Here is a 54,666-nt window from a genome sequence, read left to right as displayed (position 1 = left end):
CGGCGGTGGCCGAACCCGGTCTGGCCATGGGCTATGCCCGCATGGCGCGGTCGCGGACCACGCTGGTCATCGACGCCGCCGCGCCGCCCTCGGGCGATGGGGCGCGCACGGCCCATGCCTCGACGCTGGGGTTTGAACTGACGGTGGCGCGGCATCCGCTGGTGGTGTCCTGCGGCTCGGGGCGGCTGTTCGGGCCGGGTTGGGCGCGGGCCAGCCGTGCCACGCCCTGCCATTCGACGCTGTGTGTGACCGGCCTGTCATCGTCACGGCTGGAACGCGGCGCCAAAGGCGCGGGCGGCGACCGGCTGACCGACCTGCCGACCCATGTCTGGGCTGGCGAGGCCGATGCCGATGGCAACCTGTTCGCCCCCGATACCGGCCCCGCCCATGCCGGGTCACCCGCGCATCTGCTGGCCGGGCATAATGGCTGGCAAAGCAGCCACGGCCTGACCCATCTGCGCGAATTGTGGCTGGACCCCGACGGCGCATCGCTGCGCGGCGAGGATTCGCTGGCCGCCCTGTCCGACCCCGATCAGGCCCGGCTGGCCGAGGCTACCGGCGCCAGCGCCCTGCCCTTTACCATCCGCTTTCACCTGCATCCCGATATCCAGCCCGAGATCGTCGACGACTGGGTCGCGCTGGACCTGCCCGGTGGCGAGCTGTGGCAATTCGCCCATGACGGGCTGGCCGATCTGTCGCTGGAACCATCGGCCTGGCTGGACAGCGCCGACATCCAGCCGGTCGCCACCCATCAGATCGTGCTTTCCGCCGCGCTGTCCGGCCCCGCCATGCAGATTGGCTGGACCTTCGGGCGGGCAAGGTTTAGCTGACACCCATCCGAACAAACCGCAAAGGCCACTGCCATGACCGACCGCATCCCCCTGAACCGCGCCCTGATTTCGGTTTCCGACAAGACCGGGCTGATCGACTTTGCCCGCAAACTGTCGGCGCGCGGGGTCCAGTTGCTGTCGACCGGCGGCACCGCCAAAGCCCTGCGCGAGGCCGGGATGTCGGTGCGCGATGTGGCCGATGTGACCGGCTTTCCCGAAATGATGGACGGGCGCGTCAAGACCCTGCACCCCAAGGTGCATGGCGGCCTGCTGGCGCTGCGCGACAATGACGAACATCTGGCCGCGATGGAAAGCCACGGGATCGAGGGGATCGACCTGCTGGTGGTGAACCTTTACCCGTTCGAGGATACGGTCGCCAAAGGCGCCGGCTATGCCGATTGCATTGAAAATATCGACATTGGCGGCCCGGCAATGATCCGCGCGGCGGCCAAGAACCATGCCTTTGTGACCACCATCGTCGACGTTCAGGATTACGACGCCCTGCTGGCCGAACTGGACGCCAATGACGACGCCACCACGCTGGCCTTCCGTCAGCGTCAGGCCCAGATCGCCTATGCCCGCACGGCGGCTTATGACGCGGCGGTCAGTGGCTGGATGGCCGGCGCCATCGGGCAGGACACGCCGCGCCGCCGCGCCTTTGCCGGGGTGCTGGCGCAACCGCTGCGCTATGGCGAGAACCCGCATCAGGCGGCGGCCTTCTATACCGATGGCTCGGGCCGTCCGGGCGTGGCCACCGCGCGTCAGTGGCAGGGCAAGGAACTGTCCTATAACAATATCAACGACACTGATGCCGCGTTTGAACTGGTGGCCGAATTCGACCCCGCCCAAGGCCCCGCCTGCGCGATCATCAAACACGCCAACCCCTGCGGCGTGGCGCGCGGCGACAGCGCCGCCGAGGCCTACGCCCGGGCCTTCGACTGTGACCGCACCAGCGCGTTTGGCGGCATTATCGCCCTGAACCAGCCGCTGGACGCCGAGACCGCCCGCGCCATCACCCAGATCTTTACCGAGGTCGTCATCGCCCCCGATGCCTCGCCCGAGGCGCGCGAGGTCTTTGCCGCGAAAAAGAACCTGCGCCTGCTGACCACCGGCGGGTTGCCCGATGCGCGGGCCGGGGGGCTGACCTTCCGTCAGGTGTCGGGCGGGTTTCTGGTGCAGGGCCGCGACAATGGCCATGTCACCGCCGCCGATCTGAAGGTCGTGACCGAACGCCAGCCGACCGATGCCGAACTGGCCGATCTGCTGTTTGCCTGGACGGTCGCCAAGCATGTGAAATCGAACGCCATCGTTTACGCCCGCGATCTGGCCACGGTCGGCATCGGCGCCGGCCAGATGAGCCGCGTCGACAGCACCCGCATCGGCCGCACCAAGTCGCTGGACGCGGCGCAGGTGCTGAGTCTGGACGCGCCGCTGACCGATGGCGCGGCGGTGGCCTCCGACGCGTTCTTCCCCTTTGCCGACGGGATCGAGGCGCTGGCCCAGGCCGGTGCCAAAGCCGTGATCCAGCCCGGCGGGTCGATGCGTGACGCCGAGGTGATCGAGGCCGCCAACCGCCTTGGGCTGGCCATGGTCTTTACCGGCCAGCGGCATTTCCGTCACTGATGTCCGGTCAGCAGCCCCAGTTCGACTTTGGCGCGGGCGACAAGCCCGCCCCGCCAAAGCCCGCCAAACCCGCGACCCCGCGCAAGCCGCGCACGCGCAAGGCGCCCCCGCCGCCGCCCGGCCTTGGGCTGGCGGCGCTGGTGACGATGCTGGTCGTGGCGCTGGACCAGCTGTCGAAATATATCGTCGTGCAGGTGCTTGAACTGGACCGCATTCAGCAGCTTGAGGTTCTGGACCCGTGGCTGAACCTGCGCATGGCGTGGAATCAGGGGGTGAATTTCGGGCTGTTCGCGTCAGACCAGAATACCGCGCGCTGGCTGCTGATCGCGGTGGCGCTGGCGGTTTGCGCATGGGTGGCGCTGTGGCTGTGGCGCACCCGTCCGGGCCGCTTTGCGCAGGTCGCGGCGGGGCTGCTGATCGGTGGCGCGCTGGGGAATGTGATCGACCGCGCGACCTATGGCGCGGTGGCCGATTTCCTGAATATGTCGCTGCCGAACTGGCGCAATCCCTACAGCTTTAACATCGCTGATATCGCCATTTTCGCCGGGGCCTTCGGGCTGGTGCTGCAACCGGGCGGGACAAAACCCGCCGCGGCGCGGAACAAGCCCCGTGACGCGGGCCGAAAAGGACGCTAGAACAAGGCGGATCATCGCAAAAGAGGGCGGTCATGCGGGCATTGGCAGCGACACTGACGATCACGGCATTCACGGCTTTGGCCGCGTGCAGCAGCGATCCGCAGCTTATGAACCTTGGCAGCGGCGACGGCCCGGACGAATTTTCCGTCCTGCCGACCAAACCGCTGCAAATGCCGCCCGACCTGAACACCCTGCCTGCGCCGACGCCGGGCGGGTCCAACATCACCGACCCGACGCCCAAGGCCGATGCCGTTGCTGCACTTGGCGGCAGCCCCGCCGCATTGCAGGATCGCGGCGTTGCGGCCAATGATGCCGCGCTTGTTGCCCATGCCAGCCGTCGCGGCGCACAGCCCGACATCCGCGCGCAACTGGCCGCCGAGGATCAGGACTGGCGCAGCCGCCATTCCCGCCGCCTGCTTGAGGTTCTGGCCCGCACCAATGTCTATTACCGCGCGTATGAGCCATTCACGCTGGACAGTTGGGCAGAGATGGAACGCTGGCGCCGCGCCGGTGCGCGCACGCCCTCGGCCCCGCCCAAATAAGCCGGTCAAACAAACCAGCCCCGGTCAGCAGGCCGGCGCCCCCGCTGGCACCCCGCCGCTGACGACCCGGCCCCCGGCGCCGCCCGCACCCCCGGCGCCGCCAGCCTGCGCCTGCCGCCCCATCCCCGAACCTGACCTTCACCTTCACCTTCGCGCGAGGCCGCTGGACCCGGCCCGCCCCCCGGTGCAGTCTTGGCCGCGCAACCAGACGGAAGACGCCATGCGCCGCACCAGCCTGCCCCCTGTTCCCGCCCTTGCCGCGCTTGCGCTGACGGCGGCCTTGTCCCTTCCCGCGCCGCTGTGGGCACAGCCAGCCGACGCACCGGCACCGGCCCCCAAGCCGGACACGGCCCCGCAGGCCGGGCCGATGCCGCAGGGCATCAGCCATTTCACCCTGCCCAACGGGCTGGAAGCCGTGGTGATCGAGGATCACCGCGCCCCGGTCGTGGTCCAGATGGTGTGGTACAAGATCGGGTCCGCCGATGAACGGCCCGGCAAATCGGGGATCGCGCATTATCTGGAACATCTGATGTTCAAAGGCACCGAAACCATGGCACCGGGCGAACTGTCCAGAACCGTGACCGCCAATGGCGGCATGGACAACGCCTTTACCAGCTATGATTTCACCGCCTATTTCCAGCGTATCGCCGCCGACCGCCTTCCGCTGGTCATGCAGATGGAGGCCGACCGCATGGCCAATCTGCGCATCAGCCCCGATGACTGGAAAACCGAACGTCAGGTGATTTTGGAAGAACGCGCGCAACGGGTCGATTCCAACCCCGCCGCCCTGTTCGCCGAGGAACGCGACGCGGTCCAGTTTTACAACCACCCCTATCGCCACCCCATTATCGGCTGGCGCGCCGAGATGGAGGGCCTGACCCGCGATGATGCGCTGGAATGGTATGACCGCCATTATGCCCCCAATAACGCGGTGCTGATCGTGGCTGGCGACGTGACCCCGGATCAGGTCAGGGCACTGGCACAGCAATATTACGGTCCCATCCCCGCCAAACCCGGTGCCACCCGCGCGGCCCGCCCGCAGGAACCCGCACAACACAGCCCGCGCCGGATGCAGATGCGCGATGCCCGCGTCGCACAGCCGGTGATGATCCGCAGTATTCTGGCCCCGGAACGCAATGCGGGCGACCAGAAACACGCCGCGGCGCTGACCATTCTGGCCGAATTGCTGGGTGGCTCGGCGCAGACCTCGGTTCTGGGGCAAAAGCTGATGCTGACCGGCAAGGCGGTTTCGGTCGGGGCGGGCTATGACGGGCTGTCGGTGGACCCGACGACCTTCAGCCTGTCGCTGGTGCCGACCCCGCAAACCACCCCCGAACAGGCCGAGGCCGCGCTGGACACAGCCCTGCGCGATTTTCTGAAGGACGGCCCCGACCCGGAACAGCTGGACCGGGTGAAAACCCAGATCCGCGCGGCACAGGTCTATGCCCGCGATTCGGCGCATGGCCGGGCCTATGATTACGGTCAGGGGCTGGCGATCGGGCTGACGGTGCAGGACGTCAATGACTGGCCCGAGCTGCTGGCGGCGGTGACACCCGATGACATCCGCGCTGCCGCGCGCGACCTGCTGACCAGCAAGGCCAGCGTGACCGGATGGCTGTATCCCGAAGGGGATGGCGCCCCGCACGGCCCCGCCCCCGATGCAAATGCGATGCTGCAACCCAAGGTGACCCAATGAAACGCCTGCTGACCGTTCTGTTGCTGTTGCTGGCCCTGCCCGCCCACGCGGTCGAGGTTCAGCAGGTCACCTCGCCCAAGGGGGTCAGGGCGTGGCTGTCACAGGATCATTCGATCCCCTTTACCGCGCTGACGATCATGTTCAGGGGCGGTGCCTCGCTGGACCAGCCGGGGCAACGCGGGGCGGTGAACCTGATGACCGCGCTGCTTGAGGAAGGCGCCGGTGACATGGACGCCACCGCCTTTGCGCAGGCGGCGGAACGGCTGGGGGCATCGGCGGGGTTTGACGCCGGGGATGACGCGGTGGTGATCACCGCGCAGGCACTGACTGAAAACCGCGACGCCGCCGCCGACCTGTTGCGCGCGGCGCTGACCGAACCGCGCTTTGACGCCGATGCCATCGACCGCGTGCGCGCGCAGGTTCAGGCCGTCATCCGCGCCGAGGCCACCGACCCCGAGGCCATCGCCGCCAAGGAAATGGCGCGTCAGGTCTGGGGCGACACCCCCTATGGCACCAGCCTGAACGGCACCGCCGAATCGGTGGCCGCGCTGACCCGCGACGACCTGATCGCGGCCAAGAACCGGGTGCTGGCGCGTGACCGGGTGGTGGTTGGGGCCTCGGGCGATATTACCCCCGATCAGCTTGGGGCGTTGCTGGACCGCATTCTGGGCGATCTGCCCGAAACCGGCACCGCGCCGCTGCCCGACCGCCCGGAATACCGGGCCACTGGCGGGGTGACGGTGATCGACTGGGACAGCCCGCAAACCGTGGTCGGCTTTGCCCAACCCGGCCTGCCGATGGACGACCCCGATTTCTTTGCCGCCTATGTCGCCAACCACATTCTTGGCGGCGGCGGGTTTTCCAGCCGCCTGATGGACGAGATCCGCGAAAAGCGCGGGCTGACCTATGGCGTCTATACCGGCCTGTCGACCATGGTGCTTGGCGATCTGTGGCAGGGCGGCATGGCCAGCGCCAATGACAAGGTGGCGCAGGCGGTCGATCTGGTGCGCCAGAACTGGGGCCGCATGGCCGATGGCGTGTCCGACACCGAACTGACCGAGGCCAAGACCTATCTGACCGGCGAATATGCGCTGCGTTTCGATGGCAACCGCAAGATCGCGGGCATTCTGGCGGGGATGCAGCTGATGGGCCAGCCTGCTGATTACATCAACACCCGCAATTCCCGCATCGAAGCCGTCACCTCACAGGATGTCGCCCGCGTCGCCAGGCGGATGCTGCATCCCGACCAGTTGCGTTTCGTGCTGGTGGGCCGACCCGAAGGCGTGACGCCGGCCGATCCGTCAAAACCGGACAGCGACAGCAAGGCGCCATGAAAAAAGGGCGCGCGGCCCCAAAGGCTGCGCGCCGTCCTGACCGCCACGCGCGCATATGCGTCGGCTGTCAGGTGGTGCAGGGCCCCGCGGGGGGCGCTGGTGGCGGTTACCGGACCTGAACCGCGCCAGTGGCCCCCAGCGTGCCGCCAACCACCGCGCCCACCGGACCCGCCGCCACCGCGCCGGCGGTGCCGCCGGTCAGGGCGCGTTCGCCCGCATTGTCACCACAGGCCGCCAGCGCCAGAACCGCAGCGGAAATCGTCGCAATCGTTACCATTTTCATTGTAAACCTCCTTGGGCGAACACCGCCCCTGTGCCAACACAGCGCCGGGCGCGCGGAAAAGTTCCGACACAGCACACCCCCCGGCACACAGGCGATTGGCGGGGGGCGTGGAATTTGCTAAATCTTGTAAGATGAACCAACATACCCCCAATATGCGCCCCGTTATCCGCCAGCTTGACGACACCGCAGCCAACCGCATCGCGGCGGGCGAGGTCGTCGAACGCCCCGCATCGGCGGTCAAGGAGCTGGTCGAAAACGCGCTGGACGCGGGGGCATCGCGGATTTCGGTCGACATTGCGCAGGGCGGCAAAAAGCTGATCCGCGTCACCGATGATGGCTGCGGCATGACCGCCGCCGACCTGCCGCTGGCGCTGGCGCGGCACGCGACGTCCAAGATCGACGGCTCGGACCTGCTGAATATCCGCAGCTTCGGCTTTCGCGGCGAGGCCCTGCCCAGCCTTGGCGCGGTGGGGCGGCTGACCATCACCAGCCGCGCGCCGGGCCATGACGGCGCGCGCATCGCGGTCGAGGGCGGCCGCATCGCCCCCGTCACCCCGGCAGGCGGCAATACCGGCACCGTGGTCGATCTGCGCGATCTGTTCTTTGCCACCCCCGCGCGGCTGAAATTCATGCGCACCGACCGCGCCGAAACCCAGGCGATTGCCGATGTCATCCGCCGCCTGGCGATGGCCGAACCGGGGGTCGGCTTTACCCTGACCGACACCGAATCGGGGCGGGTGCTGTTTCGCGCCGACCCCGAACAGGGCGATCTGTTCGATGCGCTGCACGCCCGGCTGGCGCGGGTGATGGGGCGCGATTTCATCGACAACGCGCTGCGCATCGACGCCGAACGCGACGGGCTGCGGCTGACCGGGTTTGCCGCGCTGCCGACCTATTCGCGCGGAGCGGCGGTGGCACAGCACCTGTTCGTCAATGACCGCCCGGTGCGCGACAAGACGCTGATCGGCGCGCTGCGGGCGGGTTACATGGATGTGCTGGCCAGTGGCCGCCACCCGGCGGCGGTGCTGTTTGTCAGCTGCGACCCGCATCTGGTCGATGTCAATGTCCACCCCGCCAAGGCCGAGGTCCGCTTTCGCGACCCCACCGCCGCGCGCGGGCTGATGGTCAGCGCGCTGCGCCATGCGCTGGCGGGGGCGGGGCACCGGGCCTCGACCACGGTGGGTCAGGCGACGCTGGCGGCCTTTCGCCCCGAACCCGCCACCCCCCAGCCGCACCAGCCCGCGCCGCACCCGGCCTATCGGGCGTATCAGGCCGATTACGCGCCGCGCCCGTCCTTTTCTGCACTTCAGGCCAGCCTTGCCGCGCAGGCCCCGCAGGTCGCGCCCCAGATGGCCGGCTTTGCCGAGGCCCCTTCGGCGCGGTCGGAAATGCCCGCCGACACCGCCACCGACCCGGATGCCCCGCTGGGGGCGGCGCGCGCGCAGATCCACGAAAACTATATCATCGCGCAAACCCGCGACGGCATGGTCATTGTCGATCAGCACGCCGCGCATGAACGGCTGGTTTACGAACGGCTCAAGGCGCTGGCGGCGGAACATGGCATCACCTCGCAGGCGCTGCTGATCCCCGAGATCGTCGATCTGTCCGAGGCCGAGGCCGCGCAGATCATGGAAATCGCCCCCGAGCTGGCCGAGCTGGGGCTGGTGGTCGAGGCCTTTGGCGGCGGCGCCGTGGCCGTGCGCGAAACCCCGGCGCTGTTAACCAAACTGGATGCCGGGGCGCTGATCCGCGATATTCTGGACGATCTGGCCGATCAGGGCCGGTCCGACCGCCTGCGGGCGCGGGTGGATGCGGTGCTGTCATCCATGGCCTGTCACGGCTCGGTCCGGTCGGGGCGGCGCATGACCGCCGAGGAAATGAACGCCCTGCTGCGCGAGATGGAGCGCACGCCGAAATCCGGCCAGTGCAACCACGGGCGCCCGACATGGGTCAAGCTGAACCTGTCAGATATTGAGCGCCTGTTCGGCCGCAAGGATTGACCTTGGCCGCGCAAACCGCATGATGCGGTGAAACGATAAGGTGCAGGCCAATGCTGGAAATCAGTCCCGACAAAATCGCCCACATCATCATCCGCGCCCGCGAATATGACAGCGGCGTGAATGCCTGGGCCCATAGCGGGCACCGGCGTGGCGACGGCACCCGGACCGAATTGCACGATTTCATCGAGAACCTGAACGACGACGAACAGGCCAGCCTTGTCGCGGTGATGTGGATCGGGCGCGATACCTTTGCCCCCGAAGATCTGGCCGAGGCCATCGACACCGCCAAATCCGAGAAATCGACCCCGACCGAGGATTACCTGATGGGTGAACCGCAACTGGCCGATTACCTTGAGGCCGGGATGGACGCGCTTGGCCTGTCCCCCGAGGATGCCGAGGATGACATCCTGCGCCCGGCCTGACCATCGCGCTGGCGGCGGGGCCGCGTTTTGGGTATTTGAACAACGAAGAAGCGGCGCACCGGGGTCGGGGCGCCGCTGTTTCATGCCACGCGGGCGGGTGTGATCACAGGCTGATCCGGTCACCGTCGCGCGCAAGGTGGTCGACCTTGGCCATGTGCTGGGCGATCTGGCCGACCTCGACCAGCCAGTCCCCGACCAGAACGGGGTCGTGGGGGGCGGCGTGGACCCCCGGCGCGATGCGACCGTCCAGCACCGCCTGCACCGCCAGCGCTACCGGGACCGACACAAGCTGGGCCATCGCCGTGCCCTGTGCCGTGCCATGCGCATCCAGCACCCATTCCTTGTGCCAGACCGTGTCACCGTCGCGATCGGCCCGCAGGGCCACGCACAGGACCACGCGGTCAGGCTCGGCCTCGTCATAGGCATTGTCGCGCCAGAACTGGTCGGCCATCTGGCGCAGGCGGGTTTCGCCGGCCTCGCCATGCAGGGTTTCGACCTCGGCAAAGACCTGCGCCCATGCCTCGGACCAGCCTTTCAGGCGGATGGTGCCGCGCACGAAATCCTGCACCTGCCAGGCGGGGTCAAAGCCGTATTGGTCGATGAAGGGAAGGGAATCGCGGTTGGGATAGACCTCGAACCGTTCGGGCGTCGGCAGCGGCGCGTCATAGGGGTCGATGGCGTTCCATGGCCGGTCCACGTCGCGCGTGGCCCCGTCGCGGACCGAACGCGAGGGCGAACGCAGCGCGCGCAGCACGCCAAGCGGCGACCAGCTGAATTTATAGCGGAACGGGTTGGGGTATTTCGGAATGCCGCCGCAGTAAGAGGTAAAGTAAACCTGATCGCCATCCTGCGCCGCCAGTTTGTAATCGGCCACCAGATCATGCGCCATCAGGTGGTCGATGCCGGGGTCCAGCCCGACCTCGTTCACCAGTGACACGCCAGCGGCGCGGGCGGCGTCATCCAGCGCCCGCATCTCGGGGGCGATATAGGACGAACTGACGAAATGCGCGCCCTTGTCGATGCACAGCCGGGCCAGCGCGACATGCTGATCGGCGGGCAGCATCGAGACGACGACATCGCCCGCCGCCACCGCAGCGGCCAGCGCATCGGGGCTGTAGGCGCGGATGTCGTCGGTCAGATCGCCCACGGCGTCACGCGCCTTGTCGACGGTGCGGTTCCAGACCGCGACCGGCGCGCCCGCCGTCAGCAGGCGGCGCAGGCCGGGAATGGCGGACAGGCCGGTGCCAACCCAGTGAATCGTCATGTCAGACCTCGTTCAGGTGGTTTCGGAAAGTGGTTTCGGCGCGCGCCCAGACGCCATCGGCATCGCCGTCCAGCTGTGCCAGCACGGGCAACAGCTGTTCGGCATAATCCTGCGAAGCCTCGAGCGGCAGCATCGAAGGCAGGTTGTCGATCGCCATCACGTCCAGCGGCGGCTGATCGGCCACCCGCAGCACCGGCTGGTCCCATGTCGTGCTGCGGTCATAGACCTTGACCGGGGAAAAATCGCTGGTCGGGTCGCAGGCCACATCGCCAATCACCGTCAGCGCCCGGCCCGGATTGACCGCATCGGCGGGGACGAAAACCGGCGCACCGGGCGTGGCCAGAATGGCGTTGATAAATACCTGATGTTCCAGCACCTGCGGGAACGGCCCGCCCGAGGCGGTTTCGGCCATATCCCATTGCGTCACCGACATGCCCATGGCGTGACACAGGTCGGTGGCGCCGCGCCCGACCCGGCCCCTGGCGCCAATGACAATGGCGCGCGGGCGGGGGGCGTTGGTGGCATCCAGATCGGCGCGCAATTCATCGGTCAGCGCCTGTTGCGAGGCATAGACATGCACCGGCCCGCAGATGCTGCCGCGCTGTTGCGCCGCCCATGCCTTCAGCGACACCGCCGCGCCGACGAACCCGGCCCAATAGCCAAAGGCGGCCAGACGGCGGCCATCGGCATCGGTCAGATATTCCAGATCCAGCAGCACCCCGCCGCCGGCGCGGAACCGGTCCAGCAGGATGCGGCCCGCCGGCTGGCCCTTGAAGGCATGGCCGAACATGATGTGGCGGTGGCGCAGGGGGCTGCCATCCTGGGGCAGTTCCTTGAGACCGAAGATAATCGCGTCATCCGGCGCGTCGGGCCAGCCACCCTGCGGGGCGATGCTGGCCCCGGCCTGACGATAGGCGTCGGTGGGGATGACGCGGTGGGGGCTGTCCTCGACCGTGACGGTAAAGCCTTTGGCGATCAGCTGGCGCGCACCGTCGGGGGTAATGCCCACACGGTCCTCGTTCGGGCGGCTTTCGGCCCTTACCCACAGATGTGTCATTGCGGTCCCCCTTTGTCCGATCGCGCGCGAGCCTAGGGCAAGGCCGCGCCAAGGGAAAGGCCGTGTGGGTATTTGGACAACGAAGAAGCCCGTTGACGGGTGGCGCGGGGCTGCGTAACTGGGGGATATTCTCGGGGCGGGGTGAAATTCCCCACCGGCGGTCACAGCCCGCGAGCGCCCTTCGCACCCGAAGGGGTCAGCAGATCCGGTGTAATTCCGGGGCCGACAGTCACAGTCTGGATGAGAGAGAATGCGCCATACCCGTGCGGTCCGCCCGCGCGGCTGTGGTCGTCCGTCCCTGTACGAAAGGCCAATGGCCGCTGCGAAAGGCGATGCGATGACCGATGTGAACCTGCCCCTGACCCCGCGCCCTGCCGTGACCGGTGCCGCCATGATGGTGCTGGCGGGGGTGTGTTTTGCGCTGGTCAACACGCTGATTCAGGCCGCGACGATGAAGATGGGCGTGGCGGCCCCTGCGGCGGCATTCTGGCAATACCTTGTGGCGGCGGTGTTCTTCCTGCCATGGATCGCGCATAATCTGCGGCTGACGGTGGCGACCGGGGCGGTGGGCGCGCATATCCTGCGGGTGGCCCTGTCGGCGGGGGGGATCATGCTGTGGACGCTGGGTCTGGCGCATGTGCCGATCTGGCAGGCCATCGCGCTGATCCTGCTGTCGCCGTTTTTCGTGACGCTGGGGGCCGGGCTGTTGCTGGGGGAACAGGTGACGCCGCTGCGATGGGCGGCGGTGCTGGCGGGTTTTGCCGGCGGCGCGGTCATTCTGGCGCCCTGGTCCGATGCTTTCACGCTGGCCGCGCTTTATCCGGTCGGGGCGGCGGTTTTGTGGGCCTCGGTCAGTTTGCTGACCAAGCGGATGACCCATACCGAAAGCGCCGAGACCCTGACGCTGTATCTGCTGATCGGGCTGACGCCGGTCAATGCGGTGCTGGCGGCGGGGTCGGGATGGGCGGTCAGCCAGCACGCCCTGCCCCTGATTGCGCTGGCGGGCATCCTGACGGCAGCGGCGCAATACCTGATCGTGCGGGCCTATGCGGCGGCGGATGCGGCCTATTTGCAGCCTTTCGACCACCTTAAGCTGCCCCTGAATATCGGTCTGGGGTGGCTGGTCTTTGGGTTTTTGCCGCAGGGCAGCATGTGGCTGGGGACCGCGATGATCCTTGCCGCCTCGATGGTGCTGTTGCGGGCCGAGGCGCGCGGCGCCTGACCCGGTTTCAGAACGGCACCGGCGCGGAAAAACTCATCTGCACCCCGCTTTCAGGGTGTTTGAACCGCAGGCTTTCGGCATGCAGCATCAGCCGTGGGTGGTCATCGCGCGCCGCACCGCTGGCATAAAGCGGATCGCCAAGGATCGGATGCCCGGTTTGCGCCATATGCACGCGCAGCTGGTGGCTGCGGCCCGTCACCGGCATCAGCCGCACACGGGTTTCGGCATCGCTGGCGCGCATTACCCGCCAGTCGGTCTGGGCCGGGCGGCCCTGTTCGTGGTCGACCTTTTGCCGGGGCCGGTTGGGCCAGTCGACGATCAGCGGCAGGTCGACGCGGCCGGTTTTGGGCTGAAGCCGCCCGGCGACCCGCGCGACATAGGTTTTTTTCGTCCGCCGCTCCTCGAACTGTTTGGACAGGTGGCGTTGGGCGTGGGGGGTCAGCGCAAAGACCATCACGCCCGAGGTATCCAGATCCAGCCGATGCACCAGCAGCACGGTCGGGAAGGCCCCGCGCAGGCGTTCGATCAGGCAGTCGGCCTTGTCCGCGCCCCGGCCCGGCACCGACAGCAGGCCTGACGGTTTATCAACCACCAGCACCTGATGATCGGCATGGATGATCACCGGCGGATCGGCGGGCGGGGCATAGGTGAAGCTGTTCATATCCGCACCACTCCGCCCGCGAAAAGGGCTGGCAATTGCGCGGCGGGGGTCAGCTTGTCCGGGGTCATTGCGGCGCCCCGGCGGGGTATTGCGGCAGGCCGTCGGTGATCTGGTCATGGGCCGGGCGGCCAGCGGTATGGATATGCCCGACCAGACGCAACGCGTCCGGGTGGTCAAAAGCCCCGGCGGCAATTTCTGTCACGCTGGCGCCGTCCTGCTGCCAGAACAAGGACGATCCGCATTGGCCGCAAAACCCGCGCCGCGCGTGGTCGGACGATCGGAACCAGCGCAGCCCGTCGCCGCGACCGATGCTGAGCTGCGCGCTGATCCCGGCCCAGACATAGCCCGACCAGCGACGGCACTGACCGCAATGGCAGGCCTGCAAGTCGTCGGCCACCAGCCGCGCCGTAAAGCGCACCGCACTGCACAGGCAACCGCCCGTCATTTTACAGCGCGGCAAAGCAGGCATCGAGAATTCCCTTCAGGCGGGTCGCGTCCTGTGTGGTAAAGGCATCGGGCTGGTTGCTGTCGATATCCAGCACGCCGATCAGTCGCCCGCTGCCGGTGAACACCGGAATCACCAGCTCGGAACGGGTGCTGCTGGCGCAGGCAATATGGCCGGGGAAGGCGTCGACATCAGCCACCAGTTGCGTCTGGCCCGTCCGCGCCGCAGCGCCGCAAACGCCACGGGAAAACGGGATGACCAGACAGCCATGCCCGCCCTGATACGGCCCGATCTTCAGCAGTTCCGGCGCGGTGACGCGGTAAAAGCCGGTCCAGTCAAAGCGGTCGTCGAAATGGTGAATCTCGCAGGCCAGCGTGGCCATCAGCGCGACCTCGTCCTGCTCGCCCGCGGTCAGTGCGGACAGGCGCGCGGCAAGGCCGTCGTAATCGGGGGCGCAATCGGGGTGGGACTGGGGGTCGGGGGATGTCTGTGTCATGCCCCAGCCATAGCGCGGGGCCAGCCCGGCGAACAAGCACCAACCGGTGCGGCGCCGCCGAAAACCCGGTGCGGGCCGGTTGGGTATGTAAAAAACGCCCCACCGGATGGCAGGGCGTGGTGGCCGCATGGGCGGGCGCCTGCGGGGGCGCCACGCCACGCGCGCCGAAACGCGATCAGTTCGCGGGGGCCGGGGCCTCGGGCGCCGGGGCGGCGGGGGCCTCGGGCGCGGTTTCCTCGACCGTGATGGCGGGCTCTTCCGTGGTCACGGTGGTCGAGGTGGTGTCGGTGCCGCCGGTCGCGTCCGGGGTTTCGGTCGTGACGGTCACGCTGTCACCTTCGGTCACAGTGGTGGTGGTGGCGTCGCCGCCGGCCATGAAATACCACGCCAGCGCGGCCACGACCAACAGCGCGATCACCACCCAGACAATCGGGTTGCCGTTGCTGGCCGAAGGCGCGTTGACGGTGGTGCGGTTGACTTGGCCGCGGTTGGGGTCGGTGTTGTGATCGGACATGGCCGGCTCCTTCAGAAATGGTTGGTCGCGGGATCACCGCGGTCAGCGCCATAACGCCGCATCCGTCAATCCGTTCCCTGCCAAATGACCGGGGTTGCGGAAATTGGCCGATCTGTGCCTTGCGTCACCCCCCCGGCGGCGTATGTTGGCGGCGAAGGATGGAATGGGTATGCTGGGTTTCTTTACGCTGAATCGCCGCGCCGGACAGGGCGATGCCGACCGCATTCTAGCGGCGCTGGCCGACCGGCTGGCACCCGAAATGCGGCTGGCCGGGGCCGTCCAGTCCAATCTGGGGCCGGGGGGCGATTGCCATTGCGATATGGACCTGCGGCTGTTGGGCCAGCCCGAGGTGGTGCGCATTTCCCAGGATCTGGGGTCCGGGGCGGCGTCTTGCCGGCTGGATGCCGAAGGGCTGGAACGCGCCGCGGCGGCGGTCGAGGCCCGGATTGCGCGCGGTGCCGATCTGGTGATCGTGTCGAAATTCGGCAAGCAAGAGGCACTGGGCCGCGGCTTTCGCAGCACCATCGCGGTTGCGCTGGAACATGACCTGCCGGTGTTGCTGTCAGTGCCGCAAGACCATCGCGACGCATTTCTGGCCTTCGCCGGCGATCTGGCGCAAGAGGTCGCGCCGGACGCGCTGGCCGACTGGTGCCGCGCCGCCGTCCTGAAACGGCAACCCAAAGCATGAGCACCCCGTGATGCCCGCCTCCGACACCCCATACCCACCTGCCGACCGGGTCATGGATGCCAGCGGCCTGTTGTGCCCGCTGCCGGTGCTGCGGGCGCGCAAGGCTTTGCAATCCATGTCCAATGGCCAGACCCTGCTGCTGATCGCCACCGATCCGGCGGCGGTGATCGACCTGCCGCATTTCTGCGCCGAGGCCGGGCACACCCTGCTGACAGTCACCGAAGAAAACGACGCCCGGCATTTCCTGCTGCGCAAGGGCGGCTGAGGGCGCTTGCAACCGGCGGCATCCGGTGCCACCTTGCCCCGGCTGTGACTGTTGGGGGAAGGGGGCGCGGCATGTATCCGGACCATGACGGGCACGCCGATGCCTGAGGTCTTTTTCAAGACCTTGCCGTTCTTTGCCGTTGTGGGCCTTGGCTGGCTGGCGGGTTGGCGCGGGGCGTTTCCGGCCATCGCAACCAGTTGGCTGACGCGGTTTGTGTTCTATTTCGCCCTGTCGGCCATGTTGTTTCGCTTTTCCGCCACGCTTGAGGTCGCGGAACTGTTCGACCCCCGATTTGTCGCGGCGTGGCTGGCGGGGTCGACCCTGCTGTGGGCGGTCGGCATGGCGGTGGCACGGATGCGTGGCCTGTCCCTGCCCGACGCCGCGATGGAGGCCCAATGCTGCATGACCGGCAATACCGGCTTTCTGGGGGTGCCGATGCTGGTCACCCTGCTTGGCCCGGCCGCAGCGGCACCGGTGCTGATGGTGCTGGCGCTGGATATGGTGGTCTATTCCACGCTGATCACGGTGATCATGACCGCCGCCCGCCATGGCCGCCTGAACCGGCGCAGCCTGATGCCGATTATTCGCGGCATCGTCGCCAACCCGATGATCGTGTCGATGGCGGCGGGGCTGGCCTGGGGCGGCAGCGGCCTGCCGATGCCCGCGCCCCTGAACGATTTTCTGGGTCTGCTTGGCGGGGCCGCGACGCCGGGGGCGCTGTTCGCCATCGGGGCTTCGCTGGCGCTGCGGCGGGTGGACCGGCCCGGCCCGGCCCTGTGGCTGACCTTTGCAAAGCTGGTGCTGCACCCGCTGCTGATCGCCGTCATGGCCTTTGGCCTGTTCGGTGTTGACCGGTTTTCCGCAGGCGTCATGGTCGTCGCGGCGGCCCTGCCGGTGGCGGGCAATGTCTATATGCTGGCGGAATATTTCGGCACCGGCGTTCAGCGCACATCGACGGCGATCCTGTTTTCGACCGCCATCAGCCTGCTGAGCGTCCCCATGGTCATCTATTGGATCGAGAAAGGATAACGCATGAAGAAGATACAGGAATTGCGTCTGGACAACCTGCGCGTCGATCTGGACGAGGACGGCATCGCCACGGTGACGCTGAACCGCCCCACCAAGCGCAACGCGCTGGATGCCAACACCATCGAAGAGCTGATCGAGGTCTTTGCCACCCTGCCCCGCATTCAGGCCCGCGCCGCGATTTTGCGGTCCGAGGGGCCGCATTTCTGTGCCGGGCTGGACCTTGTCGAACATTACCACGCCGACCGCCGCCCCGAAGATTTCTGGCAGCTTTGCCTGCGCTGGCACGAGGCGTTCAACAAGATGGAATATGGCGGCGTGCCGGTCATCGCCGCGCTGAAAGGCGCGGTGGTCGGCGGCGGGCTGGAACTGGCCAGCGCCGCGCATATCCGGGTGATGGACCGCGACACCTATTTCGGCCTGCCCGAGGGACAGCGCGGCCTGTTCACCGGCGGGGGGGCCACGATCCGGGTGGCCGACCTGATCGGCAAGTCGCGAATGATCGACATGATGCTGACCGGCCGCCTGTATCGCGGACAGGAGGCGGTGGATGTCGGGCTGGCGCAATACATGGTCGAGGATTCCGAGGCCAAGGCGCGCGAACTGGCCCAGCAGGCGGCGCGTAACCTGCCGCTGACCAATTTCGCCATCTGTTCGGCCATCAGCCATATGCAGAACATGTCGGCGCTGGACGCCGCCTATGCCGAGGCCTGCGTGGCCGGTGTCGTCAACACCCAGACCGGCGCGCGGGCGCGTCTGGATGCGTTTGCCAAAGGCATTGCCGACAAGGTCAAGCCAGACGGCCAGACCCAGCCCGAATAGACCCAGCCCGAACAGACATCGAATCACCTGATCACCCCCTTTCGGGGCGATCATGGACCATCAGGGGTTAAGATTTCGTCAAATCCCGCGATCGACACTGCGGATCAGCTTGCTTTCCAGCACCCGCAGCACGGTTTTCAGGTCATGGCCGCGGCGCAGGTTGCGGCCATCCATGCCGATCACCGCATATTGGCCCTGTGCATTGCGCAGCCGGGGACGCTTTTCGATGCGGTAAAGCGGGTATTCCGCCGCGCGCCGGAAGACGCTGAACACGGCCACGTCACGCAGGAAGGACATGCCGTAATCGCGCCATTCCCCCGCTGCGACCATGCGCCCGTAAAGCGACAGGATCACCGCCAATTCAGCGCGGTCAAAGGTGACGCGGTCGGGGTCGGGAAGGGAAAATTCGGCGCGGCTCATGCCGACCAGAATGCGCCCCGGATGCCGGGCGGGCAATCCCAAACCGCCCGACCCGGAAGCCACGTCAGTAGCACGAGATCCGCGCCACCCGTCTGGCCTTGTCCAGTTCGATATTCAGCCGCGACGGGTTATAGTCCATCGTCACCGCCGCCCCATGGGGAATGACGCGATGCGGGTCCGGCAGCACCATCGCCCGCAGCGCGGCCTCGGGCTGGCCCAGCAGCACCTGAAACCGCGACGCACCGCAGGCATCCGATTCCGAGGGACGCTGCGCGCCCTGCGGCGGCACGGGCTGGCAGGCCGCAAGCCCGGCCAGCGCCGCCAGCATGATCGCCAGCCGCCCCATCAGCCGCAGTCGATGTTATAGATGTTGCCCGCCGCATCCAGACGGAACACGATGCGCAGCGCGTCATATTCCTGCGGCTCGATCCCGCGATATTCGACCACGCGGTATTCGCGGGTGATCCCCAGCGTCGGGATCACGCTGCCCGGCTGACCCAGCGCCGCGGTATAGTCCTTGGCGTGGCAGGCATCGGGTTCGCGTTCCTGAAGCCCGGCAACGCCAACCGGGGTCACCGGCGTCACGACCGGCATCACCACCGGTTCGGGCTGGGGCATGGGGGCGGGCGCGCAGGCGGTCACAAGGGCCGCACCGGCAAGACAGCAGATCAGCTTGATCTTCATTTCGGTTCCGTCGCTGGGTTGATTGGCTTTTCCTCGGGGGAATCTATAGCGAAACCGACCCGGGTTGAGAAGCACCTTTCCCCGCGCGGCCCCGCCATCACGACGCTGCATCGGCGGGGCGGACGCCATAGGCGGCCATGAACACCCGCACCGCGCCATCGACAGTGCGGCGCAGATGGGCCTCGTCGACGGATGCCGGTCCCAACATCATGGCGCGGTCATGAATGCTGGCGCTGGACAGCTCGATCAGTTGATCGGCGGCCAGTTCCAGATCGTCGATCTGCAATTCCCCGCGCCCGACCGCCTTGGTCAGGTATTCACACAGCATGTTGCGCAACAAAACCGGGCCGGTTTCGTAATATTCCGCCGCCAGCGCGGGGAAACGCTCGGCCTCGGCCACGGACAGACGGAAGGCCCGGACGCCGAAATCGCCGACCAGATGCGCCGCGATCAGTTGCACGATAAAGGGCAGCACCTGCGCGGCGGGCAGTTCGATATCGACCAGACCGCGCGCCATGCTGCTTTCGCGCTGTAATTCGGCGCGGAACACCTCGGCGAACATCAGCCGCTTGTCGGGGAAATAGCTGTAAAGCGTCGCCTTCGACACCCCGGCCTCGCGCGCGATGTCATCGACGCTGGCGCCTTCAAAACCGTCGCGCAGGAACACGGTGCGCGCACCGTCAAGCACCTGGTTGAACTTGCGGCCACGGGTCACGCGCGGTTCCGTCTTCATCTGGACCTCCTTCTTACCGGCGAACGCGCCAGAAATGCACCTCGGCAAAACGGACTTATCGCGGTAATGCACCTGATGGAATAGGCAAATGCTAAGAAACTGTCACAGTCTTTCAAGAACGTTATCCGATTACCGTGTCCGGCTGGCGGTTTTCGGCTTGCCTCGGTGACGCAGCGGCGCGAACGTCAGGGCAGTGTCTTGAAAACAGGGTTAATCCATGTCTGACCTGCAAAATTCCTTCCGCGCCTCTGTCGACCGGATGTTCAGCCACGCCGCCAGCCTGATGGATCTGGACCCCGGGCTTGAGGAAAAGATCCGCGTCTGCAACGCCACCTATACCGTGCGCTTCGGGGTGCGGTTGCGCGGGGCGATCCACACCTTTACCGGCTATCGCTCGGTCCATTCGGAACATAACGAACCGGTCAAGGGCGGCATCCGCTATGCCCCCAGCGTCAACCAGGACGAGGTCGAGGCGCTGGCCGCCCTGATGACCTATAAATGCGCGCTGGTGGAGCTGCCTTTTGGCGGGTCCAAGGGCGGGCTGCGCATCAACCCCCGCGAATGGGACGAGGACGAGCTGGAGCGGATCACCCGGCGCTTTACCTATGAGCTGTCGCGCCGCAACCTGATCTCGCCATCGCAAAACGTGCCCGCCCCCGATATGGGCACGGGCGAGCGTGAAATGGCGTGGATGGCCGATGCCTATAAGCGGCTGCACCCGGATGATATTGACGCGCGCGCCTGTGTGACCGGCAAGCCGCTGTCATTTGGCGGCATCGCCGGCCGGGTCGAGGCAACCGGGCGCGGTGTGCAATACGCCCTGCGCGAGGCCTTCCGCCACCCCCAGCTGATCAAACGCGCCGGTCTGGACGGCACGCTGGACGGCAAGCGCATCGTCATTCAGGGCCTTGGCAATGTGGGCTATCACGCGGCGCTGTTCCTGTCACAGGAAGACGGCGCCAAAATCACCGCGGTGATCGAACGCGATGGTGCCATCGTGTCTGAAAGCGGCCTCGACATTCCGTCGCTGGCGCTGCATCTGCGCGAAACCGGCGGGGTGCGTGACTTTGCCGGTGGCACGTATGTGCCGCATGGCGCGGATGCCCTGACCACCGAATGCGACATCCTGATCCCCGCCGCGATCGAAGGGGTGATCCACGCCGATAACGCCGATGCCATCAAGGCCCGGCTGATCATCGAGGCCGCGAACGGGCCGATCACCTCGGAGGCCGATGACAAGCTGCGCGAGCGCGGTGTGGTCATCATCCCCGATATGTATGCCAATGCCGGCGGCGTGACAGTGTCCTATTTCGAATGGGTCAAGAACCTGTCGCATATCAGCTTTGGCCGGATGGAACGCCGTCAGGAAGAGGCCCGTCACAACCTGCTGGTGCAGGAACTGGAACGGCTGTCCGCCGACCGCAACCTTGGCTGGACGCTGTCGGATAATTTCAAGCAGAAATACCTGCGCGGCGCAGACGAGCTGGAGCTGGTGCGATCGGGTCTGGACGACACGATGCGCACCGCTTTCCAGCAGATGATGGAGGTCGCTGACAATGACAGCCGCGTCAACGACCTGCGCACGGCGGCCTATATCGTGGCGATCCGGCGCATTGCCGCCAGCTATCGCTCGATGGGGCTTTAGGCCGGGCGATAATCGGTGATGGCCTGATAACAGCGGTCAAGGTCATCGCCGGTCACGCAATAGGGCGGCATCAGGTAAATGGTGCTGCCCAGGGGCCGGATCAGCAGGTCGCGCGACAGGAAATGCGCCTTCAGGCGCGGCCCGTCCTCGGCCAGATAGCCAGCCTCCTCCCCGACCCGCAGGTCAATGGCGGTAATGGTGCCGGTCTGGCGCGGGTTTTCGAACCGCGGGTCAGTGGCCAGCACCGCCAGCCGTTCGGCCTGCATCGCGACCAGATTGTCGATGCGGTCCTGAACCGGCTCGTCCCGCCAGACCCCCAGATTGGCCAGCGCGGCGGCGCAGGCGATCGGGTTCGCGGTATAGCTTGAGGAATGGAAAAACGTCCTGGCGCGGTCGGTGGAATAATGCGCATCGAAAACCGGGCGCGATGCCAGCGTCGCCGCCAGCGGCACCGCGCCGCCGGTCAGGCCCTTGGAAGTGCACAAAATATCCGGCGACACCCCGGCGTGATCACAGGCCCATAACCGCCCGGTGCGGCCCCAGCCGGTCATCACCTCGTCCGCGATCAACAGCACACCGTGGCGGTCACAGATTTCGCGCAGGGCACGCAGCACCTGCGGCCCATACATCAGCATCCCGCCCGCACCAAGGATCAGCGGCTCGACGATCAGCGCCGCAATATCGCCCCTGCGGCACAGCACCTCGAACGCGTCCAGCGTATTCTGGCCATCGCCCTGCGGCAGCGGAATCGCGTCGACCCCGAACATCAGCGGGTGATAGGCCGCGTTGAACACGCCGCGCGCACCCACGCTCATGGTGCCGATGGTGTCGCCGTGATAGCTGTGTTCCATCACCACGATCCGGCTGCGCGCGGCACCCTGATGATGCCAGAACCCCAGCGCCATTTTCAGCGCCACCTCGACCGCCGTTGATCCGCTGTCGCTGAAGAACACGTGCTCCAGCCCATGCGGGGCCAGCGCGACCAGCCCCTGCGCCAGTTGTTCCGCCGGTTCATGCGTCATACCGGCGAAAATGATCTGGTCCAGCGTTTCCGCCGTGTCGCGAATGGCCGCCATGATCGGCGCGTAACGGTGACCATGCGTCACCACCCACCAACTGGACACCGCATCCAGAATGCGGCGCCCGTCCGCGCTGTGCAGATAGGCGCCCTCGGTTTTTGTGATCACAGGCGGCTGCGGTTCGGTGGCGTGCTGGGTGAACGGGTACCAGACGGCGGTCATGTGAAATCCCCAAGGTTGAAATGCGCGGCCATCGCGCTGCGCAGACGTTCGGGCGTAACCTGCGACAACAGCGGCAGGCGGCCCAGAACCCGCGCGCCGGTCAGTTCGGCAATGGTGCGGATGTTGTCGGGGTTATCCTCTCCGATGAATGCGATCCCGTGCAGGTTAACCCCCCGTTTTTCCAGCGATTCCACAGCCGACACCGTGTGGCTGATGGTCCCCAGACCGGTGGTCGCGCACAGCACGACCGGCAGGTCCCAGCGCGCGAACAGATCGGCAAAAAGCACCTGCCGCGTGACCGGCACCAGCACACCGCCCGCCCCCTCGATCACCAGCCGGTCGGCGTCTGGCGGGGTCAGGCGGTCGGGGTCGATGGTCACGCCGTCAATTTCAGCGGCGCGATGCGGCGACAGCGGTTCATTCAGCACATAGGTCGATGGCCAGATCCGCGCGCCCGTCAGCAGCGCGACACGATGGGCGTCGGTGCCGGGGCGCGGCAGCCCCTCACGCGGGGGGTCGGTGGTGTCATTCAGCCCCGATTGCACCGGTTTCCAGTAATCGGCTTTCAGCAGCCCGGTCAGCCCGGCGGCGAAAACCGTCTTGCCAATTTCGGTCCCGGTGCCTGTGATCACAAATCTGGCCATAGCTCCTCCAGCGCGTCGGCCAGCGCCACAATATCGGCAGCCGACACATTCAGGGTCAGGGAAACACGCAGCCGCGCCTGCCCCTGCGGGACGGTGGGCGGGCGAACGCCGCGAATGTCAAAGCCACGCGCCTGCAAGCCCGCCGCCAGCGCCATGGTGGGCGCGTTCTGGCCGACGATCAGCGGCTGAATCTGGCTGCCGCTGACCGCCAGTTGCGGCAGGCGGCGGCGCAATTCGGCCTCGAACAGCCCCACCAGCGCGGCCAGCTGCGCCTGCAAACCGGGCTGATCGCGCAGGATCGCCAGCGCCTCGACCCCGGCGGCGGCCATCAGGGGCGACGGCGCGGTGGCAAAAATGAACGGCCGCGCGCGGTTGATCATAAAGTCGCGAAACACGCGCGCCCCACAGATCAGCGCACCCTGACCGCCAAGTGCCTTGCCCAAAGTGTGCAGCGTGATCACATTTTCACGCCCCTCAAGATGGTGAGACAGGCCGCGCCCATTGGGGCCGAAAACGCCGGTGGCATGGGCCTCGTCCACCACCAGAAACCCCTCGCGATCCGCGATTGCCGCCAGGTCGTCCAGCGGCGCGCGGTCGCCATCCATGCTGTAAAGGCTTTCAACACAGATCCAGACCGCGCCCTTGCCACCCCCGGCCCGCCATTTTGTGATCACATCCTGCGCGGCCTGCGGATCGCCATGCGCGAAACGCGCCACATCCGCCCGCCCGGCCCGCGCCCCCTCATGCGTGCTGGCATGGCTAAGCGCGTCCATCAGGATCAAATCACCACGCTGCGGCACCGTGGACAGAAAGGCGACATTGGCGACATAGCCGCCCCCAAAGCCCAGCGCGGCCCCGGCGCCGAAGAAATCGGCGGCTTCGGCTTCCAGACGCTCGTGCAGGTCGGCATTGCCGCGCAGCAGGCGCGACCCGGCGGCCCCGACCGGAACCCCCGCGTCCAGCGCCGCGCGCACCGCCTGCGCCAGTCGCGGCGCCCCCGCAAGCCCCAGATAATCGTTTGAGGCAAAATCGACCCCATCCCGTCCGATCAGGCTGCGCAGGCGGGATTCCCCTTGCAGAACAGACAGTTGATCGCGGAACGGGGTCAGGCGTTCGGCTTGGTCAAACATGGGTTTCGGCCCCGGAACTTGGACAGATCAGCGTCCCGACCGGTCGCTTTCCGGCTGGGTTCGGGGCGCGAAACGGGCGGCGCAGGGGCCGTCTTAACGCAGGATCGGGATGGCGGGATCGGCCTGCAACAGTGCCTCGCGATGCGCGGCGCGTTCGTCGTAATCCTCGGGCAGATGCTCGTGCGCGACCATGGGTTGCATCCCCAGACGCGCCATCAGCTGGCTGTCCACGTCCTCCTCGGGGTTATCCGCCGTCAGCAGCGTATCACCCACGAAGATCGAGTTCGCCCCGGCGAAAAAGCACATAGCCTGCATTTCGTCCGACATTTCGGTGCGGCCAGCCGACAGCCGCACATGGCTGGTGGGCATCATAATGCGGGCGGTGGCGATGGTGCGCACAAAGTCAATCGGATCAACGGGTTCGGCATCCGCCAGCGGCGTGCCTTCAATCGGGATCAGCATGTTGATCGGCACTGAATCCGGCGGTTCGGGCAGGTTGGCCAGTGTCACCAGCATGTCGACGCGGTCCTGCTGCCCCTCGCCCAGCCCCAAGATCCCGCCCGAGCACACCTTGATGCCGCTGTCACGGACATTGGCCAGCGTTTCCAGCCGGTCGGCAAAGCTGCGGGTTGTGATCACATTGCTGTAATGCGATTCCGAGGTGTCGATATTGTGGTTGTAATAATCAAGCCCGGCATCTTTCAGCCGCCTCGCCTGATCCTTGTCCAGCATCCCCAGCGTCATGCAGGTTTCCATCCCCAGCGCCTTGACGCCCTCGACCATGGCGATCACCTGCGCCATGTCGCGTTCCTTGGGGCTGCGCCAGGCCGCGCCCATGCAATAGCGCGTGGCACCGGCGTCCCGTGCCTTGCGGGCCTCGGAGATGACGCGCTGAACCTCGATCAGTTTCGAGGCCGACAGCCCCGATCCATGGCGTGACGACTGGCTGCAATAGCTGCAATCTTCGGGGCAGCCACCGGTCTTGATCGACAAAAGGCGGCTCATTTGCAGGCGATTGGGGTCGAAATGCTGCCGGTGAACCGTCTGCGCACGATACAGCAGGTCCATGAATGGCAGGTCGAAAATGGCCCGCGCTTCCTCGGCGGTCCAGATTTTGCGGCTGTCCTGTGCCTGTTGCATCGGTGCGGGCTGGTGCAGCATGTCGTCCCTCATGCGTCGTGATGCCACAGCGTTAGCAGGTCGTTTACCCACTGTCCAACCCCCTTGCCTTTTGTTGCCGCGCGGCGCGGGCCTGCGCACGGGTCTGATCCGCCAGTTTGCGCAGCACCTCGACCCGGCCCCAGGCAGATGCGGCTTGCTGGCGCATGGCGTCGAAACGGGGTTGCAGTTGCGCCAGCTCCGCCTCGGCGCGCAACAGGCTTTGGGTCAGACGATGGGCCTGATCCGCCGCAGCCCGCAATTGGGCGACATTTTGGGGCGCGGGCTGTGCATGAACCGCGCCGATCTGCTGGCCAAGGCCGTCCAGACGCTGGTGCAGCGCCTGCATATTGGCCCGAAAAGCCGCGTATTTCCGCAATTCCTGTTCGGCCTTCAGGTTGGCAACACGGGCCAGTTCATCCAGCTTGTCGGCCTTTTTTACCATCCTTTCCGCGCCTTCTCTCGCATGGCCTCGGCAAAGCGGATAGCGGCGGCGACAGCGCGGAACTGGTCTGGCTGAATCTCTTGCCCGATCTCGACGCTGGCGTGAATGGCACGCGCGCAAGGCGGGTCGGACCAGATCGGCACGTTATGTTCGGTCGCGCGCTCGCGGATGCGGGCAGCGATTTCGTCGACCCCCTTGGCCAGACAGACCGGCGCGCGCCCGCTGCCGCGTTTCCATTCCAGTGCGACGGCATAATGGGTGGGGTTGACGATGATCACATCGGCCTTGTGCACATCCTCAAGCATCTTGTTGGTGGCGATGTCGACGGCTTTTTGACGGCGATGCGATTTCATCATCGGGTCGCCCTCGGATTCCTTATGCTCGTCACGCATTTCCTTCAGGCTCATCCGCAATTTCTGGCGGTGCTGATACCATTTTGCCAGAAAATCCAACAGCCCGAAGACCACTGAAATTGCCACGGCCAGCGCCAGAACCCGCCCCAGCAACAGCCCCAGCGCCGCCGTCCACTGGCGGTCACGCATCAGCCCGGCATCGGCCAGCAAGGGCAGCATCGCCGCGAATAAAAACCAGCCGCCGACGCCAACCATCATGGCCTTGCCGGCCGATATGGCGAAAGTGGTCAGGCCGGATTTGCCGAATTTCTGCTTGGCGTTCTTGACCGGGTTAATCTTGTTAAGATCCGGCTTGATCTTCTTGCCGGAAACCACAAATCCCCGCTGCGCAACCACGCCGACCAGCACGACAACGGCAGGGATGGTGACCACCCCCATCACCGCCAGCGCCGCATAGCCCCCAACCGATGCCGCAAGCCCCCCGAACCCGGCCCGCGGCCAGTCACCATCGCCCAGTGCCCGCGCCGCCATGGGCACCCATGCCCGCAAAAGAACCGGCAGCAGAACCAGCAATGAAAGCGCAAAGCCAAGATATGACAGTGCCGCATTAACCTCGATCGAGCGGGGGATGTCGCCATCCTCGCGCGCCTTGCGCAGTCGCTGCTCGGTCGGGTCGAATTGCTTGTCGTCACTTTCTTCTGACATTACGGGAACCCGAAATCGAAAACCGCCGCCGCCCAGCTTTGCAGGATCAGGGGCGACAGCACCGCCAATGCCACCAAGGCCAGCAGGATCGAGGCGGGCGCCCCGATCAGCGCAATCGGCAGCTGGGGCATGGTCTTGGACACCACACCCGCAAGTGCCTGATACAAAAAGCCCCCCAGAATGAACGGTGCCGCCATCAGCATCGCCAGTTGAAAGCTGCCGGAAACGACATAGGCGGCATGTTCGGACAGGTCGCGCACCGACGGCCAGCCGTTGACAGGCCACAATTCAAAGCTGCGCAGCACCAGATCCGTGGCCAGAAGCGGAAACCCAAGCGCCATCAGCAGGGCCAGACCGGCCAGATGCAGGTGGTTGCCAATCGGATGCGGCGAAGCCTCGTTCACCGCGCCAAGGATCTGCGACAGCGAGGCCGTCGCCGCAATTGCCGCTGTCGCCATGTCCAGCGCCAGTGCAAGCAGCCGAACCAACATCCCGCAGGCCAGCCCGATCATCAGATTGGCAAGCAGCGCCCCCAAGGCAATTGTCCCTTCTGCCGCAGGCAGCACATCATGCACCAGCGGCGTCATCAACAAGGCCAGCGAGACCTTGATACGGGGCGTCAGGATGCGTTCCCCCAAAGCCGGCAAAGTCAGGAAAAAGCCCAGCAGCCGCAGATGCACGGGGACCAGCGCCGCAAGCGATTCGCCCGCAGGTCCGGTCAGCAAGGTCAGGGTTGACCAATCCATCATGCCGCCTCGACCGAACCCACCAGTTCAAGGGTGGTCGATGGGTCGATTTCCTCCATCCCCAGAACGGGGACTGATACGCCATGGGCTGCCAGCATGGCGCGGATGCTGCGCCGGCGATGATCGGGCACGGCCAGAACCGCCTCGGCCGTCGCGGCAGTGCCCGTGCTGAGGCTGCGGCGCACAGCCTGCGCCAGTTCGCCCCCCAGATCGGGTGTCAGCGCGCCGCCTGAACCGACATCGGCCTCGGCGCGCACCATCTTGCTTTCCCAGGCAGGATGCAGATGGACGACATTCAGGCGCCCATCCGGGTCCATGAATTGCTGGGTGATCTGTCCGCGCAGGCGTTTGCGGGTAATCTCGACCAGAACGTCCAGTTGATCCAGCTGCCGAAACTCGGCCAGGGTGTCCACGATCAGCGGCAGGTTGCGGATCGAGACCTGCTCCTCCAGCAGCGCGCGCAGCACGGCCAACAGGGTTTCGGGGCTGACCTTGTCGGGGATCATCGCCTCGAAATACCGTTTGTGGCGATCGGCGCGCTTGGCGTCAGGCACCGTCTTCAGTTCTTCGATCAGCCGCATCAACGCGGATTGGTTGATAAAGTCAGGCAGGTGCGCCTTGGCGATTTCCATCAGGTGGGTGGACAGGACCTCGATGGGTTTTACCACCGTGGCACCGACGGTCATGGCCTGTTCCTGATTTTCAGGCATGATCCAGCACGCGGGACTGTTGTAAACGGGTTCGGTGCCGCGTTCACCCTGAAGCCGGTCCAGAACCTCAGGCGCGCCAAGCGCGCAAAGCCTGTGGATGCTGACCTGCCCCTTGCCGCGCACCACCCCATTAACACGAATGACATAATGGCCATCCGTGAATCCGGTGCCGTCGGTGATCCGAATGTCGGGAAGGATCACCCCGTATCGCCGGGCGATGAACATGCGAAGGCTGGTGATACGCGCGGACAGACCGCGGGCCTCGTCCATCGCGGCGGGGATCATGTCGGACGCGATCTCGACGCTCAGCTCGTCCGTGTCCAGCGCCTCGGCCAGTTCGTTGCGTTGCGGCGCCACAGGTTCGGGCGTGCTGTCCTGCACCTCAGTCGTGGTTTTCTGGCCAGCCCGCAGTCGCCACGCCATAGCCCCGAAACCCGCCGCAAAAGCCAGAAAGATCAGCGTCGGCATTCCCGGAACGACGGACAAAACAGCCATGGCGCCGGAAACAATCGCGGGGGCCTGCCAGCTTTGCAGGAACTGCCCGGTCAGAAGGTCGGTCGTGTTATCCGTGGTGCCACCACGCGACAACAGCAGCGCCGCCGCCATCGAGGTGATCAGCGACGGGATCTGGCTGACCAGACCATCCCCAATGGTCAGGTGCGAAAACGTCGCAGCGGCCTCACCGACGGGCATTCCGTGACCGATAATGCCGACCGACAGGCCAACAAGCAGGTTGATCAGCGTGATCACCAGACCGGCAATCGCATCCCCCTTCACGAATTTCGATGCACCGTCGAGCGAGCCGAAAAAGCTGATTTCTTTCTGCTCACTCTCCCGGCGCAGCTTGGCCTCGTCATGGGTGATGGACCCGGCGCTGAGATCGGCGTCGATGGACAGTTGCTTGCCCGGCAAGGAGTCGAGCGCAAAGCGTGCCGACACCTCGGCCATACGGCCCGAACCCTTGGTGATGACCATGAAATTTACCACAGTAATCACGCCGAACACCGTCAGCCCCACCATCAGCGACCCGCCGGCAACAAAGGCCGCAAAGCCCGAGATCACCTCGCCCGCGGCGTCTTTGCCGGTATGCCCCTGCGTCAGAATCAGCCGTGTTGAGGACACGTTCAGCGACAGGCGGATCAGCAGCGAGACCAGCAACACAACCGGGAACGCCTGAAAATCTGTTGGCTTTTCAACCAGCGCGGCCATGACCAGAACCAATGTCGCAAAGGCGATTGAGATCGCAATACCGACATCCAGAACCGAGGCCGGGATCGGGATCACCATCGACAAAACGATGGCGACCAGAACCCCCGTCATCGCCAGCGAGCGGAAGGCGGATGGCGAGATGTCATTCTTCATGGCTGCCCCCGTTTGCCGGCTGCAAAAGATCCTCAATCGCCCATGCTGCCCCGGTCAGCAGCCCTGACCGCCGCAGATAGACGATGGCCTGAAAGCGCTGCGCCGGGGGCATGGTCATCAGCACATGGCGATAGTCCGGGGGCAGGCGACCGCCATCCAGAAGATGGGCCGTCATGTCAGCGCGCCATTGGTCAAGGCTGACAGGGGCGGAGAGGGTTGCGGCGACAAGCCAGGCGGAAACGACAGACATCAGGCAGCCTTCTTGACGGCGCGCAGCGCCTCTTCGACGGAAACAAAGCTGGGGCGGACATGGTCGGGCGAGGCCTGCCGGCCGACCTCGATACACAGGTTCGTGGCATGTTGATGCAAACCAGCGACAAGCACCGCCTTGATCACATCGTAAAATGCCATGTCCTGACGTTTGACCGCCGATAGCCGCTGCGCCAACGGCGCGACAAACCCATAGGCCAGAAACACCCCAAGAAACGTGCCGACAAGTGCGCCACCGATCATTTTGCCCAGAACCTCGGGCGGCTGGTCAATTGCGCTCATGGTCTTGATGACGCCCAGAACCGCCGCCACGATACCCAGCGCGGGCAGGGCGTCAGCCATGGATTGCAGCGCGTGGGGCACATGCATCGCCTCTTCGCGCATGGCGGCGATGCGCCGGGCCAGCATGTCCTCGACCTGATAAGGGTCGTCGTAATTCAGGCTGGCTGAGCGCAACGTATCGGTGATCAGCGAAACCGCATGTTCATCGGCCAGAATCTGGGGATATTGCTTGAAGATTTCAGATTCCGTCGGGTTTTCAACATGTTCTTCCAGCTCGACCGGGTTGGCCCGCGCCAGACGCAACAGCTGAAACAACAGCGACAGAACCTGTTCGTGATGGGATTTGCTCCACTGCGGGCCCTTGAAGCTGCGGATCAGGCCCTTGGGGGTTTCCTTCAGCACCGCCAATTCATTCGACAACAGGAACGAGCCCACCGCGGCGCCGCCGATCATCATCATTTCAAACGGCAGCGAGTGCAGGATGACGGCCAGCTTCCCGCCCGCCAGAATATAGCCGCCAAAGACCATGGCGACGGTCAGCACGATTCCGACAAGTCCGAACATCTGCGTCTCCTTATTTCTTGACCAGGTGCCGCGCACCCATATGGGTTGTCAGAACCGCAGCCTGCCGCGGCTCAATCGCGGCAATGACTTTGGCACTGTTTTCGGGGCGCAGGCGCATCACGATCTCGGCCGCGAAATCGGCAGGAAGGTTGGTCAGCACCTGCGCGGCCTGAGCCGGTTTCATGGCATCGAACACGCTGACCATTCGTCCGATATCCTCGGCCACCTTCTTGTTTTCGCCATCCGTGACCCGGCGCGTCCCGCTGTCCTGCGCTTTCAGGCGGGCAAGGGTCGCGGTCAGGCTGTCCTGCGCGGCGCGGATGTCGGCCTCTTGCCGGTCAAGCGCCTGAAGATAACGCTGCATCTGTTTTTCCCGCGCGGCGTATTCCTCGATCAGCGCGATGGCTTCGGGGACATCCCGGCAGCCGGTCAGAAAATCCGGCGCATCGGCAAAGGCCGCGAAACCGACGCGATCACCCAGCAAAATCGCCATCTGAACGACGCCTGCGGCGGCGAAAATCAGGCCGAACCCGGCAAGAAGGGGTTTACGCATTGACGGCCTCCGCCTCAGGGCGGCGGCGGCGCAGGCGGTGTGGCGTCGCGGCATCAGCCAGACGGTCCAGACGCGCCGACATCGCCTGTGCGCGCCGCAATTGGAGTTCTAGCTGGTCCGACTGGGTCTGCGCGGCCTCGCGCGCGGCGCGCAGCGATGTGTCCAGACGATCAACCTCGAGCGACATTACGGCAATGGCCGCACCCAGACCGGATTCCAGATTGTTCAGCTTGCGCACCCGCCGCGAAAGCACGGCACAATAAACCGCCAGCACAAGCATTGCCGGAACCAGCGCGATTTGCAGGATCGTCACGATTGTCATTGCAGGCGAAACTCCGTCACAAGAATATCGGTGACCCGGTTCTGCCCCAGCACAAAGCGGGCGCGGGTCAAAAGTTCGGCGCGGATGATTTCCAGAATGCCGCGCTTGTCGAAGGCCTGCGGGTCGATGCCCGACAGGAACATATTGAAGCTGTCAACCACACGGGGAATTTGTGATTCGACCCCGGATGCATCACCCGGCGCCAGTTGCAGCGACGTCTTCAGAAACAGTTGGCGAACCTTCGGACCGGCAATCGACACCACCATATCCGGCAATTCGACGAATGTCGGAAGATCGGCCTTCTGTTCCTGTTTATCTTCTTTTTTCAGAAGGTTGTAAGGGGACCATATCCCCATGAAGCCGGTTCCGAACCCGGCGGAAAGCCCCAGCACCGTAACCCCGGCCAGCAGCAGCACACCAGCGCCACGCCGCGGGGCGGTATCGTTCGTTTCGGCAGTTTCGGCCATCGTGATTCTCCGTTCGTTCGAATCGGAAATATCACCTTCGCACTAACGAAGTTTTAACGACCGCTGTGCAATGAAAAAGAAATTCGGAGAACCCGAGCGATTCGGAGGAAGAGCTTTTGCAAAAACTGCGCGACTATTGGGATGCCCGCAACAACCGTCAAAGAATGATTCTGGCCGCTGCATTTATCGTCAGTTTTCTGGGGATTCTGGCGCTGGCCGGGCTGGCGGGGCGGACGCAGATGGCGCTGCTGTATTCGGGTCTGGACCCCGCCCGCGCCGGCGAGGTGGTTCAGGCCATCGAACGCAGCGGCACAAAATACGAGCTGCGGGGCGAGTCGATTTATGTCGACGCGCGCGAACGCGACCGTTTGCGGCTGACGCTGGCGGGCGAGGGCCTGCCGGCACAGGGGGGCGCTGGATACGAATTGCTTGACGGCATTTCGGGGTTCGGGACCACCTCGCAGATGTTCGACGCTGCCTATTGGCGCGCAAAAGAGGGCGAGTTGGCGCGCACCATCCTGTCGATGCCCAATGTCAAGACGGCGCGGGTGCATCTGGCGGCCTCGAACGCGCGCGGGTTCCGGCGCAACGCCCCTTCGGGCGCGTCGGTGACAATCCAGACCAATGGCGTTGCGGTTTCCGCCGAACAGGCAAATTCTTTGCGGTTTCTTGTGGCCTCGGCGGCGCCGGGCATGACGCCCGAAAATGTCACGGTCATCGACACCGATCACGGCGTGGTCAGCCCCGCCAACGATACCGATGCCGGCAATCGCAGCCAGGACCTCAAGCGCAATGTCGAGCGTATTCTGGAATCGCATGTCGGACCGGGAAACGCGATTGTCGAGCTGAGTCTTGATATTGCAACCGAAACCGAACAGGTGACCGAACACCGCGTCGACCCCGAAGCGCGGGCGCTGATCTCGCAGGAGGTCGAGGAAACCACCGATCAAAGCGACACGGCTTTGTCCGGCCCGGTCACCGCCGCGTCGAACCTGCCCGAGGGGCCACAATCCGATGCGGATCGCAACAGCTCGTCGCGCAATGCCACCCGGCAGCGCAACAATTTCGAGGTCAGCCAACTGACGCGCGAGGTGTCCCGCCAGCCCGGCGCCATCCGGCGCATGACCGTGGCGGTGCTGGTCAACGGTGTCGCGCAGACCGACGCCGATGGCAAAACCAACATTGTTTCCCGGCCTGAAACCGAACTGGCCGTCATGCGCGAACTGGCGGCCATGGCAGTTGGCCTTGACGAACAGCGTGGCGATCAGCTGACCATCAAATCTCTGCCTTTCGCAGAGCTGTCACAACAGGGGACACTGGCTGAACCCAGCGGGCTGATCTCGCTTTTCGACCTTAATACGCTGGCCAAGATCGCTTTGGTCGGGCTGTTCCTGATCGCGCTTTCGGCCATGCTGCTGCGCGGGGCGTCCAAGACCCGTGCCGCACCTGCCCTGCCTGCCGCGCTGGATGAAACGCTTCCACAGGCACCTGAACCAGAGCCAGAGATGGATATTTTCAGCCCCGGCGATCAGAGCGATGACATGCCGATGCTGTCGATGGGGGATGGTTTTGCCATGGGCGGCGATGACAGCGACCCGGTCGCCCGGATGAAAGGTCTGATGAGCGAACGGCGCGAGGAAAGCCTGAAGCTGCTGGCAAGCTGGCTTGACGACAAGGAGGCCGTGCAATGACCATCACCGCTTTCCGCGCCGAATCCTTTCGTCCACAGCGCGAGGCCCAGCCGGCCCTGACCCGCGATGACCTGCAAAATGCCCGGGCCGAGGGGTTTGCCCAAGGTCATCAGGCCGCGCTTGAGGGGCTGCACGGTCAGGTCGTGGATCAGCTTGGCGCGATCTCGGACCAGCTGGCCGACACCCAGACCGCAATCGCGCAGACACGGGTCGACCTGATCCGCAGCCTGGCGCCGCTGCTGAACGCCATTATCGACCAATGCGTCAGCAGCCACATGGCCGACAGGCTGGCACAGGTGCTGACCGCCGAATTGTCGCAACTGGCACGGCAGACCTCGCCGGGCGGTCTGACCATCCGCTGCGACCCTGAAACCGCGCGGTGGCTGGATGCCGCGGGTGGAAATGGCCTGATCGAAATTACGCCATCCGACAGCCTGATGGCCGAAATCCGCCTGCCCGGCGGCCGCGTCAGCTTTGATACCGCGGCGGTCATCGAATCGATGAAAACCCTTGTGGCCACTTTGACCGAGGATATGGAATGAACGATATCAACCACATGATCGCAACCGACCACATTCAGGTCGAACTGGCCATCCGGCTGGGAACCGTGACCCTGACCATCGGGGAAATCTCGGCCCTTGGTGCGAACGAGATCCTGCCACTGGCCCAGGAAATCGGTGACGGGGTCGAGCTGTGCGTCGGTGACCGCGTCATCGCCCGTGGCGAGATCATCCGCAACGACTCGGACGGGAAGCTGGCGATCCGCGTCATTGGTCAGGCGGAGGCAACGTGATCCGGCTGCTGTTGACGCTGATCCTGCTGCCCGGCACCGCATTCGCGCAGGAACTTCCGGCACTGGATGGGCTGGCATCCGGCGTGGGGCAAAATGCGGTCCTGCTGGTTGCGGGGTTGACCCTGTTGTCGCTGGTGCCTGCAATTGCGGTGACCGTCACCTGTTTTCCCTTCATCGTGACCGTGCTGTCGATCCTGCGTCAATCGCTGGGGTTGCAGCAATCGCCCCCGAATATGCTGATCATCGCGTTGTCGCTGTTCCTGACCTGGTTCGTGATGGACCCGGTGCTGACCGAGGCCTGGACACAGGCCGGTGCGCCCCTGTCGCGCGGCGAAATCGCCCTGCCCGAGGCGTTTGAGCGTGGCATCGTCCCCTTCCGCGCCTTCATGGAGGCGCGCACCAGCCCCGACACCCTTGCCGGCCTGCAAGAGGTCACGCGCCGCCCGCCTGCCGAAACGCCCGCGCTTTCGGTCCTGATGCCAGCTTTCATGCTCTCCGAAATCACCCGCGCGTTCGAGATCGGCTTTCTGGTCGCGCTGCCCTTCCTGATCATCGACCTTGTGGTCTCGGCTGTGCTGATGTCGATGGGGATGATGATGGTCCCACCCGCCATCGTTTCGCTGCCCTTCAAACTGGCCTTCTTCGTCGTCGTCGACGGCTGGAGCCTGCTGTCAGAGGCGCTGGTCAGATCATACCAGCAATTCTGACCCGCCGGGACGGATTGTCGCGGCCCGGTGCGGGGGTTACTGTGCCGGGACACCGCAACAGGGGGATGTGACATGGCAAGGCTCTTCATCGACGGCGAAGCTGGCACCACGGGGCTGCAAATCCGCGACCGGGTGATGAACCGTCCTGATATCGAGCTGATTCAGGTCGATCCCGCCCGACGCAAAGACCCCGACGCCCGGCGCGAGGCCTTTGCCGCTGCGGATATCGCCATTCTGTGCCTGCCCGACGCCGCCGCGCGCGAGGCCGCCGCGCTGGCCGAAGGGATGGCGGTGCGGATCATCGACGCCTCCAGCGCGCATCGGGTCGACCCCGACTGGGTGTTCGGCTTTGCCGAGCTGGACGCCACGGCCAAATCGCGCATCGCTGATGCGCGCCGGGTCAGTAATCCCGGCTGTTATGCCACCGGGGCCATCGCCATTCTGGCGCCACTTGTCGCGGCCGGACTGATCGCCCCGGGCGAGGCCGTTTCGATCAACGCCGTCAGCGGCTACACCGGCGGCGGCAAGGATCTGATCGCGGAATATGAAAGCGGGACCGCACCGGCGCATTTCATCTATGGCCTGACCCAGTCTCATAAGCATCTGCCTGAAATCATGCGCTATTCCGGCCTGACGACCCGGCCCGTCTTTGCCCCCTCGGTTGGCAATTTCGCCCAGGGCATGGCGGTTCAGGTGCCGCTGCACCTGACCGGCCCGCGGCGCCTCGGCGCCCTGCAAGAGGCACTGTCGGCGCATTATGACGGCCAGCGCTTCGTGCGGGTTGCCCAACCCGGCAGTGGCGGGGCGCGGATCGTGCCGACGGCGCTGAATGGCAGCAATATGCTGGAAATCTCGGTCCATGGGGATCAGCAGAATGGCTGCGCGACCGTCGTCGCGGTGCTGGACAATCTGGGCAAGGGCGCCTCGGGCGCGGCTGTCCAGTCGATGAACCTGATGATCGGCGCAGATGAAGGGGAAGGGCTGTGAAAACCAGTGACATTCTGGTGATCGGCGGCGGAATGGCCGGGATCAGCGCGGCTGCCCGCATGGCCGCGCAGGCCCGCGTCACCGTGCTGGAGGGGGAAAGCGCCATTGGCTATCATTCCACCGGGCGCAGTGCGGCGCTGATCGTGCGCAATTACGGCGGCCCGGTGCTGCGGCGGCTGAACTTTGCCTCGGTCGATTTTCTGGAACAGCCCGAAGGCGTCGGCGACCAGTCCCTGCTGACCCCGCGAGGCGAGATGATCGTCGCCGCCCCTGACGAAATGGCCGATTTCGAAAGCTATCTTGAGGGCAGTCAGGGTATCGAGCGCCTGACCCCGGACGAGGCGCTGGCGATTGTGCCCATCCTGCGCCGCGACCGCATTGCCGCCGCCGCGCTGGAACGCGATGCGCAGGACATTGACGTGGACCGCATGTTGCAGGGCTTTGCCCGCCTGCTGCGCCAGCGCGGCGGACAGGTCGAAACCGGCGCCCGCGTTGAAAGCATCCTCTGGCGCGACGGCCTGTGGCAGGTGCGCGCCAGCGGACAGGATTATGCCGCGCCCGTGGTGGTGAACGCGGCTGGCGGTTGGGCCGACAAGCTGGCGGCGATGGCCGGTGTGGCCCCCGTCGGGTTGCGCCCGCTGCGCCGCACCGCCTGTCTGATCCCCGCGCCGGAAGGGTATGATATTACCGATTGGCCGATGTTCACCAGCGCATCCGAGCGGTTCTATGCCAAGCCCGACGCTGGCAAGCTGATGATTTCAGCCGCGGAAGAAGACGAGGTCGACCCCCATGATGTCTGGGCCGATGACATGGTTCTGGCCGAAGGTATCGACCGCTTTCAGCAGGCCGTCTCGGTCGAGGTGACGCGGGTTGAACATAGTTGGGCCGGGATGCGCAGCTTTGTCGCGGATCGCACGCCGGTTGTGGGTTTTGACCCCGAAAAGACGGGGTTTTTCTGGCTGGCCGGACAGGGCGGCTATGGGATTCAGACCGCGCCTGCGCTGTCACAACTGGCGGCGGAACTGGTGGCCCAGACCACCCCGACCCTGCCGCCAGAGGTGGTCGCCGCCCTGTCGCCCGGCAGGCCGGGCCTGCGCGCCTGACCGTCATCGCCACCTGAAAGGCAGCAATGACAGAACCGGCGGGCACCGCGACCGCCGTTTCAGGCCAGCTGTTCGGCGTGAAAGCGGATGTGATCCGCCATAAAGCTGCTGACAAAGAAATAGCTGTGGTCATATCCCGGCTGCATCCTGAATTGACCGGGCTGGCGCCGGGCGGTCATCGCATGGGCCAGCGCCTCGGGGCGCAGCAGGTCCAGAAACTGGTCATGGCTGCCCTGATCGACCAGAACGGCACCGGGAAAGCCGCGTTCCTGCATCAGGACCGTGGCGTCATGTGCCCCCCAGCCGGCCTGATCCGCGCCCAGATACGCGGTCAGCTGTTTGCGCCCCCAGTCCGATTGCGACGGGTTCGCGATCGGGGCAAAGGCGGAAACGGATCGGTAAACATGCGGCAGGGACATGGCGATGGTCAGCGCACCATGGCCGCCCATTGAATGGCCGGTAATGCCCTGCCGGTCCCGGTCCAGCGGAAAATGGTCGAACACCAGCGCCGGCAGGTCATGGGTCACATAATGCCACATGCGGAAATGCGGCGCCCACGGGGCCTGCGTCGCATCGACATAAAAGCCCGCGCCCTGCCCCAGATCATAAGCCTCGTCATCGGCAACACCCTCACCGCGTGGGCTGGTATCGGGGAAAATCAGCGCCAGACCCGCCTGCGCCGCCCATGCCTGTGCCCCCGCCTTGGTCATGGCGTTTTCATGGGTGCAGGTCAGGCCCGACAGATACCACAGCACCGGCACCCGCCCGTGTTCCGCCTGTGGCGGCAGGTAAAGGCCAAAGGTCATATCCGTGTGCGTTGCCTGCGAACGGTGGCGGTAAACGCCCTGTGTGCCGCCAAAGCAGCGATTTTCAGACAGGGTTTCGAAAGCTGTTGTCATTGCGACATCCCCAGTTCGGTGAACATGACCAGCGCATCCACATCGCCCTGAACCGGGTGCCGGAACGCCGCTGGCAGGCGCCCGACAATGCGAAAGCCCGCGCGCTGCCACAGGCGGATCGCGCCGGTATTGGTCGAGACGACAAAATTGAATTGCATGGCCCGAAAGCCCTGCGCCGCGGCCCATGCCCTGGCGTGGTCGACCAGCGCCGCCGCCACCCCCTGACCGCGGGCGGCGGGGGCGGTGGCGAAACTGGCATTGGCGACATGGTCACCACCGCCGGGCCGGTTGGCGCCAACATGGCTGGTGCCGATAACCTGGCCGCCCTGTTGCGCCACAAATACGGTGAAGGGGGCGGCGAACCAGTCGGCCAGCGCGTCATCGCGGCTGATGTCGCGGGCGATGCAATAGGTCTGGCCCGCGCGATAGACGGGTTCAAGCACCGACCAGATGGCATCGTGATCGGCGGGTCCGGCGGGGCGGATGATCACCCCGCCGCCTGTCATTTCAGGTCATCCACGCTGCGGATCACCTTGCCCAGAAGGCCGTAATCCAGCGCCTCTTGCGTGTTCAGCCAGAAATCGCGCTGGGTGTCGGCCTCGATCCGTTCGACGGTCTGGCCGGTGGCATCGGCAAAGATCTGGTTCAGGCGCGCGCGCATCAGGCGCACCTGTTCAGCCTGAATCATCATGTCCGACGAGGTGCCGCCGATCCCGCCCGAGGGCTGGTGGATCAGAAAGCGCGTGTTGGGCAGGCAGAAACGGTTTTCGCGTTCGGCACCGACAAAGATCAGCGCCCCGGCGCTGGCCACCCAGCCCGAGCCGATGGTGCGCACCGTCGGGCGGATGAATTTGATCACGTCATGGATCATATCACCCGATTCCACATGCCCGCCGGGGCTGGAAATCAGCATGTTGATCGGCTTGTCGCTGTCCTCGGCCAAAGCCAGCAGATGCGCGACGGTGCGCTGCGCCAGCTTGTCATTGATCGGGCCGGCGACAATCACCGTGCGCGATTTGAAATAGAGCTTGCCGATCTTGTCGCCCTCGGGCAGGCCAAGGCCGCCATCCTTGTCCGCATCGCGGCGGTCGTCATCCTCGTCTTCGTCGTCCAGCCAGTGATGGCGCATGGCCTGCTCTCCTTGTTGATGTCACGGCGGGGCGCGCGCGGCCCCGCCGGTTGTTTACCTAAGCAGCGGTTAAGGATCAGTAAAGAACGACCGAGCGGATGGATTCGCCCTTATGCATCAGGTCAAAGCCCGTGTTGATGTCGTCCAGCGACAGGGTGTGGGTGATCATCGGGTCGATCTGGATCTTGCCATCCATATACCAGTCCACGATTTTCGGCACATCGGTGCGCCCGCGCGCGCCACCGAAAGCGGTGCCTTTCCAGACCCGGCCGGTCACCAGCTGGAACGGGCGGGTGCTGATTTCCGCCCCGGCGGGCGCCACGCCGATGATGATCGACTGACCCCAGCCGCGATGGGTGCATTCCAGCGCCTGCCGCATCACCCTGACATTGCCGGTGGCGTCAAAGCTGTAATCCGCGCCGCCGATCTGGTCGAACGGGGTTTTGGTCAGGTTGATGATCTCGGCCACCACATCGTCGCAATCGGCGGGGTTGATGTAATGGGTCATGCCGAACCGTTCGGCCATCTCCTTTTTGGCGGGGTTCAGGTCCACGCCGATGATCATATCGGCACCGGCCAGCCGCAGCCCCTGAATGACGTTCAGGCCGATCCCGCCAAGCCCAAAGACCACGGCCTTGGCGCCGATCTCGACCTTGGCGGTATAGATCACCGCGCCGATGCCCGTGGTCACGCCGCAGCCGATATAGCAGATCTTGTCGAACGGCGCGTCGGGCCGCACCCTGGCCAGCGCGATTTCCGGCAGGACCGTGTGATTGGCAAAGGTCGAACAGCCCATGTAATGATGGATCGGCGTGCCATCCAGCATTGAAAACCGGGTGGTGCCGTCCGGCATCAGGCCCTGCCCCTGCGTCGCGCGGATCGCGGTGCACAGGTTGGTTTTGCCCGACAGGCAGGATGCGCATTGCCGGCATTCAGGGGTATACAGCGGAATCACATGGTCGCCCGGCCTGACGCTGGTGACGCCTGCGCCGACCTCGACCACCACGCCCGCGCCTTCATGGCCCAGAATGGCGGGAAAAATCCCCTCGGGGTCGGCCCCTGACAGGGTGAATTCATCAGTGTGGCAAATGCCGGTGGCCTTGATCTCGACCAGAACCTCGCCGGCTTTGGGGCCTTCAAGGTTGACCTCCATGACCTCAAGCGGCTTTCCGGCCTCAAGGGCGACGGCTGCGCGGGTTCTCATGCTGACCTCCTGCGAAAGATGGGCGGCGCGGGGCCGGCCTGTCGCGGGCAAGGATAGACCCCCGGCGCGGGCCTGTCCAACCACGAAAAAGGGCGCAGGATAAACCCGCGCCCCTGACGAATATCAGCGTCTGATTACCACGCGGTGATCACGGCACCTTCGTATTTGTCGTTGATAAAGGACTTGATCGCGTCCGAGTGATAGACCTCGACCAGATCCTTGACCCAGGGCTGATCCTGATCGCCATTGCGCACCGCGATCACATTGGCATAAGGGCTGTCGGCCTTTTCCATCGCGATCGAGTCATTGCGCGGGCTGATCCCCGCCGCCAGCGCGAAATTGGTGTTGATAATGGCCGCATCCGCATCCGACAGCGCGCGCGGCAGCTGCGCCGCGTCCAGTTCATCGAAGCTGAGGTTTTTGGGGTTTTCGGTAATGTCCAGCGGGCTGGGGATCAGCCCCTTGTCAGCATCGACCTTGATCACACCCAGATCCTGCAACAACAGCAGCGCCCGCCCGCCATTGGTCGGATCATTCGGGATCGCAACCTTGCCGCCCTCGGGCAGTTCGCTGATATCTTTCAGCTTTTCGGAATAGACCCCCATCGGCGTGGTGATGGTCTTGGCCACCGTCACCAGGTCAAAGCCGCGGTCCTTGATCTGGTTATCCAGATAGGGCTGATGCTGAAAGCTGTTGGCTTGCAGATCGCCATCGGCCAGCGCCTGATTGGGGATGACATAGTCGGAAAACTCGATCACCTCGATATTCAGGCCCTTGGGTTCGGCCAGTTTGGCGACCTCTTCCATGATCTCGGCATGTTCGCCGGGGGTCACGCCGACCTTGATATCCTCGGCCACAGCCATGCCGGCCATCGCGGTCAGCAGGGCGGTGGTCAGTGTCAGTTTGCGGAACATGGCTTGTCCTTTCCTTGCGGGTTAATGGCCCCGGTTTTTCGGGGCGCGCTTGTCGAACCGGGCGGCGATCCATTCGCCAGCCGATTGCACCAGTTGCACCATGACGATCAGGATGACCACAACGGCCAGCATGACCTCGGGCATAAAGCGTTGATAACCATAACGGATTCCAAGGTCGCCCAAGCCCTTGCCGCCGACCGCACCGACCATCGCGGAATAGCCGATCAGGCTGACCACGGCCAGCGTCAGCCCCAGCGCGATGCCGGGGCGGGCCTCGGGCAACAGCACTTTGCGGATGATCTGCCACGGCGTTGCCCCCATGGCGCGGGCGGCCTCGATCAGGCCGCTGTCGACCTCGCGGATCGAGGTTTCGACCAGACGCGCGATGAAGGGCGCCGCGGCAATGGTCAGCGGCACAATTGCCGCCGTGGTCCCGATCGAGGTGCCCGCGATCAGCCGCGTCAGCGGAATGATCGCCACCACCAGAATGATGAACGGCACCGACCGCGTCGCATTCACCACCAGACCCAGAACGCTGTTGACCGCCGGGGCGGATAACAGCTCGCCGCGCCGGGACGTGGCCAGAAACACCCCCAGCGGCCCGCCGATCAGCGTCCCCAGCAGCGTGGAAACAGCCACCATATACAGCGTTTGCAGCGTCGAGACATACAGCAGGTTGATCAGATTAGCCGACATAGCCCAGCACCTTTGTCATCAGCCCATGGCGTTCCAGATAGGCGCAGGCCTGATCGGCCCGACCCAGTTCCAGCGACACCAGCAGGTTGCCGAAGGGGTTGTCACCGATTTCCTCGATCGCGCCGGCCAGAATATTGACGTCGATCCCCAGTTCCGAGGTCAGCCGCGCCAGCATCGGGTCGGTGGCATGGGTTCCGGTAAAGGTCACCTGCACCACCGCCTGCCCCGCACCCTGCGGGTCAGGCCGCATCCGCCCGGCGATAAAGCGCGGCAGGGTCACGCCGGTGACGCCCGACAGGAAGGATTGCGTGACAGCGTGCCGGGGCCGGGCAAAGACCTGATAGGTTTCGCCCGATTCCACGATTTGCCCGCCCTCGATCACCGCGACATGGGTGCAGATCTCGCGCACGACGGCCATTTCGTGGGTGATCAGCAGGATGGTCAGCCCCAGTTCACGGTTAATATCGCGCAGCAGCGCCAGCACCGACCGGGTGGTTTCCGGGTCCAGCGCGCTGGTCGCCTCGTCCGACAACAGCAGTTGCGGGCTGGTCGCCAAGGCGCGGGCAATGCCGACGCGCTGTTTCTGCCCGCCCGACAGTTGCGACGGGTATTGCCCGGCCTGCCCCGACAGGCCCACCAGTTCCAGCAGGCGGTCGACCCTTGGCCCGATATCCGCCCGCGACTGGCCGGCGATTTCCAGCGGCAGCGCGATATTATCGCGCGCGGTGCGGCTGGACAGCAGGTTGAAATGCTGGAAAATCATGCCGATATCGCGCCGGATCTGGCGCAGTTCGGCGCCGCGGGCGGCACCGACGTCGCGCCCGCCGACAATGACCTGCCCGGTGCTTGGCCGTTCCAGCCCGTTCGCCATCCGCAGCAGCGTCGATTTCCCCGCCCCTGACCGGCCAATAATGCCGGTAATTGTGCCCGCCGGCACATCAAGCGATACGTCGCGCAGCGCCGTCACCGCGCCCCCGCCCTTGCGTGGCCAGCTTTTGCCGATATCGCGAAATGTGATCGCAGCCCCCTGTTGCGGGGGCGGTGTCTGGGTGGTCATATGCGTTTCCGGTCCTTGTTGGCGCTGACATACTGGCTGCCCCGCACAAGGTAAACCGTCAGCATGGCTTACCGATCCTGCATATTCTGCATGATGTTCATGCATTCCCGGCAAGATGGTATTTTCATCCGCCCGTTGAAACTGGTTCTGGCGTGACATGCTGTCGCGCGCGGCGCGATCCGTTATCATCCCCCCACAAAGGAGAGTGAGATGACCGGATATCTGACCACCCATGTTCTGGACACCGCCCGCGGCCAGCCCGCGCAGGGGCTGCGGATTGACCTGTTCCGTCTGGACGGCGACCAGCGGCAGGCGATTGCGCAGGCCGTCACCAATGCCGATGGCCGCACCGATGGCCCGATCCTGCCGCAGGACAGTTTTGCCACCGGCGAATATGAGCTGGTGTTCCATGTCGGTGACTGGCTGACGCAGACCGGGCAAGCCGGGGAAAGCCCGCGCTTTCTGAATGTGGTGCCGATCCGTTTTGGCATGGCGCAGGATGACCATTATCATGTGCCTTTGCTGATCTCTCCCTACGGTTATTCGACCTATCGCGGCAGTTAAGGGGGGATGATGCTGGACAGTGCAATCTTGTGGGAATGGCTGGCCTTTGCGGTGCGCTGGACCCATGTGGTGACGGCGATCGCGTGGATCGGGTCGTCATTCTATTTCATCGCGCTGGATCTGGGGCTGCAAAAGGCCCCGCATCTGCCCAAAGGCGCCTATGGCGAGGAATGGCAGGTCCATGGCGGCGGGTTCTATCACATCAACAAATACCTCGTCGCGCCCCAGCAGATGCCGGAACATCTGACATGGTTCAAATGGGAAAGCTATTCCACCTGGCTGTCAGGGGCGGCGCTGCTGGCCGTGACCTATTGGGCCGGGGCAGAGCTGTTCCTGATCGACCCCGCCAGAATGGATGTGCAGACATGGCAGGCCATCGCCATTTCCGCCGGGTCGCTGGCGATTGGCTGGCTGGTCTATGACACGCTGTGCAAAAGCCGCCTTGGCCACAACCCCACGGCGCTGATGCTGTTGCTGTTCGTGGCACTGGTGGCGATGGGCTGGGGTTACACGCAGGTGTTCACCGGGCGCGCGGCGCTGCTGCATCTGGGGGCGTTTACCGCCACCATCATGACGGCCAATGTGTTTCTGGTCATCATGCCCAATCAACGCATCGTTGTCGCGGACCTCAAGGCAGGGCGGGCGCCGGACCCGGAATATGGCCGCATCGCCAAGCTGCGCAGCACGCATAACAACTATCTGACGCTGCCAGTGGTGTTTCTGATGCTGTCGAACCACTATCCGCTGGCTTTCGCCAGCCGCTATAACTGGCTGATCGCGGCGCTGGTCTTCCTGATGGGGGTCAGCATCCGGCACTTCTTTAACACCAAACATGCCCGCAAGGCCTGGCCGTGGTGGACATGGGGCGTCACCGCCGCGCTGTTTGCCGCCATTGTCGCGCTGTCCTCGGTCCCGCCGGTCGAGGTCAGCGAAGATGACGACATCGCCCTGACCCGCAGCGAACAGCGTTTTGCCGGCGCTGCGGGGTTCGAAGACGTGGAAATGATCGTGCTGTCGCGCTGTTCGATGTGCCATGCCGCCGAACCGGGCTGGGATGGCATCACCCACGCCCCGAAAGGCATCGCGCTGGAAACCCCGGCCCAGATCGCCCGCGCCGCGCGCGAAATTTATCTGAATGCCGGCATCACCAATGCCATGCCGCCAGCCAATATCTCCGGCATCGAACCGGGGGAACGCCAGCAGATCGCGGATTGGTATCGCGCCGCGACCGGCCATCAGATCGCGGGGCTGTAGGATGTTTCACGTGGAACAATCGCGGAACGGCTGACCCGCCATTGCCGCCGCACTGCGCGCCGCGACGAAATCCACGAACAGCCGCAGCTTGGGGTCCTGAAGCCGCCGGTGCAGGGTCAGCACCCCGAATTCCGCCCCAACCGGCGGCGCATCCGGCAGCACCTCGACCAGCCGACCGTCGGCCAGCGCCTGCGCCACCTCGTAATGCGGGCGATTGGCGATCCCGGCCCCGGCCAGTGCCCATTCGGTCAGCACATCGCCGTCATCGGCATCGAACCGCCCCGACAGCATCAGCTTTTCCGGTCCTTCGGCCGTCTGCAAAACCCAGAAATATTCCGGGCTGCGCGGGTATCGCAACAACAGGCAGTTATGCGCCGCAAGGTCCTGCGGCCGCACCGGCACCCCCTTCGCCGCCAGATAGGACGGTGCCGCCACCAGAACCCGGCGACAATCGGCAATCTTGCGCCATTTCAGCGCCGAATCCGTCAGTTCGCCCAAGAAAAACGCAAGGTCGATGCCGTCCTCGACAATATCGACCTTGCGATCCGACAGCCGCAACCGCACCTCGACCCCCGGATAATCGGCACAGAACTGCGGCACCAGCGGCGCAATCAGCCGCCGCCCCAGACCCAGCGGCGCCGTGACCCGCAAGGTGCCCTGCGGCATTCCTGAAAAGCCCGACACCACTGCCTCGGCCTCGTCCAGCGTTTCCAGAACGCGGCGGGCATGGTCGTAAAATGCACGGCCAATCTCGGTCGGGACCAGCTTGCGCGTGGTGCGGTTCAGCAACCGCACGCCGAATCGCGTCTCCAGCTCTTTGATCCGGTTCGAGGCCACCGCAGGCGACATCCGCAGATCCCGCCCCCCCGATGTGATCGAGCCCAGCTCGACCGTGCGCACGAAGACCCGCAAACTTTCCAGATAGGGCAATCATCCCCCCTTTTTTCAAAAGATCATGTAAAGTCTTCTAGACCAATCCCCGTTTCGCAATCGCATTTTGCCCCTTACCCTGTCCAGATCCCAGCAACGCGCGAGGTTGGCATGTCGGACCTTCATTTCCTGCTTAACGACCACCCGGTCAGCCTGTCCGCCGCCGGCCCCTCCGATACGCTGCTGGACTGGCTGCGCCTGAACCGTCGCCTGACCGGCACCAAGGAAGGCTGCGCCGAGGGCGATTGCGGCGCCTGCACGGTGCTGGTTGGCCAGTTGCGCGATGGCAGCCTGCATTACCAGCCCGTCAACGCCTGTATCCGGCTGTTGCCCAGCCTGCATGGCTGCCACGTCGTCACCATCGAGCATCTGCGCGGCCCCGAAGGCGGGCTGCACCCGGTGCAACAGGCGATGGTCGACCACCACGCCAGCCAATGCGGCTTTTGCACGCCCGGCATCGTGATGTCGCTTTATGCGCTGTGGATGCAAAACCCCGACCCGGATGTGACCGATATCGAAACCGCCCTGCAAGGCAACCTGTGCCGCTGCACCGGCTATGAACCCATTATCCGCGCCGCGCTGACGGCCAGCAAGGCGGGCGGGCAGGCGATGGACGCGCTGGCAGCGGAACGTGACCACGTCACCGCCCAACTGTCCGCCATCAAACCCGGCGCCCAGACCAGCCGCGACGACCAGCGCGCGATCGTGCCTGCCAATACCGATGCCTTCGCCAGGGCCCTGCTGGATAACCCCGATGCGACCATCATTGCCGGCGCGACGGATGTCGGGCTGTGGGTCACCAAGCATTTGCGCCCGATCAGCCCGGCAATCTTTATCGGCCACCTGATGCAGGATATCCGCGTCACCGAAACCGACCTGCATATCGGCGCGGGCGTCACCTATTCACAGGCCGAACCGCTGATCGCGCGGCATTTCCCGCAAATCCTGCCCTATTGGCGGCGTATCGGCGGCTGGCAGGTGCGCAATGCCGGCACGATCGGCGGCAATGTCGCCAATGGCTCGCCCATCGGGGAAACGCCGCCGCTGCTGATCGCGCTTGGGGCCACGCTGACGCTGCGGCAGGGGCAGGACCGGCGCAGCCTGCCGGTGCAGGATTATTTCATCGACTACGGCAAACAGGACCGGGCGCCGGACGAATTCGTCGAATCCCTCACCATCCCCCTGCCCGCGCCGGATGCACGCATCGCGGCCTACAAGGTCAGCAAACGCCGCGATTCCGACATTACCGCCGTGGCCATGTCGGTCTGGCTGCGGGTGCAGGACGGCCAGATCACGGATGCCCGCATCGCCTGCGGCGGCATGGCCGCAACGCCCAAACGCGCCACACTGGCCGAACAGGCCCTGATCGGCCAGCCCTTCGGCCCTGCCGGTTTCGAGGCCGCCGCACAGGCCATTCAGGCCGATTTCCAGCCCCTGTCCGACTGGCGGGCCAGCGCCGGATACCGCCGCCTTGTCGCCGCGAACCTGCTGCGCCGCTTCTGGCTGGACCAATGCGACACCCCGCAAACCCTGACCCGCAGGATCGAGGCATAAGATGACCGGTCACACCCCCCGCGACGGCATGGTTCACAGCAACACCCGCCACGATTCCGCCCATCTGCACGTCACCGGACGCGCCGATTACACCGATGACATCACCGAACAGGCAGGCACCCTGCATGGCTGCTTCGGCCTATCGCAATGCGCCCATGGCACCATCACCCGGCTGGACCTGGACGCGGTGCGCCGCGCCCCCGGCGTGGTCGATGTGCTGACCGCCGACGACCTGCCGGGGGTCAACGACATCTCGGCCGGCGGGCAACAGGATGAACCGATCCTTGCCGACGGAACCGTCCATTTCTGGGGCCAGCCGATCTTTGCCGTCATCGCGGAAACCCGCGATCAGGCCCGGCGCGCGGCGGTGCTGGCGGTGGTCGACTATGCCCCCCTGCCCCATGCGCTGACGCCTGATGCGGCACGGGCGGCGGGCTATCCCTATGTGTCGCCGCCGATGACGCTGGGCCGGGGCGATGCCGCCGCCGCACTGGCCAGCGCGCCGCACCGCATCCGGGGCCGGATGGAAATCGGCGGGCAGGATCACTTTTATCTGGAAGGCCAGATCGCCATGGCCATCCCCGAGGATGACGACGGGCTGACCATCCTGACCTCGGCCCAGCACCCGACCGAGGTTCAGCACATCGTCGCCCATGCCCTGGGGCTGCCGTCAAACGCCATCACCGTGCAGGTACGCCGCATGGGGGGCGGTTTTGGCGGCAAGGAAACCCAGATGAACCTGTTCTGCACCGTCGCGGCCATCGCCGCACGCCGGATGGGCCGCGCGGTCAAGATCCGCCCGGACCGCGACGACGACATGACCGCCACCGGTAAACGCCACGATTTCGTGGTCGATTACGATATCGGCTTTGACGATCAGGGCCGCATTCACGCCGTCAGCGGCGACTGGTCCGCCCGCTGTGGCTGGTGCGCCGACCTGTCCGGGCCGGTCACCGACCGGGCGCTGTTTCATGCCGACAATGCCTATTACTATCCGGCGGTCGAACTGCGCAGTCACCCGTTTAAAACCAACACCGTCAGCAACACCGCCTTTCGCGGCTTTGGCGGCCCGCAAGGCGTGATCGCCGCTGAACGCATGGTCGAGGAAATCGCCTATGCCCTTGGCCGCGACACGCTGGCGATCCGCAAGGCCAACCTCTATGAAAACGGCCAGCTGACCCCCTATCACCAGACTGTTGAAGACCAGATCCTGCCGCGCCTCTTTGCCGAGTTGGAGGAAACCAGCAATTATCACGCCCGCAGACAGGCGGTTCTGGACCACAACGCCAAAGGCGGCATCATCCGGCGCGGGATCGCGCTGACGCCGGTCAAATTCGGCATCAGCTTTACCGCCACCCATTTCAATCAGGCTGGCGCGCTGGTGCATATCTATGCCGATGGCTCGATCATGCTGAACCATGGCGGAACCGAGATGGGTCAGGGCCTGCACACCAAGCTGGCCCAGATCGTCGCGGATGCTTTCCAGACCGACCTGTCGCGCATCCGCATCACCGCGACCCGCACCGACAAGGTGCCCAACACATCAGCCACCGCGGCCTCCAGCGGGACCGACCTGAACGGGATGGCGGCGCTGAATGCCTGCGACCAGATCAAGGCGCGGCTGATCGCCTTCGCGGCACAAACCTATGCCGTGCCCGCCGATCAGGTCCGCTTTACCCCCGGCTTTATCGTCGCGGGCGATACGCAGGTGCCGTTCAACGACCTGATCCGCGCCGCCTACATGGCGCGGGTGCATCTGTCGGCGGCGGGTTTTTACAAAACACCCAAGATCCACTGGAACCGGGCAACGGGTCAGGGGCGGCCATTCTTTTACTTTGCCTATGGCGCGGCGGTGTCCGAGGTCTCGGTCGATACGCTGACCGGCGAATATGTGATCGAACGCACCGATATTCTGCATGATGTCGGGCGCAGCCTGAACCCCGCGCTGGACAAGGGCCAGGTCGAGGGCGCCTTTGTGCAGGGCACCGGCTGGCTGACGACCGAGGAATTGTGGTGGGATGACAAGGGCCGGCTGCGCACCCATGCGCCATCGACCTATAAGATCCCGCTGGCCTCGGACCGGCCCAAGGTCTTTCACACCCGGCTGGCGGACTGGTCCGTCAACAGGGAAGCCACGATCAAACGGTCCAAAGCCGTGGGCGAGCCGCCCTTCATGCTTGGCATCTCGGTGTTCGAGGCGATCGGCATGGCCGTGGCCTCGGTCGCGGATTACCGCGAATGCCCGCGCCTTGACGCCCCGGCGACGCCGGAACGCGTGCTGATGGCCATTGAAAGGCTGCGCGCATGATCCGCATCCGCATCAGCGCGGCGCAGGGGTCGACCCCGCGCGATACCGGGGCCGAAATGGTGGTGACGCCTGACCGGCTGATCGGCACCATCGGCGGCGGGCAGGCGGAATATATGGCCGTGGACCGCGCCCGGCAGATGCTGGCCAAAGGGCAGGATCAGGCGGTGATGGACATCCCGCTTGGCCCCGAAATCGGCCAGTGTTGTGGTGGCCGTCTGGTGCTGGACCTGACCCGCATCGACGCCCTGCCCGCCGCCGCCCCGCGCCCGCAGGTGCTGGTGCTTGGGGCGGGCCATGTCGGGCGGGCGCTGGCCCATGCGCTGTCTCTGTTGCCGCTGGACGTGGTGCTGATCGACCAGCGCGCGGCAGAACTGGCGCAGGCCCACCCATCGGTCGCCACCCGCCTGACCCCCCTGCCCGAGGCCCAGATCCGCGCCGCCCCACCCGCCAGTGCCTTTGTCGTGCTGACCCATGACCACGCGCTGGACTTCCTGCTGGTGGCCGAGGCCCTGCGCCGGGGCGATGCCGCCTATGTCGGGCTGATCGGCAGCGACACGAAACGCCGCCGCTTTGACCGTTTCGCCCGTGAACAAGGGCTGGACCCGGCGCCTCTGACCTGCCCCATCGGTGCCGGTTTCGCCGCTGACAAGCGCCCGGAATATATCGCCGCCTTTACCGCCGCAGAAATTGCCGCCGTGCTGTCGCAAGCCCTGTCGCCTGCGGCGGGCGCGGCCATGGGGGCCTTGCCCCCGGCGTCCCGACGGACGCCCCCCCCAGGGTATTTGGACAACGAAGAAACATCATGCCCCACCTGATCCGAGGCCGCATCCTGTCATTCCACGCCGATCCCGCGCAGGTCGCGGACAGCTTTACCTATCTTGAGGATGGGGCGCTGATCACCGAAGGCGGGCGCATCACCGCGATGGGCGATTATGCCGATCTGCGCCGCGACGGGCTGGCCGAGACGGACCACCGGCCGCATCTGATCCTGCCCGGATTCATCGACCCGCATCTGCATTTCCCGCAGGTTCAGGTAATTGCCAGTTGGGGCGCGCAGCTGCTGGACTGGCTGAACACCTATACTTTCCCCGAAGAGGCACGCTTTGCCGATGCCAGCCATGCCGAACGGATGGCCGGGGCGTTTCTGGATCTGTTGCTGGCCCATGGCACCACCAGCGCCGTGGCTTTTTGTTCCAGCCACAAGACCAGTGCCGGGGCGCTGTTTGCCGCAGCCCGGACCCGCGACATGGCAATGATTGCGGGCAAGGTGATGATGGACCGCAATGCCCCCGATGCGGTTCTGGACACGCCACAGCAGGGTTATGACGACAGCAAGGCGCTGATTGCGCGCTGGCATGGGCGCGGGCGCGGGCGCTATGCGATCACGCCGCGTTTTGCGATTACCTCGACCCCGGAACAGCTGGCGGCGGCGGGGGCTTTGGCCGCCGAGCATCCCGATTGTCACATCCAGACCCATCTGTCGGAAAACCGGGACGAGATCGCTTATACGCTTCAGCTGTATCCGCAGGCCCGCGATTATCTGGATATTTATGAAAGCCACGGGTTGCTGGGGCCGCGCCTGTTACTGGGGCACGCCATCCATCTGGAACCGCGCGAAGTGGCGCGCATGGCCGAAACCGGCAGCCGCGCGGTGTTCTGTCCGACCTCGAACCTGTTTCTGGGGTCGGGGCTGTTCGATGCTGACGGGCTGCGCGCGGCGGGGGTTGTCAGTGGCGTGGCGACCGATATTGGCGGCGGGTCCAGCTATTCCATGCTGCAAACCCTGAACGAGGCTTACAAGGTGCTGCAACTGCGCGGGCAAAAGCTGCACCCGCTGGCGGCGTTTCACTGGGCCACGCGGGGCAATGCCCTGGCGCTTGGCATGGCCGACCGGATCGGCACGCTGGCTGCGGGGTCGGATGCCGATCTGGTGGTGCTGGACAGCCGCGCCACCCCGGCGATGGCGCTGCGGATGGAACGGGCCGAAACCCTGGCCGAGGAATTGTTCGTGCTGCAAATCATGGGCGATGACCGGTCTGTCGCGCAGACCTATGTCGCCGGCCGGCCGATGCTGGCGCGGTAAGGGGCGGCGCGCACCGCCCCTGCCCGGTCATTCCGCGAAGAAGGCAAAGCGGATGATGAAAAGCCCCGCGACGATCCATGTCGCCAGATGAACATCGCGCACCCGCCCGGTCAGCAGCTTGACCAGCGCATAGCTGATAAAGCCAAAGGCCAGACCGTTCGCGATGGAATAGGTGAACGGCATCAGCAGCGCGGTCAGGCCCGCGGGCACGGCCTCGGTCATGTCGTCCCATTCGACATCGACCAGTTCGCGCATCATCAGCAGCGCCACGAACAGCAGCGCCGGCGCCGTGGCATAGGCCGGCACCGACCCGGCCAGCGGGGCAAAGAACATCGCCGCCAGAAACAGCACCGCGACGGTCAGCGCCGTCAGCCCGGTGCGCCCGCCTGCCTGCACGCCGGACGCGCTTTCGACATAGGCCGTGGTCGAGGACGTTCCCAGAACCGACCCCGCCAGAATGGCCGTCGAATCCGCCATCAGCGCCCGGCTGAGGCCTTTGTTGGTATGGGCAGGCCCCTCGACCAGCAGGCCCGCGCGCTTGGCCACGCCGATCAGGGTGCCGGTGGCGTCAAAGATCTCGACCAGCACCATCACCAGAATGACGTGGAAAATCCCGACATGCAGCGCGCCCATGATGTCCAGCTGGCCAAAGGTCGGCAGGATCGAGGGCGGCATCGACATCACCCCGCCAAAGCCGTTGACCCCCAGCAGGATCGACACCACCGTCACCGCCAGAATGCCGGTCAGGATCGCGCCGCGCACCTTCAGCACATCCAGCATCACGATCAGGAAGAACCCGCCTGCCGCCAACAGCGGCCCCGGCTGGGTCAGATCCCCCAGCGAGATAAAGGTGGCCGGGTTCGCCACCACGATGCCCGCGCTTTTCAGCGCGATCAGGCCAAGGAACATGCCGATCCCCGCCGCGATCGCGCTGCGCATCGAATGCGGAATACCGGCGATCAGCCAGCGCCGGATGCCGGTGACCGACAAGAACAGAAAGATCAGGCCGGAAATAAAGACGGCACCCAGCGCCTGTTGCCAGCTGAACCCCATCGCCCCGACCACGGTAAAGGCGAAAAACGCGTTCAGCCCCATGCCCGGCGCCATGCCGATGGGCCAGTTCGCCCACATGCCCATGACGGCCGACCCCAGCGCCGCCGCCAGACAGGTCGCGACGAATACCGCGTCCCGGTCCATCCCGGTGCCCGACAGGATGTCGGGGTTCACGAAAATGATGTAAGCCATGGTCAGGAAGGTGGTGATCCCGGCGATCACCTCGGTCCTGACCGTGGTTCCCTTGGCCGTCAGGCCGAAAATCTTGTCCAGCATTATGTCCCTCGTCACTGTTATATCGTGACAGCTTAGGCGTTATTATCTGCGCGCGACTATCGCGCCGGCAGGCAGGCTGTTTCAAGTGCGCATTGAAAGCGTGACCTGCGATTACCAACCCCCCGTTGACAGTGCATTCGCACATTCCCCCCTTGCCTTGGGCGCGCGGGGCGGCATCCTTGGGCCGGTGATCAGGCAAAGGACAGGCAGCCATGCGCTATAGCCGCGATATGCGAGGATATGGACCCACCACCCCGGACCCGCGCTGGCCGGGGGGCGCAAGGATCGCCGTGCAGATCGTCGTCAATTACGAGGAAGGCGGCGAAAACAGCATCGAACATGGCGATGCCGCATCCGAGGCCTTCCTGTCCGAGATCATCGGCGCCGCCCCATGGCCCGGCCAGCGGCACTGGAATATGGAAACCATCTATGACTATGGCGCGCGCGCCGGGTTCTGGCGGCTGCACCGCATTCTGCGCGATGTGCCGGTGACGGTCTATGGCGTGGCCACCGCGCTGGCACGCAGCCCCGAACAGGTCGCGGCGATGCAGGACAGCGGCTGGGAAATCGCCACCCATGGCCTGAAATGGATCGACTATAAAGACGTCCCGCCAGAGGTCGAGGCCGACCATATCGCCCAGGCCGTCCGCCTGCACAGCCAGGTCACCGGGGAACGTCCACACGGGTTTTATCAGGGCCGCGCATCCATGAACACGGTGGCGCTGGGATGTGCGGAAGGCGGCTTTACCTATCTGGCTGACACCTATGCCGACGACCTGCCGTTCTGGATCGAACATCAGGGCAAGCCGCAGCTGATGGTGCCTTACACGCTGGATGCCAATGACATGCGTTTTGCCAATGGTCAGGGCTTTGGCACCGGGGATGAATTCTTCTGCTATCTGCGCGACAGTTTCGACATGCTCTATGCCGAGGGTCAGGCCGGCGCGCCCAGGATGATGTCCATCGGCCTGCATTGCCGCCTTGCCGGGCGTCCGGGGCGGGCGCTGGCCATTCAGCGGTTTCTGGACCACGCCCGCGCCCATGACGGCGTGTGGTTTGCCACAAGGCTGGATATTGCCCGGCACTGGATGGCCGAACACCCGTTCCAGCCCGCCCAGCGCCCGTCGCGGATGGATCGCGACGCCTTTATCGCGCGGTTTGGCGGCATTTACGAACATTCGCCCTTTATCGCGGAACGGGTCTGG

At 65.2% G+C, this 54,666-nt stretch carries 60 protein-coding genes and 1 riboswitch (2 of these 61 cut by a window edge); of the genes, 27 read left to right on the top strand and 33 right to left on the bottom strand.

Annotated elements, in window-relative coordinates; all coding sequences use genetic code 11:
• From ACFXP9_RS09570 to ACFXP9_RS09545, 6 genes are all read left to right on the top strand, one after another.
• Positions 1-830, top strand: partial view of a heparinase II/III family protein gene (locus tag ACFXP9_RS09570; RefSeq protein ID WP_397208510.1) — the 3' portion only. The gene continues 823 nt to the left of window position 1, outside the view; the window shows 830 of its 1,653 coding nt (coding positions 824-1,653); the start codon falls outside the window, past its left edge; its stop codon occupies positions 828-830.
• Between the two features lie 33 nt (positions 831-863).
• Positions 864-2,453: a bifunctional phosphoribosylaminoimidazolecarboxamide formyltransferase/IMP cyclohydrolase gene (gene purH / locus ACFXP9_RS09565; protein ID WP_397208511.1), complete on the top strand. Its 1,590-nt coding sequence runs from the start codon at positions 864-866 to the stop codon at positions 2,451-2,453.
• Positions 2,453-3,088 carry a signal peptidase II gene (gene lspA, locus ACFXP9_RS09560; protein ID WP_397208512.1) on the top strand — a complete coding sequence of 212 codons (636 nt, stop codon included), beginning with the start codon at positions 2,453-2,455 and terminating at the stop codon, positions 3,086-3,088. Before purH ends, lspA begins: the two co-directional genes overlap by 1 nt.
• Before the next feature lie 32 nt (positions 3,089-3,120).
• Complete coding sequence (locus ACFXP9_RS09555; protein ID WP_397208513.1) at positions 3,121-3,630, top strand: DUF3035 domain-containing protein; 510 nt, start codon at positions 3,121-3,123, stop codon at positions 3,628-3,630.
• Between the two features lie 220 nt (positions 3,631-3,850).
• The gene (locus ACFXP9_RS09550) at positions 3,851-5,326 is read left to right on the top strand and encodes a M16 family metallopeptidase (RefSeq protein WP_397208514.1); all 1,476 of its coding nucleotides are present in this window, start codon (positions 3,851-3,853) and stop codon (positions 5,324-5,326) included.
• Positions 5,323-6,660 carry a M16 family metallopeptidase gene (locus tag ACFXP9_RS09545; protein WP_397208515.1) on the top strand — a complete coding sequence of 446 codons (1,338 nt, stop codon included), beginning with the start codon at positions 5,323-5,325 and terminating at the stop codon, positions 6,658-6,660. Before ACFXP9_RS09550 ends, ACFXP9_RS09545 begins: the two co-directional genes overlap by 4 nt.
• Before the next feature lie 106 nt (positions 6,661-6,766).
• Here ACFXP9_RS09545 and ACFXP9_RS09540 read toward each other — a convergent pair whose 3' ends face one another.
• Positions 6,767-6,943 (bottom strand): hypothetical protein, encoded by a 177-nt coding sequence (locus tag ACFXP9_RS09540; RefSeq protein WP_397208516.1) that lies wholly within the window; start codon positions 6,941-6,943, stop codon positions 6,767-6,769.
• A gap of 131 nt (positions 6,944-7,074) precedes the next feature.
• Between ACFXP9_RS09540 and mutL the strand changes: the two genes are divergently transcribed.
• Both mutL and ACFXP9_RS09530 read left to right on the top strand, forming a co-directional pair.
• Positions 7,075-8,943, top strand: a complete 1,869-nt coding sequence (gene mutL / locus ACFXP9_RS09535; protein ID WP_397208517.1) for a DNA mismatch repair endonuclease MutL — start codon at positions 7,075-7,077, stop codon at positions 8,941-8,943.
• Positions 8,944-8,993: 50 nt separating this feature from the next.
• Positions 8,994-9,365 carry a DUF3775 domain-containing protein gene (locus ACFXP9_RS09530; RefSeq protein ID WP_397208518.1) on the top strand — a complete coding sequence of 124 codons (372 nt, stop codon included), beginning with the start codon at positions 8,994-8,996 and terminating at the stop codon, positions 9,363-9,365.
• Positions 9,366-9,468: 103 nt separating this feature from the next.
• Here ACFXP9_RS09530 and ACFXP9_RS09525 read toward each other — a convergent pair whose 3' ends face one another.
• Positions 9,469-10,629, bottom strand: coding sequence for a saccharopine dehydrogenase C-terminal domain-containing protein (locus ACFXP9_RS09525; protein ID WP_397208519.1), 1,161 nt, complete (start codon positions 10,627-10,629; stop codon positions 9,469-9,471).
• Between the two features lies 1 nt (position 10,630).
• A complete protein-coding gene (locus ACFXP9_RS09520) occupies positions 10,631-11,686 on the bottom strand; it encodes a saccharopine dehydrogenase (protein WP_397208520.1) in 1,056 nt (351 codons plus the stop codon).
• A 123-nt stretch (positions 11,687-11,809) separates the two neighbouring features.
• A riboswitch (FMN riboswitch) is annotated at positions 11,810-11,942 on the top strand.
• A gap of 81 nt (positions 11,943-12,023) precedes the next feature.
• On the opposite strand from ACFXP9_RS09520, the gene ACFXP9_RS09515 reads away from it, so the two are divergent.
• Positions 12,024-12,908, top strand: coding sequence for a DMT family transporter (locus tag ACFXP9_RS09515; RefSeq protein WP_397208521.1), 885 nt, complete (start codon positions 12,024-12,026; stop codon positions 12,906-12,908).
• Between the two features lie 7 nt (positions 12,909-12,915).
• Here ACFXP9_RS09515 and ACFXP9_RS09510 read toward each other — a convergent pair whose 3' ends face one another.
• From ACFXP9_RS09510 to ACFXP9_RS09495, 4 genes are all read right to left on the bottom strand, one after another.
• On the bottom strand, positions 12,916-13,569 hold the full coding sequence (locus ACFXP9_RS09510) for an RluA family pseudouridine synthase (RefSeq protein ID WP_397208523.1): 654 nt from the start codon (positions 13,567-13,569) through the stop codon (positions 12,916-12,918).
• A 64-nt stretch (positions 13,570-13,633) separates the two neighbouring features.
• Positions 13,634-14,038 (bottom strand): GFA family protein, encoded by a 405-nt coding sequence (locus tag ACFXP9_RS09505; RefSeq protein ID WP_397208524.1) that lies wholly within the window; start codon positions 14,036-14,038, stop codon positions 13,634-13,636.
• A complete protein-coding gene (locus ACFXP9_RS09500) occupies positions 14,016-14,510 on the bottom strand; it encodes a GAF domain-containing protein (protein WP_397208525.1) in 495 nt (164 codons plus the stop codon). Before ACFXP9_RS09500 ends, ACFXP9_RS09505 begins: the two co-directional genes overlap by 23 nt.
• 175 nt (positions 14,511-14,685) lie before the next feature.
• Positions 14,686-15,024: a hypothetical protein gene (locus ACFXP9_RS09495; protein ID WP_397208526.1), complete on the bottom strand. Its 339-nt coding sequence runs from the start codon at positions 15,022-15,024 to the stop codon at positions 14,686-14,688.
• A gap of 163 nt (positions 15,025-15,187) precedes the next feature.
• Here ACFXP9_RS09495 and ACFXP9_RS09490 point away from each other — a divergent pair, with 163 nt between their 5' ends.
• From ACFXP9_RS09490 to ACFXP9_RS09475, 4 genes are all read left to right on the top strand, one after another.
• The gene (locus ACFXP9_RS09490) at positions 15,188-15,712 is read left to right on the top strand and encodes a DUF2478 domain-containing protein (RefSeq protein WP_397208527.1); all 525 of its coding nucleotides are present in this window, start codon (positions 15,188-15,190) and stop codon (positions 15,710-15,712) included.
• 10 nt (positions 15,713-15,722) lie between these two features.
• On the top strand, positions 15,723-15,977 hold the full coding sequence (locus ACFXP9_RS09485) for a sulfurtransferase TusA family protein (RefSeq protein ID WP_397208528.1): 255 nt from the start codon (positions 15,723-15,725) through the stop codon (positions 15,975-15,977).
• A gap of 99 nt (positions 15,978-16,076) precedes the next feature.
• Complete coding sequence (locus tag ACFXP9_RS09480) at positions 16,077-17,006, top strand: AEC family transporter (RefSeq protein ID WP_397208529.1); 930 nt, start codon at positions 16,077-16,079, stop codon at positions 17,004-17,006.
• A 3-nt stretch (positions 17,007-17,009) separates the two neighbouring features.
• Positions 17,010-17,825, top strand: a complete 816-nt coding sequence (locus ACFXP9_RS09475; protein WP_397208530.1) for a crotonase/enoyl-CoA hydratase family protein — start codon at positions 17,010-17,012, stop codon at positions 17,823-17,825.
• Between the two features lie 78 nt (positions 17,826-17,903).
• On the opposite strand, the gene ACFXP9_RS09470 is transcribed toward ACFXP9_RS09475, so the two are convergent.
• From ACFXP9_RS09470 to ACFXP9_RS09455, 4 genes are all read right to left on the bottom strand, one after another.
• On the bottom strand, positions 17,904-18,245 hold the full coding sequence (locus tag ACFXP9_RS09470; protein WP_397208666.1) for a DUF2794 domain-containing protein: 342 nt from the start codon (positions 18,243-18,245) through the stop codon (positions 17,904-17,906).
• A gap of 64 nt (positions 18,246-18,309) precedes the next feature.
• On the bottom strand, positions 18,310-18,591 hold the full coding sequence (locus ACFXP9_RS09465; RefSeq protein ID WP_397208531.1) for an I78 family peptidase inhibitor: 282 nt from the start codon (positions 18,589-18,591) through the stop codon (positions 18,310-18,312).
• Complete coding sequence (locus tag ACFXP9_RS09460; protein WP_397208532.1) at positions 18,591-18,929, bottom strand: hypothetical protein; 339 nt, start codon at positions 18,927-18,929, stop codon at positions 18,591-18,593. Before ACFXP9_RS09460 ends, ACFXP9_RS09465 begins: the two co-directional genes overlap by 1 nt.
• Before the next feature lie 97 nt (positions 18,930-19,026).
• Complete coding sequence (locus tag ACFXP9_RS09455) at positions 19,027-19,662, bottom strand: TetR/AcrR family transcriptional regulator (protein ID WP_397208533.1); 636 nt, start codon at positions 19,660-19,662, stop codon at positions 19,027-19,029.
• A 217-nt stretch (positions 19,663-19,879) separates the two neighbouring features.
• Here ACFXP9_RS09455 and ACFXP9_RS09450 point away from each other — a divergent pair, with 217 nt between their 5' ends.
• Positions 19,880-21,307, top strand: coding sequence for a Glu/Leu/Phe/Val family dehydrogenase (locus ACFXP9_RS09450; protein WP_397208534.1), 1,428 nt, complete (start codon positions 19,880-19,882; stop codon positions 21,305-21,307).
• On the opposite strand, the gene ACFXP9_RS09445 is transcribed toward ACFXP9_RS09450, so the two are convergent.
• The 13 genes from ACFXP9_RS09445 to ACFXP9_RS09385 all read right to left on the bottom strand — a co-directional run bounded on the left by ACFXP9_RS09445 (position 21,304) and on the right by ACFXP9_RS09385 (position 32,259).
• The gene (locus tag ACFXP9_RS09445; protein ID WP_397208535.1) at positions 21,304-22,548 is read right to left on the bottom strand and encodes an adenosylmethionine--8-amino-7-oxononanoate transaminase; all 1,245 of its coding nucleotides are present in this window, start codon (positions 22,546-22,548) and stop codon (positions 21,304-21,306) included. The genes ACFXP9_RS09450 and ACFXP9_RS09445 overlap by 4 nt on opposite strands.
• Entirely contained in the window at positions 22,545-23,192 is a 648-nt protein-coding gene (gene bioD, locus ACFXP9_RS09440) for a dethiobiotin synthase (protein WP_397208536.1), read from the bottom strand. Before bioD ends, ACFXP9_RS09445 begins: the two co-directional genes overlap by 4 nt.
• Positions 23,177-24,322 carry an 8-amino-7-oxononanoate synthase gene (locus tag ACFXP9_RS09435; protein WP_397208537.1) on the bottom strand — a complete coding sequence of 382 codons (1,146 nt, stop codon included), beginning with the start codon at positions 24,320-24,322 and terminating at the stop codon, positions 23,177-23,179. The genes bioD and ACFXP9_RS09435 overlap by 16 nt, the downstream gene beginning before the upstream one ends.
• Before the next feature lie 93 nt (positions 24,323-24,415).
• Positions 24,416-25,483, bottom strand: a complete 1,068-nt coding sequence (gene bioB, locus ACFXP9_RS09430; RefSeq protein WP_397208538.1) for a biotin synthase BioB — start codon at positions 25,481-25,483, stop codon at positions 24,416-24,418.
• 43 nt (positions 25,484-25,526) lie between these two features.
• Positions 25,527-25,925: a hypothetical protein gene (locus ACFXP9_RS09425; RefSeq protein WP_397208539.1), complete on the bottom strand. Its 399-nt coding sequence runs from the start codon at positions 25,923-25,925 to the stop codon at positions 25,527-25,529.
• On the bottom strand, positions 25,919-26,983 hold the full coding sequence (gene flhB, locus ACFXP9_RS09420) for a flagellar type III secretion system protein FlhB (protein ID WP_397208540.1): 1,065 nt from the start codon (positions 26,981-26,983) through the stop codon (positions 25,919-25,921). The genes ACFXP9_RS09425 and flhB overlap by 7 nt, the downstream gene beginning before the upstream one ends.
• Positions 26,983-27,729 (bottom strand): flagellar biosynthetic protein FliR, encoded by a 747-nt coding sequence (locus ACFXP9_RS09415; protein ID WP_397208541.1) that lies wholly within the window; start codon positions 27,727-27,729, stop codon positions 26,983-26,985. Before ACFXP9_RS09415 ends, flhB begins: the two co-directional genes overlap by 1 nt.
• Positions 27,729-29,801: a flagellar biosynthesis protein FlhA gene (locus tag ACFXP9_RS09410; protein WP_397208542.1), complete on the bottom strand. Its 2,073-nt coding sequence runs from the start codon at positions 29,799-29,801 to the stop codon at positions 27,729-27,731. Before ACFXP9_RS09410 ends, ACFXP9_RS09415 begins: the two co-directional genes overlap by 1 nt.
• A complete protein-coding gene (locus tag ACFXP9_RS09405) occupies positions 29,791-30,051 on the bottom strand; it encodes a hypothetical protein (protein WP_397208543.1) in 261 nt (86 codons plus the stop codon). The genes ACFXP9_RS09410 and ACFXP9_RS09405 overlap by 11 nt, the downstream gene beginning before the upstream one ends.
• Complete coding sequence (gene motA, locus ACFXP9_RS09400) at positions 30,051-30,917, bottom strand: flagellar motor stator protein MotA (RefSeq protein WP_397208544.1); 867 nt, start codon at positions 30,915-30,917, stop codon at positions 30,051-30,053. Before motA ends, ACFXP9_RS09405 begins: the two co-directional genes overlap by 1 nt.
• Before the next feature lie 10 nt (positions 30,918-30,927).
• On the bottom strand, positions 30,928-31,470 hold the full coding sequence (locus tag ACFXP9_RS09395) for a MotE family protein (protein WP_397208545.1): 543 nt from the start codon (positions 31,468-31,470) through the stop codon (positions 30,928-30,930).
• A complete protein-coding gene (locus ACFXP9_RS09390; protein WP_397208546.1) occupies positions 31,463-31,792 on the bottom strand; it encodes a hypothetical protein in 330 nt (109 codons plus the stop codon). Before ACFXP9_RS09390 ends, ACFXP9_RS09395 begins: the two co-directional genes overlap by 8 nt.
• The gene (locus ACFXP9_RS09385; protein WP_397208547.1) at positions 31,789-32,259 is read right to left on the bottom strand and encodes a flagellar basal body-associated FliL family protein; all 471 of its coding nucleotides are present in this window, start codon (positions 32,257-32,259) and stop codon (positions 31,789-31,791) included. The genes ACFXP9_RS09390 and ACFXP9_RS09385 overlap by 4 nt, the downstream gene beginning before the upstream one ends.
• 116 nt (positions 32,260-32,375) lie before the next feature.
• On the opposite strand from ACFXP9_RS09385, the gene fliF reads away from it, so the two are divergent.
• The 6 genes from fliF (at position 32,376) to ACFXP9_RS09355 (ending at position 37,540) form a co-directional block, all read left to right on the top strand.
• The gene (gene fliF / locus ACFXP9_RS09380) at positions 32,376-33,950 is read left to right on the top strand and encodes a flagellar basal-body MS-ring/collar protein FliF (RefSeq protein ID WP_397208548.1); all 1,575 of its coding nucleotides are present in this window, start codon (positions 32,376-32,378) and stop codon (positions 33,948-33,950) included.
• The gene (locus ACFXP9_RS09375) at positions 33,947-34,492 is read left to right on the top strand and encodes a hypothetical protein (RefSeq protein WP_397208549.1); all 546 of its coding nucleotides are present in this window, start codon (positions 33,947-33,949) and stop codon (positions 34,490-34,492) included. The genes fliF and ACFXP9_RS09375 overlap by 4 nt, the downstream gene beginning before the upstream one ends.
• The gene (locus ACFXP9_RS09370) at positions 34,489-34,743 is read left to right on the top strand and encodes a FliM/FliN family flagellar motor switch protein (protein ID WP_397208550.1); all 255 of its coding nucleotides are present in this window, start codon (positions 34,489-34,491) and stop codon (positions 34,741-34,743) included. Before ACFXP9_RS09375 ends, ACFXP9_RS09370 begins: the two co-directional genes overlap by 4 nt.
• Positions 34,743-35,450, top strand: a complete 708-nt coding sequence (gene fliP, locus ACFXP9_RS09365) for a flagellar type III secretion system pore protein FliP (protein ID WP_397208667.1) — start codon at positions 34,743-34,745, stop codon at positions 35,448-35,450. The genes ACFXP9_RS09370 and fliP overlap by 1 nt, the downstream gene beginning before the upstream one ends.
• A gap of 72 nt (positions 35,451-35,522) precedes the next feature.
• Entirely contained in the window at positions 35,523-36,437 is a 915-nt protein-coding gene (gene argC / locus ACFXP9_RS09360; RefSeq protein ID WP_397208551.1) for an N-acetyl-gamma-glutamyl-phosphate reductase, read from the top strand.
• Positions 36,434-37,540, top strand: a complete 1,107-nt coding sequence (locus tag ACFXP9_RS09355) for an NAD(P)/FAD-dependent oxidoreductase (RefSeq protein WP_397208552.1) — start codon at positions 36,434-36,436, stop codon at positions 37,538-37,540. Before argC ends, ACFXP9_RS09355 begins: the two co-directional genes overlap by 4 nt.
• A gap of 59 nt (positions 37,541-37,599) precedes the next feature.
• Here ACFXP9_RS09355 and fghA read toward each other — a convergent pair whose 3' ends face one another.
• From fghA to ACFXP9_RS09320, 7 genes are all read right to left on the bottom strand, one after another.
• Positions 37,600-38,439 carry an S-formylglutathione hydrolase gene (gene fghA / locus ACFXP9_RS09350; RefSeq protein WP_397208553.1) on the bottom strand — a complete coding sequence of 280 codons (840 nt, stop codon included), beginning with the start codon at positions 38,437-38,439 and terminating at the stop codon, positions 37,600-37,602.
• A complete protein-coding gene (locus tag ACFXP9_RS09345) occupies positions 38,436-38,945 on the bottom strand; it encodes a GNAT family N-acetyltransferase (protein ID WP_397208554.1) in 510 nt (169 codons plus the stop codon). Before ACFXP9_RS09345 ends, fghA begins: the two co-directional genes overlap by 4 nt.
• A complete protein-coding gene (locus tag ACFXP9_RS09340) occupies positions 38,942-39,568 on the bottom strand; it encodes an ATP-dependent Clp protease proteolytic subunit (RefSeq protein WP_397208555.1) in 627 nt (208 codons plus the stop codon). The genes ACFXP9_RS09345 and ACFXP9_RS09340 overlap by 4 nt, the downstream gene beginning before the upstream one ends.
• A gap of 76 nt (positions 39,569-39,644) precedes the next feature.
• Positions 39,645-40,772, bottom strand: a complete 1,128-nt coding sequence (locus tag ACFXP9_RS09335; RefSeq protein ID WP_397208557.1) for an S-(hydroxymethyl)glutathione dehydrogenase/class III alcohol dehydrogenase — start codon at positions 40,770-40,772, stop codon at positions 39,645-39,647.
• A gap of 134 nt (positions 40,773-40,906) precedes the next feature.
• Positions 40,907-41,686: a MetQ/NlpA family ABC transporter substrate-binding protein gene (locus ACFXP9_RS09330; RefSeq protein WP_397208558.1), complete on the bottom strand. Its 780-nt coding sequence runs from the start codon at positions 41,684-41,686 to the stop codon at positions 40,907-40,909.
• 21 nt (positions 41,687-41,707) lie between these two features.
• Positions 41,708-42,382 carry a methionine ABC transporter permease gene (locus ACFXP9_RS09325; RefSeq protein ID WP_397208559.1) on the bottom strand — a complete coding sequence of 225 codons (675 nt, stop codon included), beginning with the start codon at positions 42,380-42,382 and terminating at the stop codon, positions 41,708-41,710.
• The gene (locus ACFXP9_RS09320; protein ID WP_397208560.1) at positions 42,372-43,439 is read right to left on the bottom strand and encodes a methionine ABC transporter ATP-binding protein; all 1,068 of its coding nucleotides are present in this window, start codon (positions 43,437-43,439) and stop codon (positions 42,372-42,374) included. The genes ACFXP9_RS09325 and ACFXP9_RS09320 overlap by 11 nt, the downstream gene beginning before the upstream one ends.
• A gap of 210 nt (positions 43,440-43,649) precedes the next feature.
• On the opposite strand from ACFXP9_RS09320, the gene uraH reads away from it, so the two are divergent.
• Both uraH and ACFXP9_RS09310 read left to right on the top strand, forming a co-directional pair.
• Positions 43,650-44,003 (top strand): hydroxyisourate hydrolase, encoded by a 354-nt coding sequence (uraH, locus tag ACFXP9_RS09315; protein WP_397208561.1) that lies wholly within the window; start codon positions 43,650-43,652, stop codon positions 44,001-44,003.
• A gap of 9 nt (positions 44,004-44,012) precedes the next feature.
• Positions 44,013-45,257, top strand: a complete 1,245-nt coding sequence (locus ACFXP9_RS09310; RefSeq protein WP_397208562.1) for a urate hydroxylase PuuD — start codon at positions 44,013-44,015, stop codon at positions 45,255-45,257.
• A gap of 6 nt (positions 45,258-45,263) precedes the next feature.
• On the opposite strand, the gene ACFXP9_RS09305 is transcribed toward ACFXP9_RS09310, so the two are convergent.
• The gene (locus ACFXP9_RS09305) at positions 45,264-46,187 is read right to left on the bottom strand and encodes a LysR family transcriptional regulator (protein WP_397208563.1); all 924 of its coding nucleotides are present in this window, start codon (positions 46,185-46,187) and stop codon (positions 45,264-45,266) included.
• Positions 46,188-46,298: 111 nt separating this feature from the next.
• On the opposite strand from ACFXP9_RS09305, the gene xdhA reads away from it, so the two are divergent.
• The 4 genes from xdhA to guaD are packed head-to-tail and all read left to right on the top strand — an operon-like array spanning position 46,299 to position 52,132.
• The gene (gene xdhA / locus ACFXP9_RS09300; RefSeq protein WP_397208564.1) at positions 46,299-47,741 is read left to right on the top strand and encodes a xanthine dehydrogenase small subunit; all 1,443 of its coding nucleotides are present in this window, start codon (positions 46,299-46,301) and stop codon (positions 47,739-47,741) included.
• Between the two features lies 1 nt (position 47,742).
• Positions 47,743-50,049: a xanthine dehydrogenase molybdopterin binding subunit gene (gene xdhB, locus ACFXP9_RS09295; protein WP_397208565.1), complete on the top strand. Its 2,307-nt coding sequence runs from the start codon at positions 47,743-47,745 to the stop codon at positions 50,047-50,049.
• Positions 50,046-50,864 carry a xanthine dehydrogenase accessory protein XdhC gene (xdhC, locus tag ACFXP9_RS09290; RefSeq protein WP_397208566.1) on the top strand — a complete coding sequence of 273 codons (819 nt, stop codon included), beginning with the start codon at positions 50,046-50,048 and terminating at the stop codon, positions 50,862-50,864. Before xdhB ends, xdhC begins: the two co-directional genes overlap by 4 nt.
• Positions 50,852-52,132, top strand: coding sequence for a guanine deaminase (gene guaD / locus ACFXP9_RS09285; RefSeq protein WP_397208567.1), 1,281 nt, complete (start codon positions 50,852-50,854; stop codon positions 52,130-52,132). Before xdhC ends, guaD begins: the two co-directional genes overlap by 13 nt.
• Before the next feature lie 27 nt (positions 52,133-52,159).
• Here guaD and ACFXP9_RS09280 read toward each other — a convergent pair whose 3' ends face one another.
• A complete protein-coding gene (locus ACFXP9_RS09280; protein ID WP_397208568.1) occupies positions 52,160-53,461 on the bottom strand; it encodes an NCS2 family permease in 1,302 nt (433 codons plus the stop codon).
• Positions 53,462-53,673: 212 nt separating this feature from the next.
• Between ACFXP9_RS09280 and puuE the strand changes: the two genes are divergently transcribed.
• Positions 53,674-54,666, top strand: the 5' portion of a protein-coding gene (gene puuE, locus ACFXP9_RS09275) for an allantoinase PuuE (protein WP_397208569.1). It continues 414 nt past the right edge of the window; the window shows 993 of its 1,407 coding nt (coding positions 1-993); its start codon is at positions 53,674-53,676; its stop codon lies off the right edge, out of view.

This window comes from Paracoccus jiaweipingae, assembly GCF_044335505.1.
In the GTDB taxonomy this organism is placed as follows: domain Bacteria; phylum Pseudomonadota; class Alphaproteobacteria; order Rhodobacterales; family Rhodobacteraceae; genus Paracoccus.
Note: the sequence above shows the minus strand (reverse complement) of the source record. Positions and strands in the feature narration are given on the sequence as shown.

Coding starts and splice junctions, on each gene's coding strand:
- xdhB (WP_397208565.1), top strand. CDS start 47,743: ATGACCGGTCACACCCCCCGCGACGGCATGGTTCACAGCAACACCCGC.
- bioB (WP_397208538.1), bottom strand. CDS start 25,483: ATGCTGCACCAGCCCGCACCGATGCAACAGGCACAGGACAGCCGCAAA.
- ACFXP9_RS09345 (WP_397208554.1), bottom strand. CDS start 38,945: ATGACAGGCGGCGGGGTGATCATCCGCCCCGCCGGACCCGCCGATCAC.
- ACFXP9_RS09530 (WP_397208518.1), top strand. CDS start 8,994: ATGCTGGAAATCAGTCCCGACAAAATCGCCCACATCATCATCCGCGCC.
- ACFXP9_RS09505 (WP_397208524.1), bottom strand. CDS start 14,038: ATGCCTGCTTTGCCGCGCTGTAAAATGACGGGCGGTTGCCTGTGCAGT.
- ACFXP9_RS09470 (WP_397208666.1), bottom strand. CDS start 18,245: ATGAGCCGCGCCGAATTTTCCCTTCCCGACCCCGACCGCGTCACCTTT.
- ACFXP9_RS09550 (WP_397208514.1), top strand. CDS start 3,851: ATGCGCCGCACCAGCCTGCCCCCTGTTCCCGCCCTTGCCGCGCTTGCG.
- flhB (WP_397208540.1), bottom strand. CDS start 26,983: ATGTCAGAAGAAAGTGACGACAAGCAATTCGACCCGACCGAGCAGCGA.
- xdhC (WP_397208566.1), top strand. CDS start 50,046: ATGATCCGCATCCGCATCAGCGCGGCGCAGGGGTCGACCCCGCGCGAT.
- ACFXP9_RS09480 (WP_397208529.1), top strand. CDS start 16,077: ATGCCTGAGGTCTTTTTCAAGACCTTGCCGTTCTTTGCCGTTGTGGGC.
- ACFXP9_RS09510 (WP_397208523.1), bottom strand. CDS start 13,569: ATGAACAGCTTCACCTATGCCCCGCCCGCCGATCCGCCGGTGATCATC.
- ACFXP9_RS09435 (WP_397208537.1), bottom strand. CDS start 24,322: ATGTTTGACCAAGCCGAACGCCTGACCCCGTTCCGCGATCAACTGTCT.
- ACFXP9_RS09340 (WP_397208555.1), bottom strand. CDS start 39,568: ATGCGCCATCACTGGCTGGACGACGAAGACGAGGATGACGACCGCCGC.
- ACFXP9_RS09545 (WP_397208515.1), top strand. CDS start 5,323: ATGAAACGCCTGCTGACCGTTCTGTTGCTGTTGCTGGCCCTGCCCGCC.
- motA (WP_397208544.1), bottom strand. CDS start 30,917: ATGTTCGGACTTGTCGGAATCGTGCTGACCGTCGCCATGGTCTTTGGC.
- ACFXP9_RS09475 (WP_397208530.1), top strand. CDS start 17,010: ATGAAGAAGATACAGGAATTGCGTCTGGACAACCTGCGCGTCGATCTG.
- ACFXP9_RS09455 (WP_397208533.1), bottom strand. CDS start 19,662: ATGAAGACGGAACCGCGCGTGACCCGTGGCCGCAAGTTCAACCAGGTG.
- ACFXP9_RS09395 (WP_397208545.1), bottom strand. CDS start 31,470: ATGCGTAAACCCCTTCTTGCCGGGTTCGGCCTGATTTTCGCCGCCGCA.
- ACFXP9_RS09425 (WP_397208539.1), bottom strand. CDS start 25,925: ATGGTAAAAAAGGCCGACAAGCTGGATGAACTGGCCCGTGTTGCCAAC.
- ACFXP9_RS09500 (WP_397208525.1), bottom strand. CDS start 14,510: ATGACACAGACATCCCCCGACCCCCAGTCCCACCCCGATTGCGCCCCC.
- ACFXP9_RS09370 (WP_397208550.1), top strand. CDS start 34,489: ATGAACGATATCAACCACATGATCGCAACCGACCACATTCAGGTCGAA.
- ACFXP9_RS09555 (WP_397208513.1), top strand. CDS start 3,121: ATGCGGGCATTGGCAGCGACACTGACGATCACGGCATTCACGGCTTTG.
- ACFXP9_RS09320 (WP_397208560.1), bottom strand. CDS start 43,439: ATGACCACCCAGACACCGCCCCCGCAACAGGGGGCTGCGATCACATTT.
- ACFXP9_RS09450 (WP_397208534.1), top strand. CDS start 19,880: ATGTCTGACCTGCAAAATTCCTTCCGCGCCTCTGTCGACCGGATGTTC.
- ACFXP9_RS09485 (WP_397208528.1), top strand. CDS start 15,723: ATGCCCGCCTCCGACACCCCATACCCACCTGCCGACCGGGTCATGGAT.
- purH (WP_397208511.1), top strand. CDS start 864: ATGACCGACCGCATCCCCCTGAACCGCGCCCTGATTTCGGTTTCCGAC.
- guaD (WP_397208567.1), top strand. CDS start 50,852: ATGCCCCACCTGATCCGAGGCCGCATCCTGTCATTCCACGCCGATCCC.
- ACFXP9_RS09390 (WP_397208546.1), bottom strand. CDS start 31,792: ATGACAATCGTGACGATCCTGCAAATCGCGCTGGTTCCGGCAATGCTT.
- ACFXP9_RS09445 (WP_397208535.1), bottom strand. CDS start 22,548: ATGACCGCCGTCTGGTACCCGTTCACCCAGCACGCCACCGAACCGCAG.
- ACFXP9_RS09465 (WP_397208531.1), bottom strand. CDS start 18,591: ATGGGGCGGCTGGCGATCATGCTGGCGGCGCTGGCCGGGCTTGCGGCC.
- ACFXP9_RS09460 (WP_397208532.1), bottom strand. CDS start 18,929: ATGAAGATCAAGCTGATCTGCTGTCTTGCCGGTGCGGCCCTTGTGACC.
- ACFXP9_RS09385 (WP_397208547.1), bottom strand. CDS start 32,259: ATGGCCGAAACTGCCGAAACGAACGATACCGCCCCGCGGCGTGGCGCT.
- argC (WP_397208551.1), top strand. CDS start 35,523: ATGGCAAGGCTCTTCATCGACGGCGAAGCTGGCACCACGGGGCTGCAA.
- ACFXP9_RS09330 (WP_397208558.1), bottom strand. CDS start 41,686: ATGTTCCGCAAACTGACACTGACCACCGCCCTGCTGACCGCGATGGCC.
- ACFXP9_RS09520 (WP_397208520.1), bottom strand. CDS start 11,686: ATGACACATCTGTGGGTAAGGGCCGAAAGCCGCCCGAACGAGGACCGT.
- ACFXP9_RS09325 (WP_397208559.1), bottom strand. CDS start 42,382: ATGTCGGCTAATCTGATCAACCTGCTGTATGTCTCGACGCTGCAAACG.
- xdhA (WP_397208564.1), top strand. CDS start 46,299: ATGTCGGACCTTCATTTCCTGCTTAACGACCACCCGGTCAGCCTGTCC.
- ACFXP9_RS09415 (WP_397208541.1), bottom strand. CDS start 27,729: ATGGATTGGTCAACCCTGACCTTGCTGACCGGACCTGCGGGCGAATCG.
- ACFXP9_RS09490 (WP_397208527.1), top strand. CDS start 15,188: ATGGGTATGCTGGGTTTCTTTACGCTGAATCGCCGCGCCGGACAGGGC.
- ACFXP9_RS09515 (WP_397208521.1), top strand. CDS start 12,024: ATGACCGATGTGAACCTGCCCCTGACCCCGCGCCCTGCCGTGACCGGT.
- ACFXP9_RS09410 (WP_397208542.1), bottom strand. CDS start 29,801: ATGAAGAATGACATCTCGCCATCCGCCTTCCGCTCGCTGGCGATGACG.
- ACFXP9_RS09405 (WP_397208543.1), bottom strand. CDS start 30,051: ATGTCTGTCGTTTCCGCCTGGCTTGTCGCCGCAACCCTCTCCGCCCCT.
- lspA (WP_397208512.1), top strand. CDS start 2,453: ATGTCCGGTCAGCAGCCCCAGTTCGACTTTGGCGCGGGCGACAAGCCC.
- mutL (WP_397208517.1), top strand. CDS start 7,075: ATGAACCAACATACCCCCAATATGCGCCCCGTTATCCGCCAGCTTGAC.
- ACFXP9_RS09375 (WP_397208549.1), top strand. CDS start 33,947: ATGACCATCACCGCTTTCCGCGCCGAATCCTTTCGTCCACAGCGCGAG.
- fghA (WP_397208553.1), bottom strand. CDS start 38,439: ATGACAACAGCTTTCGAAACCCTGTCTGAAAATCGCTGCTTTGGCGGC.
- ACFXP9_RS09310 (WP_397208562.1), top strand. CDS start 44,013: ATGCTGGACAGTGCAATCTTGTGGGAATGGCTGGCCTTTGCGGTGCGC.
- ACFXP9_RS09540 (WP_397208516.1), bottom strand. CDS start 6,943: ATGAAAATGGTAACGATTGCGACGATTTCCGCTGCGGTTCTGGCGCTG.
- bioD (WP_397208536.1), bottom strand. CDS start 23,192: ATGGCCAGATTTGTGATCACAGGCACCGGGACCGAAATTGGCAAGACG.
- ACFXP9_RS09280 (WP_397208568.1), bottom strand. CDS start 53,461: ATGCTGGACAAGATTTTCGGCCTGACGGCCAAGGGAACCACGGTCAGG.
- ACFXP9_RS09495 (WP_397208526.1), bottom strand. CDS start 15,024: ATGTCCGATCACAACACCGACCCCAACCGCGGCCAAGTCAACCGCACC.
- ACFXP9_RS09335 (WP_397208557.1), bottom strand. CDS start 40,772: ATGAGAACCCGCGCAGCCGTCGCCCTTGAGGCCGGAAAGCCGCTTGAG.
- uraH (WP_397208561.1), top strand. CDS start 43,650: ATGACCGGATATCTGACCACCCATGTTCTGGACACCGCCCGCGGCCAG.
- ACFXP9_RS09525 (WP_397208519.1), bottom strand. CDS start 10,629: ATGACGATTCACTGGGTTGGCACCGGCCTGTCCGCCATTCCCGGCCTG.